The organism is Streptomyces sp. NPDC048057 (genome assembly GCF_040653095.1).
Classification (GTDB): domain Bacteria; phylum Actinomycetota; class Actinomycetes; order Streptomycetales; family Streptomycetaceae; genus Streptomyces.
Map to the genome: position 1 here is coordinate 1 of NZ_JBEZNF010000044.1, position 50,612 is coordinate 50,612.

46 protein-coding genes are annotated in these 50,612 nt (G+C 72.8%); 24 read left to right on the forward strand and 22 right to left on the reverse strand.

Annotated elements, in window-relative coordinates; genetic code table 11:
* Window positions 1–170 precede the first annotated feature (170 nt).
* From AB0E05_RS33695 to AB0E05_RS33720, 6 genes are all read right to left on the reverse strand, one after another.
* Window positions 171–677 carry a DUF3180 domain-containing protein gene (locus AB0E05_RS33695; protein ID WP_361970893.1) on the reverse strand — a complete coding sequence of 169 codons (507 nt, stop codon included), beginning with the start codon at window positions 675–677 and terminating at the stop codon, window positions 171–173.
* A gap of 101 nt (window positions 678–778) precedes the next feature.
* Window positions 779–1,366 (reverse strand): 2-amino-4-hydroxy-6-hydroxymethyldihydropteridine diphosphokinase, encoded by a 588-nt coding sequence (folK, locus tag AB0E05_RS33700; RefSeq protein WP_361970895.1) that lies wholly within the window; start codon window positions 1,364–1,366, stop codon window positions 779–781.
* A complete protein-coding gene (gene folB, locus AB0E05_RS33705; RefSeq protein WP_361529074.1) occupies window positions 1,363–1,722 on the reverse strand; it encodes a dihydroneopterin aldolase in 360 nt (119 codons plus the stop codon). Before folB ends, folK begins: the two co-directional genes overlap by 4 nt.
* 152 nt (window positions 1,723–1,874) lie before the next feature.
* Window positions 1,875–2,486 (reverse strand): nuclear transport factor 2 family protein, encoded by a 612-nt coding sequence (locus AB0E05_RS33710; protein WP_361970897.1) that lies wholly within the window; start codon window positions 2,484–2,486, stop codon window positions 1,875–1,877.
* Window positions 2,483–3,331 carry a dihydropteroate synthase gene (gene folP / locus AB0E05_RS33715; RefSeq protein ID WP_361970899.1) on the reverse strand — a complete coding sequence of 283 codons (849 nt, stop codon included), beginning with the start codon at window positions 3,329–3,331 and terminating at the stop codon, window positions 2,483–2,485. The genes AB0E05_RS33710 and folP overlap by 4 nt, the downstream gene beginning before the upstream one ends.
* Before the next feature lie 96 nt (window positions 3,332–3,427).
* Window positions 3,428–5,290, reverse strand: coding sequence for a phosphatidylglycerol lysyltransferase domain-containing protein (locus AB0E05_RS33720; protein WP_361970901.1), 1,863 nt, complete (start codon window positions 5,288–5,290; stop codon window positions 3,428–3,430).
* A gap of 354 nt (window positions 5,291–5,644) precedes the next feature.
* On the opposite strand from AB0E05_RS33720, the gene AB0E05_RS33725 reads away from it, so the two are divergent.
* Window positions 5,645–6,757 (forward strand): alpha/beta hydrolase-fold protein, encoded by a 1,113-nt coding sequence (locus tag AB0E05_RS33725; RefSeq protein WP_361970903.1) that lies wholly within the window; start codon window positions 5,645–5,647, stop codon window positions 6,755–6,757.
* Between the two features lie 6 nt (window positions 6,758–6,763).
* Here AB0E05_RS33725 and AB0E05_RS33730 read toward each other — a convergent pair whose 3' ends face one another.
* A complete protein-coding gene (locus AB0E05_RS33730) occupies window positions 6,764–7,951 on the reverse strand; it encodes a betaine/proline/choline family ABC transporter ATP-binding protein (RefSeq protein WP_361970905.1) in 1,188 nt (395 codons plus the stop codon).
* A gap of 143 nt (window positions 7,952–8,094) precedes the next feature.
* Here AB0E05_RS33730 and AB0E05_RS33735 point away from each other — a divergent pair, with 143 nt between their 5' ends.
* The 4 genes from AB0E05_RS33735 to AB0E05_RS33750 all read left to right on the forward strand — a co-directional run bounded on the left by AB0E05_RS33735 (window position 8,095) and on the right by AB0E05_RS33750 (window position 12,195).
* Complete coding sequence (locus AB0E05_RS33735) at window positions 8,095–8,841, forward strand: ABC transporter permease (protein WP_361970907.1); 747 nt, start codon at window positions 8,095–8,097, stop codon at window positions 8,839–8,841.
* The gene (locus AB0E05_RS33740; protein ID WP_361970909.1) at window positions 8,841–9,542 is read left to right on the forward strand and encodes an ABC transporter permease; all 702 of its coding nucleotides are present in this window, start codon (window positions 8,841–8,843) and stop codon (window positions 9,540–9,542) included. The genes AB0E05_RS33735 and AB0E05_RS33740 overlap by 1 nt, the downstream gene beginning before the upstream one ends.
* 163 nt (window positions 9,543–9,705) lie before the next feature.
* Window positions 9,706–10,713: an ABC transporter substrate-binding protein gene (locus AB0E05_RS33745; RefSeq protein ID WP_361970911.1), complete on the forward strand. Its 1,008-nt coding sequence runs from the start codon at window positions 9,706–9,708 to the stop codon at window positions 10,711–10,713.
* 285 nt (window positions 10,714–10,998) lie between these two features.
* Complete coding sequence (locus tag AB0E05_RS33750; RefSeq protein WP_361970913.1) at window positions 10,999–12,195, forward strand: hypothetical protein; 1,197 nt, start codon at window positions 10,999–11,001, stop codon at window positions 12,193–12,195.
* 76 nt (window positions 12,196–12,271) lie between these two features.
* Here AB0E05_RS33750 and AB0E05_RS33755 read toward each other — a convergent pair whose 3' ends face one another.
* Together AB0E05_RS33755 and AB0E05_RS33760 are read right to left on the reverse strand one after the other, a co-directional pair.
* Window positions 12,272–13,414 (reverse strand): NADH-quinone oxidoreductase subunit D, encoded by a 1,143-nt coding sequence (locus AB0E05_RS33755; RefSeq protein ID WP_361970915.1) that lies wholly within the window; start codon window positions 13,412–13,414, stop codon window positions 12,272–12,274.
* A gap of 151 nt (window positions 13,415–13,565) precedes the next feature.
* The gene (locus AB0E05_RS33760) at window positions 13,566–14,558 is read right to left on the reverse strand and encodes an SAM-dependent methyltransferase (protein WP_361970916.1); all 993 of its coding nucleotides are present in this window, start codon (window positions 14,556–14,558) and stop codon (window positions 13,566–13,568) included.
* Window positions 14,559–14,783: 225 nt separating this feature from the next.
* Between AB0E05_RS33760 and AB0E05_RS33765 the strand changes: the two genes are divergently transcribed.
* Window positions 14,784–15,977 (forward strand): sensor histidine kinase, encoded by a 1,194-nt coding sequence (locus AB0E05_RS33765; RefSeq protein ID WP_361970919.1) that lies wholly within the window; start codon window positions 14,784–14,786, stop codon window positions 15,975–15,977.
* 79 nt (window positions 15,978–16,056) lie between these two features.
* On the forward strand, window positions 16,057–16,743 hold the full coding sequence (locus tag AB0E05_RS33770; protein WP_361970921.1) for a response regulator transcription factor: 687 nt from the start codon (window positions 16,057–16,059) through the stop codon (window positions 16,741–16,743).
* A 40-nt stretch (window positions 16,744–16,783) separates the two neighbouring features.
* On the opposite strand, the gene AB0E05_RS33775 is transcribed toward AB0E05_RS33770, so the two are convergent.
* On the reverse strand, window positions 16,784–17,899 hold the full coding sequence (locus tag AB0E05_RS33775) for a DUF5937 family protein (RefSeq protein WP_361970967.1): 1,116 nt from the start codon (window positions 17,897–17,899) through the stop codon (window positions 16,784–16,786).
* Between the two features lie 106 nt (window positions 17,900–18,005).
* On the opposite strand from AB0E05_RS33775, the gene AB0E05_RS33780 reads away from it, so the two are divergent.
* On the forward strand, window positions 18,006–18,242 hold the full coding sequence (locus AB0E05_RS33780; protein ID WP_361970923.1) for a hypothetical protein: 237 nt from the start codon (window positions 18,006–18,008) through the stop codon (window positions 18,240–18,242).
* 169 nt (window positions 18,243–18,411) lie between these two features.
* On the opposite strand, the gene AB0E05_RS33785 is transcribed toward AB0E05_RS33780, so the two are convergent.
* Window positions 18,412–19,509 (reverse strand): beta-eliminating lyase-related protein, encoded by a 1,098-nt coding sequence (locus AB0E05_RS33785; protein WP_361970969.1) that lies wholly within the window; start codon window positions 19,507–19,509, stop codon window positions 18,412–18,414.
* Window positions 19,510–19,899: 390 nt separating this feature from the next.
* Here AB0E05_RS33785 and AB0E05_RS33790 point away from each other — a divergent pair, with 390 nt between their 5' ends.
* The 10 genes from AB0E05_RS33790 to AB0E05_RS33835 all read left to right on the forward strand — a co-directional run bounded on the left by AB0E05_RS33790 (window position 19,900) and on the right by AB0E05_RS33835 (window position 28,568).
* Complete coding sequence (locus AB0E05_RS33790) at window positions 19,900–20,832, forward strand: DUF2520 domain-containing protein (RefSeq protein ID WP_361970925.1); 933 nt, start codon at window positions 19,900–19,902, stop codon at window positions 20,830–20,832.
* Window positions 20,829–21,956, forward strand: a complete 1,128-nt coding sequence (gene panC, locus AB0E05_RS33795; RefSeq protein WP_361970927.1) for a pantoate--beta-alanine ligase — start codon at window positions 20,829–20,831, stop codon at window positions 21,954–21,956. Before AB0E05_RS33790 ends, panC begins: the two co-directional genes overlap by 4 nt.
* Entirely contained in the window at window positions 21,953–23,770 is a 1,818-nt protein-coding gene (locus tag AB0E05_RS33800) for an L-aspartate oxidase (RefSeq protein ID WP_361970929.1), read from the forward strand. Before panC ends, AB0E05_RS33800 begins: the two co-directional genes overlap by 4 nt.
* Window positions 23,767–24,843, forward strand: a complete 1,077-nt coding sequence (nadC, locus tag AB0E05_RS33805) for a carboxylating nicotinate-nucleotide diphosphorylase (protein WP_361970931.1) — start codon at window positions 23,767–23,769, stop codon at window positions 24,841–24,843. The genes AB0E05_RS33800 and nadC overlap by 4 nt, the downstream gene beginning before the upstream one ends.
* Window positions 24,843–25,643, forward strand: coding sequence for a type III pantothenate kinase (locus tag AB0E05_RS33810; protein WP_361529014.1), 801 nt, complete (start codon window positions 24,843–24,845; stop codon window positions 25,641–25,643). Before nadC ends, AB0E05_RS33810 begins: the two co-directional genes overlap by 1 nt.
* A 182-nt stretch (window positions 25,644–25,825) precedes the next feature.
* The gene (locus AB0E05_RS33815; protein WP_361970970.1) at window positions 25,826–26,530 is read left to right on the forward strand and encodes a hypothetical protein; all 705 of its coding nucleotides are present in this window, start codon (window positions 25,826–25,828) and stop codon (window positions 26,528–26,530) included.
* A 60-nt stretch (window positions 26,531–26,590) separates the two neighbouring features.
* Window positions 26,591–26,791: a hypothetical protein gene (locus AB0E05_RS33820; protein ID WP_361970933.1), complete on the forward strand. Its 201-nt coding sequence runs from the start codon at window positions 26,591–26,593 to the stop codon at window positions 26,789–26,791.
* A 186-nt stretch (window positions 26,792–26,977) separates the two neighbouring features.
* Window positions 26,978–27,493, forward strand: coding sequence for a BlaI/MecI/CopY family transcriptional regulator (locus AB0E05_RS33825; RefSeq protein WP_361970935.1), 516 nt, complete (start codon window positions 26,978–26,980; stop codon window positions 27,491–27,493).
* Window positions 27,494–27,502: 9 nt separating this feature from the next.
* Entirely contained in the window at window positions 27,503–28,024 is a 522-nt protein-coding gene (locus AB0E05_RS33830) for an amino-acid N-acetyltransferase (protein ID WP_361970937.1), read from the forward strand.
* Between the two features lie 211 nt (window positions 28,025–28,235).
* Window positions 28,236–28,568: an Lsr2 family protein gene (locus AB0E05_RS33835; RefSeq protein WP_361529002.1), complete on the forward strand. Its 333-nt coding sequence runs from the start codon at window positions 28,236–28,238 to the stop codon at window positions 28,566–28,568.
* A 30-nt stretch (window positions 28,569–28,598) separates the two neighbouring features.
* Here AB0E05_RS33835 and AB0E05_RS33840 read toward each other — a convergent pair whose 3' ends face one another.
* Complete coding sequence (locus AB0E05_RS33840; RefSeq protein ID WP_361970939.1) at window positions 28,599–29,297, reverse strand: SCO3374 family protein; 699 nt, start codon at window positions 29,295–29,297, stop codon at window positions 28,599–28,601.
* A gap of 432 nt (window positions 29,298–29,729) precedes the next feature.
* Between AB0E05_RS33840 and AB0E05_RS33845 the strand changes: the two genes are divergently transcribed.
* Window positions 29,730–32,255 carry an ATP-dependent Clp protease ATP-binding subunit gene (locus tag AB0E05_RS33845; protein ID WP_361970941.1) on the forward strand — a complete coding sequence of 842 codons (2,526 nt, stop codon included), beginning with the start codon at window positions 29,730–29,732 and terminating at the stop codon, window positions 32,253–32,255.
* 96 nt (window positions 32,256–32,351) lie between these two features.
* Here AB0E05_RS33845 and AB0E05_RS33850 read toward each other — a convergent pair whose 3' ends face one another.
* Both AB0E05_RS33850 and AB0E05_RS33855 read right to left on the reverse strand, forming a co-directional pair.
* Window positions 32,352–32,729, reverse strand: coding sequence for a trypco2 family protein (locus tag AB0E05_RS33850; RefSeq protein ID WP_361970943.1), 378 nt, complete (start codon window positions 32,727–32,729; stop codon window positions 32,352–32,354).
* Window positions 32,726–35,974 carry an NACHT domain-containing protein gene (locus AB0E05_RS33855; RefSeq protein WP_361970945.1) on the reverse strand — a complete coding sequence of 1,083 codons (3,249 nt, stop codon included), beginning with the start codon at window positions 35,972–35,974 and terminating at the stop codon, window positions 32,726–32,728. The genes AB0E05_RS33850 and AB0E05_RS33855 overlap by 4 nt, the downstream gene beginning before the upstream one ends.
* Before the next feature lie 554 nt (window positions 35,975–36,528).
* Here AB0E05_RS33855 and AB0E05_RS33860 point away from each other — a divergent pair.
* From AB0E05_RS33860 to AB0E05_RS33870, 3 genes are all read left to right on the forward strand, one after another.
* Window positions 36,529–37,227: a M23 family metallopeptidase gene (locus AB0E05_RS33860; protein WP_361970947.1), complete on the forward strand. Its 699-nt coding sequence runs from the start codon at window positions 36,529–36,531 to the stop codon at window positions 37,225–37,227.
* Window positions 37,228–37,364: 137 nt separating this feature from the next.
* Window positions 37,365–37,826, forward strand: coding sequence for a helix-turn-helix transcriptional regulator (locus AB0E05_RS33865; protein ID WP_361970950.1), 462 nt, complete (start codon window positions 37,365–37,367; stop codon window positions 37,824–37,826).
* Between the two features lie 84 nt (window positions 37,827–37,910).
* Window positions 37,911–38,339, forward strand: a complete 429-nt coding sequence (locus tag AB0E05_RS33870; protein ID WP_361970952.1) for a VOC family protein — start codon at window positions 37,911–37,913, stop codon at window positions 38,337–38,339.
* 95 nt (window positions 38,340–38,434) lie between these two features.
* Here the strand turns inward: AB0E05_RS33870 and cseC are convergent, their stop codons facing one another.
* From cseC to AB0E05_RS33900, 6 genes are all read right to left on the reverse strand, one after another.
* Window positions 38,435–39,757, reverse strand: a complete 1,323-nt coding sequence (gene cseC / locus AB0E05_RS33875) for a two-component system sensor histidine kinase CseC (protein ID WP_361970972.1) — start codon at window positions 39,755–39,757, stop codon at window positions 38,435–38,437.
* Window positions 39,758–39,987: 230 nt separating this feature from the next.
* The gene (gene cseB, locus AB0E05_RS33880; protein ID WP_361970954.1) at window positions 39,988–40,689 is read right to left on the reverse strand and encodes a two-component system response regulator CseB; all 702 of its coding nucleotides are present in this window, start codon (window positions 40,687–40,689) and stop codon (window positions 39,988–39,990) included.
* A gap of 8 nt (window positions 40,690–40,697) precedes the next feature.
* Window positions 40,698–41,429 carry a hypothetical protein gene (locus tag AB0E05_RS33885; protein ID WP_361970956.1) on the reverse strand — a complete coding sequence of 244 codons (732 nt, stop codon included), beginning with the start codon at window positions 41,427–41,429 and terminating at the stop codon, window positions 40,698–40,700.
* 47 nt (window positions 41,430–41,476) lie between these two features.
* The gene (locus tag AB0E05_RS33890; RefSeq protein ID WP_361970958.1) at window positions 41,477–42,067 is read right to left on the reverse strand and encodes a SigE family RNA polymerase sigma factor; all 591 of its coding nucleotides are present in this window, start codon (window positions 42,065–42,067) and stop codon (window positions 41,477–41,479) included.
* A gap of 302 nt (window positions 42,068–42,369) precedes the next feature.
* Window positions 42,370–43,311: an A/G-specific adenine glycosylase gene (locus AB0E05_RS33895; RefSeq protein WP_361970960.1), complete on the reverse strand. Its 942-nt coding sequence runs from the start codon at window positions 43,309–43,311 to the stop codon at window positions 42,370–42,372.
* Window positions 43,312–43,638: 327 nt separating this feature from the next.
* Window positions 43,639–44,343 (reverse strand): phosphatase PAP2 family protein, encoded by a 705-nt coding sequence (locus tag AB0E05_RS33900; protein ID WP_361970962.1) that lies wholly within the window; start codon window positions 44,341–44,343, stop codon window positions 43,639–43,641.
* Window positions 44,344–44,580: 237 nt separating this feature from the next.
* Between AB0E05_RS33900 and AB0E05_RS33905 the strand changes: the two genes are divergently transcribed.
* A complete protein-coding gene (locus tag AB0E05_RS33905; protein ID WP_361970974.1) occupies window positions 44,581–45,384 on the forward strand; it encodes a hypothetical protein in 804 nt (267 codons plus the stop codon).
* Window positions 45,385–45,595: 211 nt separating this feature from the next.
* Here AB0E05_RS33905 and disA read toward each other — a convergent pair whose 3' ends face one another.
* Together disA and radA are read right to left on the reverse strand one after the other, a co-directional pair.
* On the reverse strand, window positions 45,596–46,747 hold the full coding sequence (disA, locus tag AB0E05_RS33910; RefSeq protein WP_361970963.1) for a DNA integrity scanning diadenylate cyclase DisA: 1,152 nt from the start codon (window positions 46,745–46,747) through the stop codon (window positions 45,596–45,598).
* A 44-nt stretch (window positions 46,748–46,791) separates the two neighbouring features.
* Window positions 46,792–48,294, reverse strand: a complete 1,503-nt coding sequence (gene radA, locus AB0E05_RS33915) for a DNA repair protein RadA (RefSeq protein ID WP_361970965.1) — start codon at window positions 48,292–48,294, stop codon at window positions 46,792–46,794.
* Window positions 48,295–48,529: 235 nt separating this feature from the next.
* Here radA and AB0E05_RS33920 point away from each other — a divergent pair, with 235 nt between their 5' ends.
* Window positions 48,530–50,383, forward strand: a complete 1,854-nt coding sequence (locus AB0E05_RS33920) for a hypothetical protein (RefSeq protein WP_361970966.1) — start codon at window positions 48,530–48,532, stop codon at window positions 50,381–50,383.
* The last annotated feature ends 229 nt before the right edge of the window (window positions 50,384–50,612 follow it).

Below are 50,612 nucleotides of genomic sequence, written 5' to 3' on the forward strand. Positions count from 1 at the left end.
CGACCATGGTGCTGGCGCCCGAGTGATCCACCGGGAGGTGGGAGTCCGGGGGTGGGGACAGCCCCCCGGGGCGCCCCGGGACGCCCGCAGGGTCACGGCAGGGATGTCAGGTGGCTCCGGAGCAAGGCACGCGATGCTGCGGCCGAGCCAGCCGCAGCCGGCTGCGCGGGCTACGCGTGGGCGCGGCCCGGGCCGCCGGCGCCCGCCGTGCCGCCCGCTTCGTCGCCGTCCTCCGGGAGGCGGCACACCCGCTCCAAGAAGAGCGCCGCGGCGATCACCGCCACGCCCGCCAGGACCGAGAAGCCCGCGTAGATCGCCTGGTCCCGGCGCGCCGGGATGTCCAGCGAGCCGAGGAGGAAGACGCCGACGCCGCCGTAACCCCCGCTCACCAGCGCCGCGACCAGCGCGCTCGCCTGGCCGAAGACCAGCGCTCGCGCAGCCATCAACGGCTCCACGCCCTTCGCGCCGGGGCGCCGCTCGCGCTGCGCCTTCAACCGGGACCGTAGGGAGAGCGCCGTCGCCACCAGGATCACCGCGATGACCGCGAGCACGATCGGCGCCGCGATCGGCACCGCCGGCAGCGCGCCCAGGGAGGCCCACAGGCGCGCGGCGGCCCACGACAGCACCCCCGTCCCGGCGAAGAGACCGGCCAGCACCCCGAGGCGTAGCTGCTTCACCGGGAGCACACGTCCTTCCACTGGTCGTCCTGCGATGGTCTGCCGTGGTCTGCCGGTACCCGGACGGGACCGGCAGACACCCGTTGTCAGCAGCCTAACGACTACTCCGGCAGGCGCAGTTCCAAGTCGGGTCGTGGATCGACGCCTTCCCGACCGATCGCGGCCAGCAGTCCGGCGACCGCTCCGTGGCCCGGAAGCTGCGCTTCCGGGTCGATGTCGTGCCACGGCGCGAGGACGAACGCGCGCTCGTGGGCCCGCGGGTGGGGCAGCGTGAGCGCGGGGTCGTCCGAGACCACGTCGGCGTACGCCACGATGTCGACGTCGATGGTGCGCGGGCCCCACCGCTCGTCCCGCACCCGGTCGTACGCCTCCTCGATGGCCTGGCCGCGCTCCAGCAGGGAGCCGGGCGGCAGGGTCGTCTTCACCGCGATGACCGCGTTGAAGTACGTCGGCTGGGAGCCGGGCTCGACGCCCCACGGCTCGGTCTCGTACACGGGGGAGACGGCCGTGACCCGGAGGCCGGGCGTGTCCTCCAGCGCGTCGACGGCGCCCTGGAGCGTGTCGAGGCGGTTGCCCAGGTTGGAGCCGAGGGAGAGGACGGCGCGTCGGGGGTTGGAGAGGGTGACGTCGGCCGCGTCGACCTGCTCGACGACGGACGTGGGCACCGGCTGCACTGTGGGATCGCTCATACCCTGCTCCGCGTGATCGTGATGGTCACATCGTCGAACGGGACGGTGATCGGGGCGTCCGGCTTGTGGACGACCACCTGGACCTGCTCCACCCCGTCGTGCTTCAGGCACTGCTGGGCGATCCGCTCCGCCAGCGTCTCGATCAGGTCGACGGGCTCGCCCTCGACGATCGCGACGACCTCCTCCGCCACGATGCCGTAGTGCACGGTCTTCGCCAGGTCGTCGTCCGCAGCCGCGGGGCGGGTGTCGAGTCCGAGCTCCAGATCCACGATGAAGGTCTGGCCCTCCTCCCGTTCCCTGGGGAAGACGCCATGGTGCCCGCGGGCCTTGAGGCCGCGCAGCGCGACACGATCCACGCGAATCACTCCTGCTGTCCGTAAGTCTGACGGGCGGAACGGGCACCTGGCCGTGCGAGGACGGCGTCATTGCCCTCTTCGAATCTACCTGCGGCCACCGACAGCCCTCACCGACGGGTCGGCCGCGGCCGGCTGGAGCCAGGGCGGCACGATCACGGGGTGAAGCCCCCTGCCGGGCCGAGGCCGTCGGCGGGGCCGTCGCCCGGCCCCGCACCGCCGCCGTTCCCCTGGCCGCCGTCCACACCGTCCACACCGTCCACGCCACCCACGCCACTCTCATCGGGGTAGCCCTCGGCGAGGACGGGGGAGCCGTGGTGGGACCAGAGCCGCCAGCCGGCGGGCGTGCGGCGGAACACGTTCGTCGCGACGACGTGCTGTCCCACCAGCGGGCCCAGTTCGCCGACCTCCTCCGCGGGTCCGCCGCTGAGGATGTTCTCCGTGCAGGTCACCACCGCGGTGTCGGCGGCGACGCTGGCGCGCACGTCGGTGAGGAAGAACTGGATGTACTCGGTGTGCTCCATGATCACGGCGTACGAGCGCAGCACCTCGCCGCGGCTCTGGAGCACGGGCCAGCCGGGGTGCACGCAGGAGACGTCGTCGGCGGCCAGCCACAGCTCGGCCATCGCGACGGTGTCGCCGCGCTCCATGGCCTCGTAGTACGCCGTGTTCGCCTCCTCGACCTCGGCGCGGGCCGCCGCTTCGGTCGGATCGAGGTCGTCGGGGCCGTGCTGCTCGTCGTCGCCGTCGTAGCGGGAACGGCTCACCGGGCCGCCTCGACGGCGTGGGCGACCCGTACGGCGTCGGCCGTGGCCCGCACCTCGTGCACCCGCACCGCCCAAGCGCCCTCGTGCGCCGCTATCGCGGACACCGCGGCCGTCGCCGCGTCCCGCTCCCGCGCGCGCGGCGGTCGGCCGTCCTTGGCGTCCCGGGCGAGCACGTGGCCGAGGAAGCGCTTGCGGGAGGCGGCGACGAGCAGCGGGCGGCCCAGGGCGCCGAGGTCCTTGAGGTGGGCGACGAGCGCGAGGTCGTGCTCGGCGTCCTTGGCGAAGCCGAGGCCCGGGTCGAGCACGATCCGCTCGGGGGCGACGCCGCCGGCGACGACGGCGTCCATGCGGGCGCGCAGTTCGTCGACGACCTCGGTGACCACGTCGCCGTAGACGGCACGGTCGTTCATGTCGTGGCTGAAGCCGCGCCAGTGCATGACGACGAAGGGGGCGTCGGCGGCGGCGACGGCGGGCACCATCGCCGGGTCCGCGAGTCCGCCGCTGACGTCGTTGACGAGGACGGCGCCGGCGGCGAGGGCGCGTTCGGCGACGCTGGCGCGCATGGTGTCGACGGAGACCGTGATCCCCTCCGCCGCGAGCCCGCGGACGACCGGGACGACCCGCCGCAGCTCCTCGTCCTCGTCGACCCGGCTGGCACCGGGCCGGGTGGACTCCCCGCCGACGTCGACGAGGTCGGCGCCGTCGGCGATGAGGTCGATGCCGCGCTTGACGGCGGCGGCGGTGTCGAACCAGCGCCCGCCGTCGGAGAAGGAGTCCGGCGTCACGTTGACGACTCCCATGACCGCGCAGCGGCCCCACTCCGGCAACCCATGCAACGTACTCATACGCCCAGCGTAGGCCCGCGCCCGCGGCACGCGATCGGGGGCCGGTGCTGCGGGTGGCCGGCCTCGTGCGGTGCGCCCGGCGCCGTACGGCCCGGTTCAGGCCGCACGGCTCACCCGGGACGGGGTGCGCGGCGGGCCCGGGATCACGTGGGTGCAGGGGCGCGCCGGGCGCGGGGGCCGGCGGGCGGCGAAGGGGCGGGGCAGCCCCAGGGTGACGAAACCTTCCGCCTGCATCGCGGCGAAGCCGATGCGGGGCAGGTCCCGGGGGGTGCGGAAGACGACGAAGCGCGGTTCCCAACGCGGCTGGAACTTGGCGTTGAACTTGTACAGCGACTCGATCTGGAACCAGCGGGACAAGAACACCAGCAACCCGCGCCACATCCGTAGCACCGGCCCCGCGCCGATCTTCTCGCCGCGGGCCAGGGCCGCGCGGAACATCGCGAAGTTGAGGGAGACCCGGGTGATCTTGAGGCCGGGTGCGGCCCGCAGCGCGGCCACGATCAGCAGTTCGTTCATGCCGGGGTCGGCCGAGCGGTCGCGGCGCATCAGCTCCAGGGACATGCCGTCGTCGCCCCACGGCACGAAGTGGATGATCGCCTTCAGGTCGCCGTACGGGGAAGGGGTCGCACGACCCGCGCCGGCGGCGGAGCCGGACGCCCCGGGTCTGTCGGCGTCCGCGTCGGCATCGGCTTCGTCGGACCGGTGCGCGGTGGCGATCACCGCGTCCCCGTCGTCCGGGTCTCCGATCCGCCCCAGGGCCATGGAGAAGCCGCGCTCGGTGTCCGTGCCGCGCCAGTCTTCCGCGGCCCGCCTGACCTGGGCGATCTCCTCGGCGGACAGATCACGGACGCGCCGTACGCGGGTGGTGTAGCCGTTGCGCTCGATGCGCTTGACCATCTGGCGGACGTTGCGCATCGAGCGCCCGGAGAGCGAGAAGTCCGCGACGTCCACCACCGCCTCGTCGCCGAGTTCCAGCGCGTCGAGACCGGTCTCCCGGGTCCACACCTGGCCGCCGGTCTCCGAGCAGCCCATCACGGCCGGGGTCCAGGAGTGCGCCCGCGCCTCGTCCATGAAGCGTTCGATCGCGCCGGGCCACGCCTCGACGTCGCCGATCGGATCGCCGCTGGCCAGCATCACCCCGGAGACGACCCGGTAGCAGACCGCCGCCTTGCCGCTGGGCGAGAAGACCACGCCCTTGTCGCGGCGGAGTGCGAAGTGGCCGAGGGAGTCGCGCTGGCCGTGCCGGGCGAGCAGTTCGCGCAGCCGCCGCTCGTCGTCCTCGGTGAGCCGTGCGGTGGGATGCTCGGGGCGGAAGGCGAGGTACATGGTGGTCACGGCGGTCAGCAGGCCGAGCGCGCCGAGGGAGTACCCGACGGTCCAGGCGTCGCTGCCGGCGTAGTCGACGGGGCCTTCGACGCCGAACAGCCCGTACAGGGTGTGCTCCAGGCGGTCGGCGAGGCTCGGGTCCCCGATCTCGTTGTCCGGGTGCGCGCTGACGACGACCAGGCCGAGACCGATCGAGCCCGCGCCCAGCAGGACGAAGTTGGCGAGGGCCCGCCAGCGGCTGCGCGGGTCGGGCAGCGCGGCGAACTGCGCGCGGTGCCGCAGCAGCAGGACCAGCACCAGCAGCGAGACCAGCACCCCGACGACGGAGTTGCGGTACGCGAACTGCACGACGGCGCCGACGGGCAGCAGCACCACCGCGGCCCGCCACGCCCGCCGCTTGCGGCGCTTGAGGCCGTGGGCGAGCAGCAGCAGGAGGACGCCCACGCTGAGCGAGAGCGCGGCGACCAGCGGGCCGGTGGTGCCGGGGAGCACCTCGACGAGCGCGTGGGCGCGGCTGTGCCGGAAGCGGGGGACGACCCCGGCGGCGATGTCGATCAGGCCGACGAGGGTGCAGGCGGTGCCGACCACCGACGGCACGGCTTCGGGGCGGGGGCCCCGCAGCAGCCGGCGCACGCGGTCGGGCAGGCGGTCGGCGACGCTCCGGAGTCGGGGTCCGCGCCGGAGGGTCGGCTGCTCGGGGAGCCCTTGGTCCCCGGGTGGCTGATCCTGGGCGCCCCGAAACGGAACCTTTCCTGAATTGTCCCCATCTACAGGTGCAGGCATGGCGATGTCGAGTTTCCGTGCTTCCGCGAGAGGTCGTGGGCGTCCGTGAGCCGTCGGTCAGGTCGGCTCCGGGCGATATGCGCCCTCTAGGACGGAAGTCCCGGGGCGTCGGTTCACTCCCGTGCTCAGAAAGTCCTCGGGTTCCTCAGGAACCCTGCATTCCGGGGCCGCCTTGGCGGGGCCCAGACAAGGAGCGCCCACGCCATGGGTCTGACCAGCACTTCCGTCCTGGCTCTCGCCGTCGCCGCGGCGGTGTTGCTGTTCGCGGCGACGATCTGGCTGTGGCCCCGGCTCGCCGGCCGCGGCTGGCGACCGCTCACGGGGCGGGTCGGCCTGCTGCTCGCGACCCAGCTCGCGATCTTCGCCTCGGTGGGTCTGGCGGCCAACAAGTCGTTCCTCTTCTACGGATCCTGGGCGGACCTTTTCGGCCAGGAGCAGGACCTCGGCGTGGTGGTCGACCACTCGGCGGGCGGCCAGCGGGTCAAGGTCGTCGGCACGCAGCAGTTGGACGTGCCGGGCGGCGAGCGCCCCGAGCGGGCCGGGCAGATCCAGAAGGTGGTGGTCGCGGGCGCGAAGTCGCGGATCGACAGCCCGGCGTACGTCTATCTGCCGCCGGAGTACTTCCAGCCGGCGTACGCGAAGAAGACCTTCCCCGCGGCGGTCGTGCTGACCGGCTACCCCGGCACGGCCGAGAACCTGATCAAGGGCCTGAAGTACCCGCGGACGGCGTACGAGCTGGCCAAGAAGGGCCGGACGCAGCCGATGGTGCTGGTGATGCTGCGGCCGACGGTGGCGCCGCCGAGGGACACCGAGTGCGTGGACGTCCCGGGCGGCCCGCAGACGGAGACCTTCTTCGCCGACGACCTGCCCACCGCGGTCTCGCAGGCGTACCGGGTCGGCACGAAGCCGCAGAACTGGGGCTTCGTCGGCAACTCCACCGGCGGCTACTGCGCGCTGAAGGTGGCGCTGCACCACCCGGACCGGTTCGCGGCCGGCGCCGGGCTGTCGGCGTACTACAAGGCGGCGGAGGACGCGACGACCGGGAACCTCTTCCACGGCGACCAGTCCCTGCGCAACCGGGCGGACCTGCTGTGGAGCCTGGACAACCGGCCGCCGGCGAAGTCCTCGTTCCTGGTCACCACGTCGAAGCAGGGCGAGTCGAACCTGAAGGGCACGCTCCGCTTCATCGAGAAGGTGAAGGCGCCCGCCCGGGTCTCGTCGATCACGCTGGACAGCGGCGGGCACAACTTCACCACCTGGCGCCGGGAGATCCCGCCCACCCTGGAGTGGCTGAGCGGTCGGCTCAGCGCGACCTGACCGGCTTCAGGCGTGCTTGTGCGGCGCGTCCGCCGCCAGCGCGGGCAGGGTCGCGACGGACTCCAGGGCCACCTCCGTACGGGGCACGTCCCGCCCGTCCGCATCGATGGAGCGGCGCAGCGCCTCGTGCAGCCGCCCCGGGGTCAGCACCCCGAGGAAACGTCCCGTCTCCTCCTTGTCGATCACTGCGATCCAGCCGGCGTCGTGCTGGAGCATGGTGGCGAACGCCTGCTTCAGGGAGGCGCCCAGCGGCAGCCAGGCGTCCATCCGGCGGGCCCTGTCCCGTACGGTCCCGGTCGGGCCGGAGCGGGCGTGCTCGGACGAGATCCAGCCGTGCAGGTTGTCCTCGCCGTCCAGGACGACGGCCCAGCGCGAGCCCAGCTCCCGCGGCAGCGGGTCGTCGAGGTGGACCACCGGCGGCTGCTCCAGGTCGCTCTCCTCGATCGGGGTGACGGAGAGCCGCTTCAGACCGCGGTCCGCACCGACGAAGTCGGCGACGTACGGGGTGGCGGGCGCGCCCAGGACGGCGGCGGGCGCGTCGAACTGCTCGATGCGGCCCTGCCCGTACACCGCGATGCGGTCGCCGAGGCGCACGGCCTCCTCGATGTCGTGGGTGACGAAGAGGACCGTCTTGCGGACCTGGGACTGAAGGCGCAGGAACTCGTTCTGGAGGTGTTCGCGCACCACCGGGTCGACCGCGCCGAACGGCTCGTCCATCAGCAGGACGGGCGGGTCGGCGGCGAGCGCCCGGGCCACGCCCACGCGTTGGCGCTGCCCGCCGGAGAGCTGCTCGGGGTAGCGGTCGCCGTGGACGGCGGGGTCCAGGCCGACCAGGTCGAGGAGTTCGGCGGCGCGGGCGCGGGCCTTGGCGCGGGACCAGCCGAGGAGGTGGGGGACGGTCGCGGTGTTGTCGAGGACGGTCTTGTGGGGGAAGAGGCCCACCTGCTGGATGACGTAGCCGATGCGCCGACGCAACTGCACCGGATCGACGGTGGCTATGTCCTCGCCGTCCAGGAAGATCCGGCCGCTGCTGGGCTCGATCAGGCGGTTGACCATCTTCATGGTCGTGGTCTTGCCGCAACCGGACGGGCCGACGAGCGTGACCAGTTCGCCCTGCTCGACCTCGAACGACAGGTCGTCGACCGCTGTCGTCCCGTCCGGATAGCGCTTGGTGACGTGCTCGAAACGGATCATGGGTCCCCATTGTGGCGGGTGTCGTGTGAAGGCCATGTTGCCTCCGTGTGGTGTTCCTCGGCGATTGTCAGTGGTCGGGGTTAGGGTCGAAGAACCTCAGGAATACGGTCATACGTTCGGTGCCGGTGGGGAGGTGGGGGAGCATGAGTGCGAGTGTGAGCGTCGCCGCGCAGAATTGTCTGACGGCGAACGACTGGATCTGTGGGGAATATCTCCGCAGCAGGAGCCAGGAATTGACCGACGCGACGGTGGAACACGTCTGGATCACCGCGGTGTCCGTGCTGATCGGACTGGCCGTAGCCCTGCCGCTGGCCCTGCTCGCCCGGGCGAAGCCGGCCTTCGCCGGCCCCGTCCTCGGCCTGACCACCCTGCTGTACACGATCCCGTCGCTGGCGATGTTCTCGCTGCTGCTGCCGGTCTTCGGGCTCTCCTCCGCCCTCGTCGTCACCGGCCTGGTGCTCTACTCGCTGACCGTCCTCGTGCGGAACGTCCTCGCGGGGCTCCAAGCGGTGCCCGCGGAGGCGCGGGAGGCCGCCCGCGGGATGGGGTACGGCCCGGCGCGGCTGCTGTGGGAGGTCGAGTTGCCGCTGGCGCTGCCCGCGTTGATGGCCGGCCTGCGCATCGCCACCGTCTCGACGGTCGCGCTGACGACCGTCGGCGCCCTCGTCGGCAAGGGCGGCCTCGGCAATCTCATCGACGAGGGCGTGCAGACGACGTTCAAGGCACAGGTGCTCACCGCGTCCGTGCTGTGCGTGCTGCTGGCCGCGGTCGCCGATCTGCTGCTGCTCGCCGTGCAGCGGCTGCTCACGCCCTGGACCCGGGTGCGCGCCGGCGCTGCGCCGAGCCGCGCCCGTAGGGCCCGAATACGGACCTCGGGGGAGGCTGTCTGATGCAGGTCGTGGCCGACGCCTTCACCTGGCTCACCACGGGAGCGAACTGGTCGGGGGAGAGCGGCGCCTGGCACCGGCTGGGCGAGCACGTGTACGTCAGCGGGGTCGCCCTCGCCGTCGCCGTGGCGATCGCCCTGCCGATCGCCCTGTACCTGGGCCACCTCGGCCGGGGCGGCGCCCTCGCGGTGAACATCTCCAACGCCGGTCGGGCGATCCCCGTCTTCGCCGTCCTCGCGCTCTTCATGCTCACCCCGCTGCGCAGCGCCGGGTACGCGCCGACGATCATCGCGCTGGTGCTCTTCGCGGTGCCGCCGCTGCTGACCAATGCGTACGTGGGGATGCGGGAGGTCGACCGGGCCGTCGTGGAGGCCGCCCGGGGGATGGGGATGTCGGGCTGGCAGCTCTTCCGCCGCGTCGAACTGCCCTTGGCGTACCCCCTGCTGATGACCGGGGTGCGCTCGGCCGCCGTGCAGGTGGTCGCCACGGCCACCATCGCTTCGATGGTCGGTCAGGGCGGGCTCGGTCGGATCATCACCGCCGGCTTCAACACGTACAACACCCCGCAGGTGGTCGCCGGGGCGCTGCTCGCCGCGGTGTTGGCGCTGGCGGTGGAGGGCCTGCTGGTGGGGGTGGACCGGCTGGTCGACCCGCGCAGGAGGTCCGTCGCCGCGAAGGGGCGGGCCGCCGGGGCGCGGGCTTGAGCGTCCGGCCCGGAGCCTTGTCGATCCCACCGTCCGGTAGTACGGAGTTCAGCCCGGCGCCGCCCGTCCCGTACGGCCCAGTTCCTCACGGCGCAGTCCACAGTTCAGCGCAGTTCAGTTCAGCGCAGCCCAGAGCCGCAGTACGTTCGAACGGAGACACCTCATGTCCCTGCCCAAGTCCCCCCGTGGCGCGCGTGGCGTCCGCCTTGCTCGCGCCGGCCGCGTCGGCGTCGCGGCGGTCGCCCTCGCCGGTGTCCTCGCCGCCTGTGGCGACGGCGACAGCCTGGAGGATTCGAAGAACGGATCAGGATCGGGCGGTGGTTCGGGCGGAAAGGGATCGCTCGTCGTCGGCGCCGCCGCATTCACCGAGTCGAAGGTCCTCGCCGAGCTGTACGCACGGGTCCTCGCCGACGCCGGCTACAAGACCTCCGTCACCACGGTGAAGAACCGCGAGCTGTACGAACCGTCCTTGGAGAAGGGCGAGATCGACGTCGTACCGGAATACGCCGCCACACTCGCCGAATTCCTGAACGCGAAGGCGAACGGCCCGAAGGCGCCCACCGAGAAGCCCGTCGCGACCAGCGACGTCACCACCACCGTCAGCGCGCTCACCAAGCTCGCCGAGCCGCGCGGGCTGAAGGTCCTCAAGCCCGGTGGCGCCGTCGACCAGAACGCCTTCGCGGTGAGCCGGGAATTCGCCGAGAAGAACGGCCTGAAGACGCTTTCCGACCTCGCGAAGGCAAAGCTCAAGGTCAAGATCGCGGCCGGGGACGAGTGCGAGGTGCGCCCGTTCTGCGCGCCCGGACTCAAGGAGAAGTACGGCATCGACGTCACCGGCGTCGACCCCAAGGGCGTCGGCACCCCGCAGTCCAAGCAGGCGGTCCGCGACGGCGACGTCCAACTGGTCCTGACGACCACCACGGACGCCGTCATGGACGGGCTGGTCTTCCTGGAGGACGACAAGAAGCTCCAGAACGCGGACAACGTCCTGCCGGTCGTCAATGCCAAGGACGCCGGCGATCCGGAGATCGCCGCCGCCCTCGACAAGCTCACCCAGGTGCTCACCACCGAGGACCTGGCCGAATTGAACCGCAAGGTGGATGCCGAGCGGGCCAAGCCGGAGGACGCGGCGAAGGAGTACCTCCAGTCCAAGGGGCTGGTGAAGAAGTAGTTCGGGCACCTGAACGGGCAGGTGATCGCGCGGAAGGCCGAGGTGATCGAGCGGGCGGACGAACGGGATGGCCGGGCGGGTGACGGGACGGGCCCGGGGAGTGCCCCGGGGCCACTACCGTCCCGGCAATCCCGCCCGTATCACCGGTGTGTGGCTTGAAAGAAGTGGGTAAGAGAGTGTGGATCGGGAGATGTTGGGGAGTTTCCGCGTTCCTTCCGGGTTCCGTTCCGGTTATTTGCTGACCCGCCATCCCATTCGCCGTCTACGCACGGTAAATTTCGGGCCATGCCCCGTGGACGTCACCGCCATTCACCTCCCCTGCACAGGCTGCTGCCGCCGTCGGCGGTCGCCGGAGCGTCGGTCCTGAGCGCGGCCGGCGCGTGGTTCTTTGCGGAACCGGTTCTGCTGCGCACCCTGACCGCGGTGGCGGCCGGAGCCGCGATCAGCGGCGCGTTCCTGATGCGCCGTTGGGACCGGGCCGCGGGACGCCGGGTGGCCGACCTCGTCCGGGGCCGCGCCAGCGACGCCTGGCAGAGCGAGGAGCGCATAGCCGAACTGGAGGCGGACGTCGAGGAGTCGCGCGAGCTGCGCGGCAAGCTGGAGACCAAGCTCCGCGCCAAGCGCGTCGAGCTGGCCGCCCTCCGCAACGAACACGCCGAACTGCTGCGCCGTTACGCCGCCGCGGAGACCGGGCGGGCGAGCGCGCTGGAGGGCCGCCGACAGCTCGCCATCGAGGTCACCGACCCCAAGGAGCTGCCGGGAGGCGGCACCTCGCCGACGGCCGCGGTCTATCTGCGTGCCGCCCAGGCGCTGGACGCCCTGGCGCGCAACGCCGCGGCGCAGCGGTCGGGCGGACCGGGCCGTACCGGGGGGCCCAGGAAGGCGATCGAGCCGGCCGGGACCGCCAGGGCGATCGAGTCGGGGAAGTCGGCCGCGGTGGCCGGCGTGGCCGGGGCCATGGCCGCCAGGGAAGCCGTGTCCGCCGCGCCGTCTGCGCCGTCTGCGCCGTCGACGCCGTCTGCGTCTGCGCCGGCTGCGCCTTCTGCGTCCGTGCCGTCTTCGCAGGGCGACAAGGGTCCCGACGGTCCGGGGGACGGCGGCGGCCCGGGCGGCGGCGTCACCCCCGAGGACCGTGCCGCAGCGGCCGACGCGCAGCCCGCCGCACTGACGGCCGCGATCGTGCCGTACGGCCCGCGGACCCGCCCGGAGGCCGCGAAGCGGCGCCCGGAGGGGAGCTTCGACTTCTTCGGCCACCAGGGCAACGGCGGCACCGCGAAGGCCATCGAGGCGGCCCAGCAGGAGGACCTGGCCGACGTCGTCGGCGAGGAGGCCCTGGCCGAGCACGCGGAGCGCACCGAGCGCGAGCAGAACACCCGTCAGCGACCGCCGGTGGCCGTGGCGGGCGAGGTCATCGACCTGACCGCGCACGACGACACGGAGAAGCTGGACATGGCGGGCCTGCGCAACGCGCTCAGCTCCTGACAGGGCCTGACGGGTCCCGATTCGACCGACCGATCGGCTGCCAGCCCCTGCTGGCGGCCGATTCGTCGTTCCTCGGCTACTTGTCGATGTCGCCGACGACGAAGAACAGCGACCCGAGGATCGCCACCATGTCGGCGACGAGCGTGCCCGGCAGCAGCACCGCGAGCGCCTGGATGTTGTTGTACGAGGCGGAGCGCAGCTTCAGCCGGTACGGCGTCTTCTCGCCCTTCGACACCAGGTAGTACCCGTTGATGCCGAGGGGGTTCTCCGTCCAGGCGTACGTGTGCCCCTCCGGCGCCTTCAGCACCTTCGGCAGCCGCTGGTTGATCGGCCCGGGCGCCAGGTCCGCGATCCGGTCGAGGCAGGCGTCCGCGAGGTCGAGGGAGTTGTGCGTCTGCTCCAGCAGCACCTCGAAGCGCGCCAGGCAGTCGCCCGCCGGCCGCGTCACCACCTTGAGGACGTCCGAAAGCTCCCCGTACGCCAGGTACGGCTCGTCGCGCCGCAGGTCGAAGTCGACGCCCGAGGCGCGGGCGATCGGTCCGCTCACGCCGTACGCGTGCACGGCCTCCGCGGACAGCACGCCGACGGCGCGGGTGCGCCCGCGGAAGATCTCGTTGCCGAGCACCAGCCGGTCGTACACGTCCATCCGCGACCGGACGTCGGCGACCGCGTGCCGCACCCGTCCCAGCCAGCCCGCCGGCAGGTCCTCCTTCAACCCGCCGACCCGGTTGAACATGTAGTGCATCCGTCCGCCGGAGACCTCCTCCATGACGGCCTGGAGCTCTTCGCGCTCGCGGAACGCGTGGAAGACGGGCGTGATCCCGCCCAGCTCCAGCGGGTACGAGCCGAGGAACATCAGGTGGTTGAGCACCCGGTTCAACTCGGCGAGCAGAGTGCGCGTCCACACCGCGCGCTCCGGCACCTCCATGCCGAGCATGCGCTCCACGGCCATGACGACGCCGAGTTCGTTGGAGAACGCGGACAGCCAGTCGTGGCGGTTGGCCAGCATGATGATCTGCCGGTAGTCCCGCGCCTCGAACAGCTTCTCCGCACCGCGGTGCATGTACCCGATGACGGGCTCCGCGTGCTGGATCACCTCACCGTCCAACACCAGCCGCAGCCGCAGCACCCCGTGCGTCGAGGGATGCTGCGGTCCGATGTTGAGCACCATGTCGGTCCGCTCCGCGGCCCCGCCGACGCTGAACGTGGTCTCCGTCATGCCCTCAGTATCCCCCGCGCTTCCCGCCCCGTGAGCCGGGGAACCCTCGCGCCCCCGCGGCGCTACGGCGGGTCGGTCAGGTGCCGTGGGGGGACAGGTCACGGAACTCGCGAGCGACCCCCGCCCGCCCGGGGAGGGCGGCGTACCCGACTCACCGCCCTCCCTGCACCTCCTGCCACAGCCACCAGAAGTCGCCCAGTCCTCCGCGCCCCACCAGCTCCGCCGCCTCCCCCGCCGTCGACAGCGCCCGCAGGTACGCCGCCGGGTCGGTCCTGGCCAGGGACAGCGGGGGGCGCGGGTGCTCCGCGACGCAGCCCAGGGCGGACAGGGCTTCGCGCTGCCGCACCAACCGCGCCCCCGGCAACGCACACGCGTCCATCGCCACGTGCGCCGTCACGTCGCAGCTCCCGTCCGGCACCGGCGCCACCTCGCGCCCCGCGCGGAACCCGGTGAGCGTGCCGTACGGCGGACGAGCCTGCGCCAGGTGCCCGTAGTCGACCGCCACCGCGAGCCCCGACCGCAGCGTGCCGACCGCCGCCGCCCACGCCTCGTCGCGCGGGCGGCCGATCTCCGCCCGGCTGCCGGGCTCCGTCAGCGGCCACCACCGCGCCAGCCACTCCGCGTCCGCCCCGCTGACCGGCGGGCCGAGGCGTTCGGTGCCGTCGGGGCGCACGAGCACCTGGCGCACCACCCCGTCCTCGTCGACCTCGGCGACGTCGACGGGGACGTTGTCCAGCCACTCGTTCGCGAAGAGGAGGCCGCTGACCCCTCGCGGCGGCGCGGACAGCCAGGTGACGCGGGGGTCGAGCCCGGTCGGTCGGGCGGCGCGCTCCACGGCGTACGCCCGTACGGGGAAGCCGTCCGGCAGCGCCGCCAGCACGCCGGACACCAGTTCCCCGCGGCCCGCTCCCACGTCGACGAAGGCGACGCCCCCGTCGTGGCCGGCGTCCGAGAGGTCATCGGCAGTGGTGCGCAGGAGCGTGGCGACGGCCGCCGCGAAGAGGGGCGAGGCGTGCACGGAGGTGCGGAAGTGGCCGGCGGGGCCTTCGGGCCGCAGGTAGAAGCCGCCGGAGCCGTACAGGGCCTGCTCGGTCGCGTCCCGCCAGCCCCGCCAGCCGGCCGCGGGGCCACCCGTCTCCGCCATCTCTCCAGCCTCGTGAATCTCACCCGTACCAGCGCGGGAGGGGCACCCGGAGCCCGCTCCGTCATCCCTGGCCACACCACCGTGACCAGGCGTCTCACCCGCCCCGGCGCTCCTCGTGTCGTCCGTCACGCCCATCAGTCTCCACCTTGTGGAGTACTGACCGGCCGTTCGGATCGCTCTGGCGGTTGACCCCTACACCTGTCCGCCTTCCCTACTCTGGGTTACGTGCAGCGCCTCTACGACTTCATCCGCCGACACCCCACGGGCGTGGACTGCTTCTGGGCGGTCTTCCTCATGGGGCTCTCCGCCCTGGGGTTCGTCGGTGACCAGGACCGAGGGCCCCTGTGGGCCGCCGTGCCGGTGGTCATGGGGTTGAGTGCGGTCATCGCGCTGCGCCGCCGCATGCCGGAGAAGATGCTGGTGCTGGCCGCGGCGCTCGGCATCGCCCAGCTGGTGCTCGACGTGCCCCCGGGTGCGTCGAACTTCGCGATGCTGGTGATCATCTACACCGTCGCCGCGCAGTCCGCCTCGCGCTGGGCCTCCCGGCTCGCCCTCGTCGGCGGCCTCGCCGCGGCCACCTGCGGGCAGATCCGCTGGCCCACGCCCAACCAGAGCGCGCTCAGCCAGATCTTCATAACGATCATCCTGACGGTGCCGTTCGCCCTCGCCTGGACCCTCGGCGACTCCGTCCGCACACGCCGGGCCTACTTCGCCCAGCTCGAAGAGCGCGCACGGCGGCTGGAGAAGGAGCGCGAGGCGCAGTCGAAGGTGGCGGTGGCCGCCGAGCGCGCCCGGATCGCCCGCGAGCTGCACGACGTCGTCGCGCACAACGTCTCGGTGATGGTGGTGCAGGCCGACGGCGCCGCCTACGTCCTGGACGCCGCCCCCGACCAGGCGAAGCAGGCCCTGGAGACGATCTCCATGACCGGCCGCCAGGCGCTGGCCGAGATGCGCCGACTGCTGGGCGTGCTGCGCACCGGGGACGCGCCGGAGAGCGGTGAGTACGTCCCGCAGCCCGACGTGCAGCAGATCGAGGACCTGGTGGAGCAGGTGCGCACCTCCGGGCTGACCGTGGACTTCAAGATCGAGGGCACGCCCCGGCCGCTGCCGAGCGGCGTGGAGCTGACCGCGTACCGCATCGTGCAGGAAGCGCTGACGAACACCCGCAAGCACGGCGGGCCCGACGCCGGCGCCAGCGTGCGGCTGGTCTACTTCGACGACGGCCTCGGGCTGCTCGTCGAGGACGACGGCCGGGGCGCGGCGCACGAACTGTACGAGGACGGGGGAGCGGACGGGCAGGGCCACGGCCTCATCGGCATGCGCGAGCGCGTCGGTATGGTCGGCGGCACGCTGGACGCCGGGCCGCGGCCCGGCGGCGGTTTCCGGATCAGCGCCCTGCTGCCCCTCAAGGCGGCCTGAGCCGCCGGCCGCACCCGGCCGCCATCCACCCCCGACAGCCGGCCGCCATCCACCCCCGACAGATAGAGGATCCGCTGAGATGTCCATCAAGGTCTTGCTCGTCGACGACCAGGTCCTGTTGCGGACGGGGTTCCGCATGGTGCTCGCCGCCCAGCCCGACATGGAGGTCGTCGCGGAGGCCGGGGACGGCGCCGAGGCGATCGACATCCTGCGCTCCACGGCGGTGGACGTGGTGCTGATGGACGTGCGCATGCCGCGGCTGGACGGCGTGGAGGCGACCCGGCGGATCTGTGCCGCGCCGAACCCGCCGAAGGTGCTCATCCTGACCACGTTCGACCTTGACGAGTACGCCTTCTCCGGGCTGAAGGCCGGGGCCAGCGGCTTCATGCTGAAGGACGTGCCGCCCGCCGAGCTGCTGGGGGCGATCCGGTCGGTGCACAGCGGGGACGCGGTGGTGGCGCCTTCGACCACCCGGCGGCTGCTGGACCGCTTCTCGCCGATGCTGCCGAGCACCGGCGGCGAGCCGCGCAGCAAGGAGCTGGACCGGCTCACCGACCGGGAGCGCGAGGTGATGCTGCTGGTCGCACAGGGGATGTCGAACGGGGAGATCGCCGCCCGGCTGGTGCTGTCCGAGGCGACGGTGAAGACGCACGTGGGGCGGATCCTCACCAAGCTGGGGCTGCGCGACCGGGTGCAGGTCGTGGTCCTCGCCTACGAGTCCGGGCTCGTCCGGGCGGGCGGCGGCGGAGCGGGCCCCGCGCGCTGACACCCCCGGGGCCGGGCCCGGCGCCCGCCGGCCCGCAGCGCTACCGCAGCACCGTCTCCAGGAACTCGCTGCCCAGCCGGGCCACCGCGGTGATGTCCAACTGGTGCAGCACGTAGCGCCCGCGCCGCCGGGTGGAGATCAGCCCCGCCTTCTTCAACACCGCCACGTGCCGGGACACCTCCGGCGCGGTGATGCCGTACGCGTCGGCCAACTCGCTGGTGGTGTGCGGCGAGCGCGCCAGGTTGCGGCACAGCCGCATCCGCATGGGGTGGGCCAGGGCCTCCATGCGGCGCTGCAACAGCTCGACGGAGGCGAGGTCGGTGGGGGACGGCGCGCCGACGGGGTACCAGATCGCCGGCTGCCAGCCGGGCGCGTGCAGCACCAGCAGATGGGGCCAGCCGAAGCTGGACGGCACGAGCGTCAGCCCGGTGCCGACGTCCGGATCCACGGCCGACGTCCGCCCGGTCGTCAGCTTGTCGACGGTGATACGGGTCAGGTCCTCGTCCACCGAGAGCGCCGGCGACACCGCGTGCAGCGCCTCCCCGAGCCCCTTGTGCCGCAGCAGCTCGGTCTTGTGCCGCGCGTCCGCCGCGAGCTGCGGTGCGACCCGGCGCCAGGCGTCCGCGAAGAACGCCTCGTCGCAGTCCTCGAACAGCCTGCGCAGCCAGACCCGCACCGGGCCCGGGTCGTCCAGCAGCCGGGTGGCGACCTCCATGACGTGCGGACCGCGGGTGGCGGCCAGCGCCAGCGTCCGGTCCCGCATGCTGGCGTTGCCGAGCAGGTCCATGTCCGAGTAGGTGACGGAACAGGTGAAGTCGAGGGCTGCCGTCACGAAGCGCTCGTCGTCAAGCCGGTCGAGCAGGTCCAGGTCCTCCTTCAGCGTCGTTCCGGGCTTGCCCATCGCTCCGGCGCAGGTGGTCAGCCCGGCGAACGGCGCGAGGACGTCGGAGTGCGTCGTCCGCCACAGGAAGTCCGCCTCGTGCAGCCGGTCGGCCAGGTCGGGCTTGAGGCTCGCCGCGGTGGCGGTCGCCCAGCCGTGGAGCCCCGGATGGTGTCCGGGCTCCGAGAGGGCGTGCAGTGCGAGGCCCAGCTCCGCCAAGGGGGAGATCTCGAAGACGATGCGCTCCCGGGGGAGCCCGCTGATGTCGATGGTCACGCTCACACAGCAATTCTGCGTGGCCCTCGACCCCTGCACGAGACGAGTTGACGAGGCTCGTCAATCGACGTGACCCCCACCGGCGTTCGGCCGCAGCGTGAACGGCATGAACGCCATGCACCAGCACATGATCGACGCCTACCGGGCGGTCCAGCACGGCACCCGTGTCCCGCCGCAGCCGGGTCGCCACGACTGGCAGGCCGCCCGCGAGCTCACCTCCCAAGCCCTGGCCCGCCCCCGGCCCCGACGCCCCGGCCCCGGGGGCCGACTGCGCACCGCGCTGCGCCGTCTGACCGGCCGACCACCGACCGCCACCAGATCCGAGGAACACCAGCCCCGCTGAGCCACGGGCGCCCATGGCTCACGACGGGCGGCGAACCCGGACCAGGCGAGGCCCCGAACCGGCCGCGCTCCCGCCCCCAACCCGGCCGCGCTCCCGCGCCCATCCTGGCCGTGGTCCCGCCCCGAACGGGCCCCGGTGTCGCCTCGGCCCGGGTGCCTGACCGTGGCGCCTACGCCATCTGGTCCACCACCCTCCTCATGAACTCCGCGGTCGCCTTCCGCACGTCCTCGACCGTCCACTCCAGCCCCGCGGAGTCGACCCCCACCTCGGTGACCGACACCCCGGGCGGACAGCCCTCGGCGTACCAGCTCCGGAAGAGCGTCGTCCCGGTCTCCTCGGCCTGGGCCAGCCCCGCGGCGTCCAGCACCTCCGTCGGATAGGGGAGCCACACCGGGAACTGGTGTGTGTGCGGGACCTCCGGATGGATGCGGAACCAGGGGGCGGGGGAGTCCCGCAGCGCCTCGGCCAGCGCCCCGGCCACCACCCGTGCCTGCTTCACGTACGACGGCAGGCGCGGCAGCTCCCGCTCCAGCCCCATCAGCGCGGACAGCACCGTCGGGAACTGCTGGAAGAGCTGGCCGCCGTAGCGGTGGCGCCAGGCACGGGCCTCCGCCATGACGTCCTCGGGGCCCACCAGCGCCGCGCCCGAGAGGCCGCCCAGCGACTTGTAGAACGACACGTACACGCTGTCGGCGAGGGAGGCGATCTCGTCGAGCGGGCGGTCGAAGTGCACGGTGGTCTCCCACAGCCGGGCACCGTCGAAGTGCACCACCGCGTCCCGCTCGCGGGCGGCCTCGACGACCGCCACCAACTCGTCCCAGGAGGGCAGCACGAACCCCGCGGACCGCAGCGGCAGCTCCAGCATCAGCGAACCGAACGGCTCGTCGAAGCTCCAGACCTCCTCGGCCGTGGGCAGCCGGGGCTCCGTGGTGGGATGCACCGTGCGCAGCCCGCTCAGCACGCCGAACGCACCGCGCTCGTGCTTCTCGGGATGCGCCAGGGGGTGCAGCGCCACGGTCGCGTTCCCCGTGCGCCCGGCCCAGCAGCGCAGGGCGACCTGCTGTGCCATGGTGCCCGTGGGGAGGTACACGGCGGCGGGGAAGCCCAGCAGGGCGGCCACCTTCCGCTCCAGCTCCGCCACCACCCCGTCGCCGTATATGTCGGGAGCCCCGGACGGCTCGGACAGGTCGAAGACCTCACCGGCGCCCGTCGCGAGCGCGGCGAGGCGCTCGCCCATCAGCCGGTCCGCCGGGCCCTGCCACAACATCCGCTCCGAGGCCCGCCAGGCCGCCTGCTTGCGCAGGTGAAACTCGTCTTCGGACACGGTCCGTCCCCCTTCTCTCCGTCTTCTCCCGCTGCCGTGCGGCTTTCGCCGCAACTCTCTTTCGCCCGCGCGTCCCGCGCATGTGCTTTTCCGCTGCTCTTCCGCTGCCTTTCCGCGCACGCGGGCGCGGATCGTCCGCCGTCCGGCCGCTGAACGCCCGCCGTGGACCGGCCGTCCGTCGGAACGCTCTCGATCTTTCCCGCTGTCGAATCCGCCGTCCACGCCTGTGGATAACCTGCCTGTGGATAACCGGAGGGGCGTCCGCGGCGCTGGCGTAGCATGACGGAACATCGTCCGGTACCCGCCGCGGACTGGAACGGAAGGCCCCACCGCGTGAACGCATCAGCACCCCTGCACGAATCGCCCGACCCCCGGGACCGCCCCGCCCGGCTGACCGTCGGCGTCGTCGGCGCCGGCCGTGTGGGCCCCGCGCTCGCCGCCTCGCTCCAGCTCGCCGGCCACCGTCCGGTCGCGGTGTCCGGGGTCTCCGACGCCTCCAGGCGCCGGGCCGAGGCACTGCTCCCGGACGTCCCCCTGGTCACGCCCGCGGAGGTGCTGGCTCGTGCGGAGCTGGTGCTGCTGACGGTCCCGGACGACGCGCTGCCCGCGCTCGTCGAAGGGCTCGTCGACACCGGAGCCGTCCGCCCCGGTCAGCTCCTGGTCCACACCTCCGGGCGGTACGGCACGGGGGTGCTCGCCCCGGCCACCCGCGTCGGTGCCCTGCCCCTCGCGCTCCACCCGGCGATGACGTTCACCGGCACCAGCGTGGACGTGCAGCGGCTCGCGGGCTGCTCGTTCGGCGTGACCGCGCCCGAGGAGCTGCGGCTGGCCGCCGAAGCCCTGGTCATCGAGATGGGAGGGGAGCCCGAGTGGATCGAGGAGGAAGCCCGCCCGCTGTACCACGCGGCCCTCGCCCTGGGGGCCAACCACCTGGTCACCCTGGTCGCGCAGGCCATGGAGCTGCTGCGCACCGCCGGCGTCTCCGCGCCCGACCGGATGCTCGGCCCCCTCCTCGGCGCCGCGCTCGACAACGCCCTTCGTTCCGGCGACGCCGCGCTGACCGGCCCCGTGGCCCGCGGTGACGCCGGCACGGTCGCGGCGCACGTGGCCGAGCTGCGCAAGCACGCACCGGGCACGGTCGCCGGCTACCTCGCCATGGCCCGTACCACCGCCGACCGCGCCCTTGCGCACGGTCTGCTCAAGCCGGAGCTCGCCGAGGACCTGCTCGGCGTCCTCGCCGACAGCAAGGAAGGCGAGCCTCGATGACGCTGGAAGACGGCTCCGGCCCTCGCGAAGCGACGCACCCGTCGGACGCGACGCACCCGTCGGACACGCGCCCCGAGGCCACGCCAGCAGCGGCCCCGCAGTCCGCGCCGGACATTGCGCTGGTCCGTACGAAGGCCGAGCTGCACCGCGCCCTGACCAGCGCCCCCACTCCCGGCGCGGCCACCGCGCCCACCGCCGTCGTGATGACGATGGGCGCCCTCCACGACGGTCACGCCACCCTCGTCCGCACCGCCCGCGCCCACGTCGGCCCCGAGGGCCGCGTCGTCGTCACCGTCTTCGTCAACCCCCTCCAGTTCGGCGCCGGCGAAGACCTCGACCGCTATCCGCGCACCCTGGACGCCGACCTCGCCACCGCCGCTGCTGCCGGCGCCGACGTCGTCTTCGCCCCCGCGGCCGACGAGGTCTACCCGGGCGGCCAGCCCCAGGTCCGCATCACCGCGGGCCCCATGGGCGAGCGCCTCGAAGGCGCCAGCCGCCCCGGCCACTTCGACGGCATGCTCACCGTCGTCGCCAAGCTGCTCCAGCTCACCCGCCCCGACACGGCGTTCTTCGGCGAGAAGGACGCCCAGCAGCTCGCGCTCATCCGCCGCATGGTCCGTGACCTGGACTTCCCCGTGGAGATCGTCGGAGTCCCCACCGTCCGGGAGGACGACGGCCTCGCGCTCTCCAGCCGCAACCGCTACCTCTCGCCCGCCGAGCGCAGCACCGCGCTCGCCCTGTCCGGCGCCCTCTTCGCCGCCCGTGACCGGCTCGCCGCCCAGCAGGCGCTGCTCGCCAGGGCCGAGACCAGCACGAACATCGCCGCCCGCGCCGAAGCCCTCTCCAAGATGGGCGAGGCGCGCGCCGCCGCGGACGCCGCGGCTGTGGCCCACGCCGGCCCGGGCACCGCCGCCGCGGTCCGCGCCACTGCCGGCGCCGTGCTCGACGAGGCCACCCACGCCATCCCGCCGCTGACGCTCGACTACCTGGCCCTCGTGGACCCCGCCGACTTCACCGAGGTCCCCGACGACCACCAGGGCGAGGCCATCCTCGCGGTCGCCGCCAAGGTCGGTACGACCCGGCTGATCGACAACATCACGTTGAGGTTCGGAGCCGCCCCGTGACCGACCGCCACCGCCCCGCGCAGGAGAGGTCGACCGCCCCGGGCATACGCCTGGACGCGCCCCCGCCCGGCTGGGCCATCGCCGCCGACGTCGTCGTGGTCGGCTCCGGAGTCGCCGGCCTCACCGCGGCCCTGCGCTGCGCCGCCGCCGGCCTGACCACCGTCGTGGTCACCAAGGCCCGCCTGGACGACGGCTCCACCCGCTGGGCCCAGGGCGGCATAGCCGCCGCCCTCGGCGAGGGCGACACCCCCGAGCAGCACCTGGCGGACACCCTCGTCGCCGGCGCGGGCCTGTGCGACGAGGAGGCCGTACGGCTCCTGGTCACCGAGGGCCCCGACGCCGTGCGCCGACTGATCGCCGCCGGTGCCCGCTTCGACACCTCCGCCGCGACCGGCGAGATAGAGCTGACCCGCGAGGGCGGTCACCACCGTCGGCGCATCGCCCACGCCGGCGGGGACGCCACCGGTGCCGAGATCTCCCGCGCCCTGGTCGAAGCGGTCCGCGCCGCCGGGCTGCGCACGATCGAGAACGCCCTGGTCCTGGATCTGCTCAGGGATGCCGAAGGCCGTACCGCCGGCGTCACCCTGCACGTCATGGGCGAGGGCCAGCACGACGGCGTGGGCGCGGTCCACGCCCCGGCCGTCGTCCTCGCCACCGGCGGGATGGGCCAGGTGTTCGCGGCCACGACCAACCCCGCCGTGTCCACCGGCGACGGCGTGGCGCTGGCCCTGCGCGCCGGCGCCGAGGTCTCCGACCTCGAATTCGTCCAGTTCCACCCCACCGTGCTCTACCTCGGCGCCGACTCGGAGGGCCAGCAGCCGCTGGTGTCCGAGGCGGTACGCGGCGAGGGCGCGCACCTCGTGGACGCGGCCGGCACCCGCTTCATGGTCGGGCAGCACGAGCTGGCGGAGCTGGCCCCCCGCGACATCGTCGCCAAGGCGATCATGCGGCGCATGCACGAGCAGGACGCCGACCACATGTACCTGGACGCCCGCCACTTCGGCGCCGCCATGTGGGAGCACCGCTTCCCCACCATCCTGGCGGCCTGTCGGGCCCACGGGATCGACCCCGTCACCGAGCCGATCCCGGTGGCCCCGGCCGCCCACTACGCCTCCGGCGGCGTGCGCACCGACCTCGACGGCCGGACGACGGTGCCCGGGCTGTACGCGTGCGGCGAGGTCGCGTGCACCGGGGTCCACGGCGCGAACCGCCTCGCGTCGAACTCGCTCCTGGAGGGCCTGGTCTTCGCCGAGCGCCTCGCCGCCGACATCGCCGACAACGCCCACATCGCCGGCAACGTTCACATCGCCGGCACCCCGGACACCACCGGCACCCCCAGCGCCTCGGACACCGCAGCCGCGGCCCCTGCCCCCGGCGTCGTCCTCCCGCTCGTCGACCCGGCCGTCCGTGCCGACGTGCAGCGCATCATGTCCCGCGGCGCGGGCGTCCTGCGCTCCGCCGAGAGCCTGCGCGCCGCGGCCCGCGCCCTCGACGAGGTCCACCGCGCCGCCGCGGCCCCCGCCGAGTCCGGCGACACCGCCAAGCCCGCCGTCCCCGGCGTCGAGTCCTGGGAGACCACCAACCTCCTGTGTGTCGCCCGCGTCCTGACCGCGGCGGCGCTGGAGCGCGCGGAGACCCGCGGCTGCCACTGGCGCGAGGACCTCCCCGACCGCGACGACCGGACCTGGCGCCGCCACCTGGTGTTCCGCCTGGCCCCCGACCCCGCGGCCGACCCGTACCGCGTCGCCCACCGCGTCCACCGCACCGAGAGCACCACCTTCCCGCCGACACGCCCCAGGGAGCCCCAGCCGTGAGCACGCCCGAAGAACGTCCCGTACCCGTGGACGTCCCCCTGATCCAGATCGGTGCCGATCCCACGGGCACCGCTGGTCCCGCCGGCACCACCGGCGGCTGTGGGGACGCCTGCGGCTGCGGCCACGGCGCCGACGACGAGGTGTACGAGTGCGGGCTCGACCCCGCGCTCGCCGCCCTCCTCGCCGCGGCCGGCCTCGACCCCGTACAGGTCGAGGACATCGCCCACCTCGCCCTCAGCGAGGACCTGGACGGCGGCGTGGACGTGACGAGCGTGGCGACCGTCCCCGAGGACGCGGTGGCCACCGGCGACTTCACCGCCCGCGAGGCCGGCACGGTCGCCGGCATCCAGATCGCCGAAGCGGTGCTCTCCATCGTCGTCTCCGACGAGTTCGAGGTGGAGCGGCACGTGGCGGACGGCGACCGCGTCGAGGCCGGCCAGAAGCTGCTGTCGGTCACCACCCGCACCCGCGACCTGCTGACCGGCGAGCGCAGCGCGCTGAACATCATGTGCCGCCTCTCCGGCATCGCCACCGCCACGCGCGCGTGGGCGGACGCCCTTCAGGGCACGACCGCGCAGGTCCGCGACACCCGCAAGACGACCCCCGGGCTGCGCGCCCTGGAGAAGTACGCGGTCCGCTGCGGCGGCGGGGTGAACCACCGGATGTCCCTGTCGGACGCCGCGCTCGTCAAGGACAACCACGTCGTGGCCGCGGGCGGCGTCGCCGCCGCCTTCAAGGCCGTGCGGGAGACGTTCCCCGGCCTGCCCGTCGAGGTCGAGGTGGACACCCTGGAGCAGGTCCACGAGGTCCTGGAGGCCGGCGCCGACCTGATCCTCCTGGACAACTTCACCCCCGAGGAGACCGCCGAAGCCGTCGCCGTCGTCGCCGGCCGCGCCACCCTGGAGTCCTCCGGCCGCCTCACGCTCGACAACGCGCGCGCGTACGCCGAGACCGGCGTCGACTACCTCGCGGTCGGCGCCCTCACGCACTCGTCCCGCATCCTCGACATCGGCCTCGACCTGCGCGCCCCCGTAGGCGGAGCCGTCGACGCCGCGGGGGAGGCGAGCGCCTGATGCTGCTCACGATCGACGTCGGCAACACCCACATGGTGCTCGGCCTCTTCGACGGCGAGGAGATCGTCGAGCACTGGCGCATCTCCACCGACGCCCGGCGCACCGCCGACGAGCTGGCGGTGCTGCTCCAGGGCCTGATGGGCATGCACCCGCTGCTGGGCGTGGAGCTCGGCGACGGCATCGAGGGCATCTCCATCTGCTCCACGGTCCCCGCCGTCCTCCACGAGCTGCGCGAGGTCACCCGCCGGTACTACGGCGACGTGCCGGCCGTCCTCGTCGAGCCCGGCGTCAAGACCGGCGTCCCCGTCCTCACGGACCACCCCAAGGAGGTCGGCGCGGACCGCATCATCAACGCGGTCGCCGCGGTCGATCTCTACGGCGGCCCGGCGATCGTCGTGGACTTCGGCACGGCGACGACGTTCGACGCGGTCAGCGCGCGCGGGGAGTACGTGGGCGGGGTCATCGCGCCCGGCATCGAGATCTCCGTCGACGCGCTCGGCGTGAAGGGCGCGCAGTTGCGCAAGATCGAGCTGGCCCGCCCGCGCAGCGTGATCGGCAAGAACACGGTCGAGGCGATGCAGTCCGGCATCGTCTACGGGTTCGCCGGCCAGGTCGACGGCGTGGTGCGCCGGATGAAGCAGGAGCTGGCCCCCGAGGAGCCGGACGAGGTCACGGTGATCGCGACGGGCGGCCTCGCGCCGATGGTGCTCGGGGAGTCCTCCGAGATCGACGAGCACGAGCCCTGGCTCACCCTGATCGGTCTGCGCCTGGTCTACGAACGGAACGTCTCCCGGATGTGACCGGGCCGACCAGGAGTGATCCGCGGTGATCCGGTCGGGTGGGCGGGTTGGGCCGGCCGGGTACGGGGACACCCCGCTCCCGTCGCTCCACCGGCACGCCCGGAAAGGGGCAATTAACCCGATATTGTCGAAGTCGCACGTATCGTCGGGCCATGCCCACGCCATACGGATCCCGCGGCGGAATGGCCTTCAGCGCAGACGAGCTGCGTGTGCTCCGACGCGCCCTCGCCGTCACTCTGCATCCCGCCCCCCTCGCCGACGAAGACGTCCAGGACTGTCTAAGGCTGGCCGAGTCCGTTGACGAGGCGGCGCACGAGGCGGGCCGGCTGCGCGCGTTCCTGCTCGCCGATCTCGCCCGCTACCGCGCCGCGCTCCCCGGCGCCACCGCGGGATACCTGGAACTGCTCCAGGACGCCCTGGCGGCCGGGTACGACCCGCGCCCGGACGACCTGGCCGCCCTGCGCACCCTGCGCGGCCACGCGGTCGCCGAGGCCGCCCTGGAGCGGTGCCAGGTGCTGGCCGAACGGTCCGTACGGGCCAGGCTCGCGGGCCGCCAGGTCGCCACGCCCGCCCCCCGCACCCGGCTCCTCGCGCTCCCCGGCGGTCGGACCGAGACGCTGCCCGAGCCGGCCGCCGACGACCTCCAGTACGCATCGTGCGGTACGTACGTGCCCGGCAACGCCAGCGCCGCCCACCATGGCTCCGGCAGCTCCAGCGGCTCCGACGAGACCCCCAAGCCGCGCCCCAAGCCTCAGCCCAAGCCGGAGCCGGCCAAGCCGCGGCCGGCGGCGCCCGCGCCCGGCGAGCGCCCGGTCCCCAAGCCGTCGGAGGTCTTCCCGCCGCGCCGCCGCCCCGCCCCACCGGCGGAACAACGCGCGACGGCGTGACCCGCCCCCGCACCCTGACCCCGCCCCGGCCCTGACACCGCCCCCGGCTACGCTGACTCCATGGACTACGTATCCGCGCTCGTGCCTCCCGTGGTGATGGCCGTCTTCTTCACGACCCTGATCGTGACGATCGTCAAGAGCCAGGGCGGTCCGAACAAGGCCAAGGAAGACGCCTACGTGGACGCCGCCCTCGCCCGCGCGAAGGCGGCGGGGCAGGCGGGATCCCCCTCCCCGGCCAGCAGCGCCGCCCAGGGCGACTGAGCCCGACGCGCAAGCGCACTGAACCTGACGCAGGGCCTTCCGCCTGCGCCTGACCTGCGCCCGCATCCCGCCCGGCTCCGGGCGCCGCTGCGCAGGTGGACGTATGGATGACATTATTTGTCACCCATACGTCCTTTTTGTTATGCCGCTACCAATAATTCCGAGTCATCCCACTATGGTGGATTTGTGCCCCGGCCATTGGGAGAACTCGAAGACGCCGTCATGACCCGCGTCTGGCAATGGAACCGTCCCGTCACCGTTCGGGAAGTCCTGGAAGACCTCCAACAGGAGCGTTCCATCGCCTACACGACGGTGATGACCGTCATGGACAATCTCCACCAGAAGGGCTGGGTTCGCAGGGAAGTCGAAGGCCGCGCCTATCGATACACGGCGGTCTCCACGCGCGCCGCCTACTCGGCGGCCCTGATGAACGAAGCGTGGGCGCAGAGCGACAACCCCGCAGCCGCGCTGGTCGCCTTCTTCGGGATGATGTCGCCGGAGCAGCGGGAAGCCCTCCAGGCCGCGGTCCGCATCGTGCAGGCGGACGTCGTGCAGGACGCCCCGGAACCGAACGCCGAGGCGGGCCAAGAGCCTTCCGAAGGGTCCTCGGGAGCGCCTTCGGAGGGACCTTCCGCAGCGCCTTCGCGCGAGGCGTCCGAGGGTGCAGAGGGCGACGACGTCCCGGAAGGTCCGGGGCGATAGCGTCGGCGCATGCCATATCCCGCCGCAAATGCCATCACCGTACGCCGCGCCAGGACCAGCGATGTGCCGGCGGTCCGCCGCCTCCTCGATCCGTACGTAGGCGATGGCATCCTGCTCGACAAAGCGACCGTCACTCTTTACGAAGACATCCAGGAGTTCTGGGTCGCCGAACGCGACGAAGACGGTACGGTCGTCGGATGCGGTGCGCTGCACGTGATGTGGGAAGACCTGGCGGAAGTGCGCACTCTCGCCGTCGATCCGGTCCACAAGGGCGCGGGCATCGGCCATCAGCTGCTCGACAAGCTGTTGCACACCGCGCGCTGGCTCGGCGTGCGCAAGGTTTTCTGCCTCACCTTCGAAGTGGCCTTCTTCGGCAAGCACGGCTTCGTCGAGATCGGTGAGACGCCGGTCGACGGAGATGTCTACGCGGAGCTGCTGCGTTCCTATGACGAGGGCGTAGCCGAGTTCCTCGGACTCGAACGCGTGAAGCCCAACACCCTCGGCAACAGTCGGATGCTGCTGCAACTGTGAGCCCTCCTGAGAGCGCCGGCAGCACGGACGGCACCAACAGGCTTGACAGCCTTGTCAGCTCCCCTCTCGTCATGACGTGACCGGATCCCTATGTCCGAATCGCGCATGTTTCCCGCGTTCTCAGGGTTCTGAACCTCTCTCAAGGGTTTGTGTTTTCCAGAGAAAAGCGGTTTCCTTTCCGCGTACTGCATTTTCGATGAAAGGAAATCCGGTGGCACAGAAGGTTCAGGTCCTTCTTGTTGACGACCTCGACGGCGGCGAGGCGGATGAGACGGTGACGTTCGCGCTGGACGGCAAGACCTACGAGATCGACCTCACCACCTCCAATGCGGACAAGCTTCGCTCGCTCCTGGAGCCGTACGCCAAGAACGGCCGGCGCACCGGTGGCCGCGCCGCCACCGGCCGGGGCAAGGGGCGTGCCGCGAGCGACAACAAGAACACCGCGGAAGTGCGTGCCTGGGCCAAGGCGAACGGTTACGAGGTCAACGACCGCGGCCGAGTCCCCGCCACGGTGCGCGAGGCGTACGAGAAGGCCAACGGCTGATCCCGGCCGACGTGCGCGTCCGGCGCGCTCCTAATCGGACGGGTATTCGCCCGCTGCGTATTCGTACGTGCCCGCAGGCGCGGCACGGGCATTCGCACGCAGCAATCGGGCGCGATGGCATTCGGTGGCCAGCGTGTCCAGGAGTCGCACCAGATCGGGGCCCCGCACCGACCCGGGGTCCCCGTCCGCTCCGGCGCCGCGCCCGAACGGCGCCAGTGCCGGGAGGGTCGGCTCCACCTCGCGCCCCGGCACGGGGGGTCGCAACCACACCGCGACCCCCTGTGCGCCGGACCAGCCGGGTGGTACCGGCGCGGCCGTCCGGCCGCCCGCGCCCACGGCGCTCAGATCGAGGGTGACGCCGCCCCATTCCAGCCACTGGAGCAGCCCCGGCACCTCGTCGGCGCTGCCGGCCGCCACCAGCAGCCGCATCCGCTCCCCGTGCAGGGCCACCGGGCCGAGCGGACCGAGGGGCCCGGTCGGGCCCGCCTGGCGCAGTACGGCCGCACCGGCGTCCGCCGGCACGTCCAGGACGTCGAAGCGCAGCCCTGTCAGCAGGTCCACGCAGGGCGCTGCGGAGGGTGCCCCGGGAGGCGCCGGCGCAGTTCGCGGAGGTCGGGGGGCCTCGGCGACCGCCCAACCCAGCCCGGTCGCGTACCAGCGCGCCACGGACGCCGTGGTGGCGACGTGCGCCTCAGGAGGCTTGCGCGGAAAGGGCAGCGCGATCGTCATACCCCCGGGAACTCCCCGCCGCCCCCAGTAGTTACGCAGGGTGGGTGACGAGTTGCGCACGGTGTCCGAAAGGGGGGTCTTCGCGTCCGTTCGATCCCGTGGCGATGTTCGCCCTTAGCTGAGGGAACCTGGGCGCGCCGCATGGAGTGTCAGTGCTTACGGGTAAGACATTCCTAGTGAGGAGGGGCGACACGCTCGTACGGCGGCCGTGCGTTCGCCATCGGCGTACAGATGGCGCGAGTAACTGCCTGGCCTGCGGGAACATCGTCTCGCACCATCGGGTTGGAGCATTTGTCGGCGTTCAGGGCTCAGGAGGCCACAGACGGGTGTCGGCAGTTGGAATGAGCGGTCCCCGCTTGCGGGACTAAGCTGCGGAAGGACAGGGAGGGGACCGACCCCTTACTGCCTGACCGCTCTGAGGAGCGATTAACGATGTTCGAGAGGTTCACCGACCGCGCGCGGCGGGTTGTCGTCCTGGCTCAGGAAGAAGCCCGGATGCTCAACCACAACTACATCGGCACCGAGCACATCCTCCTGGGCCTGATCCACGAGGGTGAGGGTGTCGCCGCTAAGGCCCTGGAGAGCCTCGGGATTTCGCTCGAGGCGGTCCGCCAGCAGGTGGAGGAGATCATCGGTCAGGGCCAGCAGGCCCCGTCCGGGCACATCCCCTTCACGCCCCGTGCCAAGAAGGTCCTGGAGCTGTCGCTCCGCGAGGCCCTCCAGCTGGGGCACAACTACATCGGTACGGAGCACATCCTGCTCGGCCTGATCCGCGAGGGCGAGGGTGTCGCCGCCCAGGTCCTCGTGAAGCTCGGCGCCGATCTGAACCGGGTGCGGCAGCAGGTCATCCAGCTGCTCTCCGGCTACCAGGGCAAGGAGGCCGCCACCGCCGGTGGCCCCGCCGAGGGCACTCCCTCGACCTCGCTCGTCCTGGACCAGTTCGGCCGGAACCTCACCCAGGCCGCCCGCGAATCCAAGCTCGACCCGGTCATCGGGCGCGAGAAGGAGATCGAGCGGGTCATGCAGGTGCTGAGCCGCCGCACCAAGAACAACCCCGTGCTCATCGGCGAGCCCGGCGTCGGCAAGACCGCCGTCGTCGAGGGCCTGGCGCAGGCCATCGTCAAGGGCGAGGTGCCCGAGACCCTCAAGGACAAGCACCTCTACACCCTCGACCTGGGTGCGCTGGTCGCCGGCTCCCGCTACCGCGGTGACTTCGAGGAGCGCCTGAAGAAGGTCCTCAAGGAGATCCGCACCCGCGGCGACATCATCCTGTTCATCGACGAGCTGCACACCCTCGTCGGTGCGGGCGCCGCGGAGGGCGCGATCGACGCCGCCTCGATCCTCAAGCCCATGCTGGCCCGGGGCGAGCTGCAGACCATCGGCGCCACCACCCTCGACGAGTACCGCAAGCACCTGGAGAAGGACGCCGCCCTTGAGCGCCGCTTCCAGCCCATCCAGGTCGCGGAGCCGTCGCTGCCGCACACCATCGAGATCCTGAAGGGCCTGCGCGACCGCTACGAGGCCCACCACCGGGTCTCCATCACGGACGAGGCCCTGGTCCAGGCCGCCACCCTGGCCGACCGGTACATCTCGGACCGCTTCCTGCCGGACAAGGCGATCGACCTGATCGACGAGGCCGGCTCCCGGATGCGCATCCGCCGGATGACCGCGCCGCCGGACCTCCGCGAGTTCGACGAGAAGATCGCCGGCGTCCGCCGCGACAAGGAGTCCGCGATCGACTCGCAGGACTTCGAGAAGGCCGCTTCCCTGCGGGACAAGGAGAAGCAGCTCCTGGCGGCCAAGGCCAAGCGCGAGAAGGAATGGAAGGCCGGCGACATGGACGTCGTCGCCGAGGTCGACGGCGAGCTCATCGCCGAAGTCCTCGCCACGGCGACCGGCATTCCCGTCTTCAAGCTGACGGAGGAGGAGTCCTCCCGACTGCTGCGCATGGAGGACGAGCTCCACAAGCGCGTCATCGGTCAGAAGGACGCCATCAAGGCGCTCTCCCAGGCCATTCGCCGTACGCGCGCCGGTCTGAAGGACCCGAAGCGTCCCGGCGGCTCGTTCATCTTCGCCGGCCCGTCCGGCGTCGGTAAGACCGAGCTGTCCAAGACGCTCGCCGAATTCCTCTTCGGCGACGAGGACGCGCTGATCTCCCTCGACATGTCGGAGTTCAGCGAGAAGCACACGGTTTCCCGCCTCTTCGGCTCCCCGCCCGGCTACGTGGGATACGAAGAGGGCGGCCAGCTCACCGAGAAGGTGCGCCGCAAGCCGTTCTCCGTCGTCCTCTTCGACGAGGTCGAGAAGGCCCACCCCGATATCTTCAATTCCCTTCTGCAGATCCTGGAGGACGGTCGGCTGACCGACTCCCAGGGCCGCGTCGTGGACTTCAAGAACACGGTCATCATCATGACGACCAACCTCGGGACCCGGGACATCTCCAAGGGATTCAACCTGGGCTTCGCCGCCCAGGGCGACGTCAAGACCGGCTACGAGCGGATGAAGGCCAAGGTCAACGAAGAGCTGAAGCAGCACTTCCGGCCCGAGTTCCTGAACCGTGTCGACGACACCGTGGTCTTCCACCAGCTCACCGAGGAAGACATCATCCAGATCGTCGACCTCATGATCGCCAAGGTGGACGAGCGACTGAAGGACCGCGACATGGGCCTGGAGCTCAGCGCCACGGCCAAGTCGCTCCTCGCCAAGAAGGGCTACGACCCCGTGCTGGGCGCCCGGCCGCTGCGCCGGACCATCCAGCGCGAGATCGAGGACATCCTGTCGGAGAAGATCCTCTTCGGCGAGCTGCGCCCCGGTCACATCGTGGTCGTGGACACCGAGGGCGACGGCGAGGAGAAGAAGTTCGTCTTCCGCGGCGAGGAGAAGTCGGCCCTGCCGGACGTCCCGCCGATCGAGCAGGCGGCCGGCGGAGCCGGGCCGAACCTGTCGAAGGAGGCGTGACCCCGCGAAGCGGGTGCGCTGGTCGGTAACGCGGCTGCCCCGGACTCGTACGGAGACGTACGGGCCGGGGCAGCCGCGTTTTCGCTTGCGCGGGCTTCAGTGGGTCGTCGGTGCGCCGCCGAAGTCGCCGGTGTCGGCGGCGTCGTCGTTCCCGACGAGCCAGGCGTCACCGGTGCGGGCGTCGCGCGGCTTGAGGGTGAAGGCGACACGATGGATGCGGGTGGTGCCGTGGGCGGTGTCCGCCCCCGCCTCGACGACCCAGGCCCGCACCCGCCCCGTGCCGGTGGTGTCCCGCCGCAGCTCGACGGTGAACTCCATCTCGATGTCCCCCGTCTCGAACTGCACGGCCTGCCCGCTGGCCCGCGTGGCGGCCTCGACGAGCTGCGCCCGGACGGCTTCGACGGCGTCGGCGAGGTCGATGCGGAGGTCTTCGGGGGCGGGGGTGGGTGGGTCGTTGCGGGGCAAGGGCGTCATCTTCCGTAGTGGGTGAGGTAGAGGCGGTCGGCGAGGGCTTCGCGGCCTGTGACGTGCAGTTCCGTTCCGGGCTCGGTGCAGATGGTGAGGTGGAGATCCGGGCGACGGTGGAAGGGCGTCAGGTCGATCTCGTACGACGGGACCTCCCCCACGTGCAGCGTCAGCTCGGTGAGCGCGGGGAGCGCCGTGGCGACGGCCGCGGTGTTCACCGGATCGGTGGTGGCGAGCAGGGTGAGCTCCGTGATCCCCGGGGCGCTTGCGGTCGTGTCGATCTCCACGGCCGGTGCCAGGGACAGCTCAGTGAGCGCAGGCATGTTCCTGGTGGCCTCGATGAGGGCGGACAAGTGCGCGCGGGCGAAGACGGTCAGGTTCTCCGGGGAGGTCCAGCGGGCCAGGGCCTCGTAGGGGACCTCGGACTCCCCGGCGATCCGTAGCTGGAGCGGCTGAGGGGGCTTGCCCGGGATGGACAGCATGGAGAGGTCCAGCGACAGCCAGTCCAGCGAGTGGTCCGCCAGTTCGTCCAGGCTTCGCAGCGAGGGGCAGTCGCTCAGGACGAGGTAGACCACGGAGGGACGCTCGGTTACGAAGCCCAGGTCCGTCAGGGACGGGTTGCTCGTGATCGAGAGGCTGCTGAGGCCCGACCGGGGAAGGGCGGCCGACAGGACGTCCGGCGGGTGGTTGCCCGTCAGCGCGACCCCTCGCAAGCGGCCCAGCCGGTGAAGCCGGCCAAGGTGCCAACGCGTGGGAGCGGGAACGGTGATCTTGTCCAGCGGGATCCGGGAGAGCACCTCTTCGATGTACGCCTCGGTGGGGAAGCTGCTCCAGGCGCGGGCCAGGGCATCCCGCACGATGATGTCGTCCGTCGCGGTGAACTCCCGAAGCCTGGGCACGGCCGCCTCGTCGCCGACCCGGGCGTGGACGCTGATGACGCGTACGTCGGGGCGTGCCTCGCCCGACGGCCCCGGTAGCAGGGGCAAGACCCACTCGCCCAGCTCCGCCAGCGCGTGGGACTCGCCGTCGTCGCGCGGTGGCATCACCCTGCGGACCGCGTCCTCCGCGCGGGCGCGGGTGTCCGGGGCCAGGAAGACCGCGTGGGACGCGCAGTGGCCCGCCAGGATGCGGAGGGGGCGGTTCTGGGGGTCCGGGAGGGCGTTGGCTCTTTCCACCAGGCCGTCGATCAGGCGGCTCACGCGGCGGTCGAGGTGGCCCACCGACAGCAGGATGACGTCGCGCCATTGTTCGTCCTCGGCGCGGTTGACCAGTTCGCCGATGCTGTCGTTCTCGGCGAGTTCCTTCGCGGCCAGGTAGTCCTGGAAGGTGCGGTGGATGAACTGGATGGTGTCGCCGGTGCGCTGCTGGAGCAGGCCGCTGCGGTTGACCAGGTGGGCGAGGATCTGGTGGGCGCTGCCCTGGGCCCGTACCTGGGGCATGTAGGCGATGGCGCGTTCGATCTGGCGTACGGCGTCGTCCGCGGTGAACTGGGTCTGGCCGCAGCGCACCAGCCAGACGGCGATGTGCTGGAGCAGCAGTTTGTGTTCCTCGACGCCGATGGTCAGGCCCTCGGGTGCGTCGATGCCGCGTTCGTGGTCGCGCTTGCCGAGGAGCATGTCCAGGGTGGCGCGGTACAGCTCCCAGCGGGTGTGCGGGAGTCGGCCGTGGCGTTTGCGGTGCAGGGCGCAGATGACCGCGCACAGCAGGGGCGTACGGGCCAGGTCGCGCAGGACGCGGTTGCCGTCGAACTCGCGGAGCAGGCGCTGCTCCAGCCCGTCCAGGCGTTCGCACTCGACGGTGGTGTGTCCCTTGCGGGCCGCCCGGTGCCAGGCGCCGACGAACACCGCGATGTCCGTGTCGCTCATCGGCAGGAGCAGCAGGTCGGTGAAGCCCTCGCCGGTGAGCCAGGCCGTTTCGACCGCGCCGGGGCGGACGGTGGCCAGGCAGTGGGTGCCGGGGAAGCGGGCCAGGAGGCCGGTGAGCCAGGAGCGGGCCCGGCTGCGTTCGGACTGCGGGAGTTCGTCGAGGCCGTCGACGAGGAGGAGGGCGCGGCCGGATCCCAGGACGCGTTCCGCCCAGCCGTCGGGGGCGGGGCCGACGGGGAGCCCGGCGGCGTGCGCGAGCCGGTCGGGGGTGGGGAAGCCCTGGCCGGCCGCCCGTACGCTGCGCAGCGGTACGACGAGCGGGACGAGGCCGCCGAGCCGGTCCAGCTCCGGCGGGAGGGTGTCGCAGGCGGCGTGTGCCGCGAGCCACCACACCAGGGTCGTCTTGCCCGCGCCGGCCTCGCCGCGCAGCAGGGTGCGCTCGCTGCGGCCGAGCAGCTCCTCCACGCGGCGCGGGTGCGGGTCGCGGGGCTGATACGGCTGGTACGGGGCGTCGCCCAGGGGCTGGTCCCGGCCGGCGTCGACGTCCCTGAGCGCGGTGGCCTCCAGGCTCAGATACGCGGTGTCCAGGTCCCAGCTCGACTCGCTGACGCCCAACTCGTCGATGCCGAAGATCTCCGTCTTGCCGTACTGGGCCTTGATCGCCTGCGCGTACCGCCCTTCGAAGACGGTGTCGGCGGGGTCGTACGCCGTCATCGGCTCCAGCTTCAGCCCGGGCAGGGCCGCGTACCCCAGCAGTGCTCGGAGTGCCACAGAAATGGGGGTCGCTTCCAACTGCTGCGCCTGCTCGCCGCGCACCCGGGACACGATGCCGAGCAGCACGGGGCCGGCGAAGACCGGGGCGCCGGAGAGGCCGGCGAGCGGGGAGGCGCCGCCGGGTCCCGGGCTGCCGGGGGAGTGGTCCAGCCAGAAGGTGAGGGCGCCGCGGACCCGGCCGGCGACCGGGAGGACCGTGCCCGGGTACTGGCCGAAGTCCAGCTTGTTGCCCCCGTACCTCTGGTGGCCGGGGAAGCCCAGCGTCTGGGCGCCCGGCAGTGGATCGTCCCCGGTCAGGGTGGCCGTACGGAGGCGGGGGAGGTGATCAGCGGGGAGGACGTCCTCCGTGGCGCGCAGCAGGGCGACGTCAAGGCCCTCGTCGCGGCCGTGCCACAGCACTTCGCAGCGGACGCGGTCGGCCCGGGCGGGGTGGGAGAGGGCCGGGCCGCGGTGCGGGTCTTCTTCGCTGTCCAGGTAGTCCCTGATGACGTGTGCGCAGGTCAGGACGTGTCTGGGGTCGAGCAGCACGCCGGTGCCCTGCTGGGCGCCGTGGATCGCGACCACCCGCAGGGACGGATTGCTGTGCACGGCGCCGGACGCACTGACGTACGTCATCGTCGACGTGCTGTGCACGGCCGCTGACAGATTGCTGTACGCATCTCCCTTTCCTGTGGCCCCCGACACGTTTTCCGCCCCCTCTTCCGCGCCCCCGACAACGCCCTTTGACGCCGAGGTTAGTGGCGCGGGCCACAAATCCATGGGCGAACCCGTGACAAGGCACACAGGCCCGATGGGCCCTACTAGCTGCTTTAGGAGGTTTTTATGGCGTTTCGCCCCATGAGGGGTGAAGATCGGCGCTGAGGTGGCGACCCCCAGGGGTGTCCGGTCGGGGCGGGCGGGGGTCGGCGGTGGATGGTCCGTCGCGGACCACCGCCCGTACGTGCGACGAAACCCCTTCTCCGGGTCGGAGAACGGGCCGCGGGAGTGCGGCCCGCTCGATGGTTCTCAAAAGGTGTCAAGGGGATGAATCACTCCCCGCTCGCTACGACGGAATGTCGTAGTTGGGGGGTTTGAGGTGAAGTGCCGGGGTCGGTTACCAAGGGATGGCACCAACCCGCCCGGCGCATTTCCCGCGTCGGGTCCCTTTCTGCCCGGAGGCATTCATCCCTATGACGCGCATCACTTCCCGTTTCCCCCGCCCGGCCGTTCTTCGTACCCGCGCCGGCATCCTCGCCGCAGGCTTCGGAGCGACCGCCGTGCTCGGAACGGGCGCTGCGTTCGCCGTAGAGGCCACCACCTCCACTCCGGCCCAGGCCGTAGAGGCCAAGGCGCCGGAGGCGAAGCCCGCCGCAGCGAAGCCCGAGGCGAAGGTCGAGACCAAGCCGGCCGCCGCCCCCGCCGCTCCCGCGGCCCCCGCCCCGAAGGCCGCTCCCAAGGCCGTCGCCGCGCCCTCCTGGGTGAAGCCGCTGGACTCCTACGTCCTGAGCGCCACCTACGGCAAGGCCGGTGGCATGTGGACGAGCAACCACTCCGGCCAGGACTTCGCCGTCCCGACCGGCACCTCCGTGAAGTCCATCGGCGCCGGCACGGTCGTCAAGGCCGGCGGCAACGGCGCCGGCGACGGTCCCGCGTACGGCAACGCCGTCGTGATCAAGCACAACAACGGCATGTACTCGCAGTACGCCCACCTGAACTCGGTCGGCGTGTCCGTCGGCCAGAGCGTCAAGGCGGGCCAGGAGATCGCCAAGTCCGGCAACACCGGCAACTCCAGCGGTCCCCACCTGCACATGGAGATCCGCAACACCGCCAACTACGGCAGCGCGGTCGACCCGGTCTCCTTCCTGCGCTCCGTCGGCGTCTCCATCTGACGCGACTGACGCACCACACCGGGGCACCACCCCGTTCCGCCGCGACCCCGAGGTCGGCCACGCGCCGCCTCGGGGTCGCGGCGTCCCCGCGTTCGGCAGCCCCCGCCACTGTCAGTGCCGGCTGTCACCATCGACGCATGACCCTTCCGCCCGCGCACCGGACCCCGGCGGCGGAGTCGGCCCACCTGGCCCGGCTGCGCCAGCTCCGGCGCGCCAAGGACGCCATGGACCGCGACTGGGCGAAGCCGCTGGCCCTGGACGCGGTGGCCGCCCGCGCCGGGTACTCCCGGTATCACTTCGTCCGCGCCTTCAAGGCGGAGTACGGCCTCACCCCCGGGCAGTACCTGTCGCGCCGCCGCATCGAGCGCGCCGCGGAGATGCTGCGCACGGCGGACCTGTCCGTCACCGAGATCTGCGTGCTGGTCGGCTTCAGCAGCCTCGGCACCTTCTCCGCCCGGTTCAAGGAGCAGACGGGCCTCACCCCCAGCGCGTACCGCGCGCGCCACGTCGAGCGCGGCAGCGCGCTGATACCGGGGTGTTACGCCCTGCTGTGGGCCGGCGGCTTCCCCGAGCGCACCCCGCCGCCCGGCCCCTCGTGACAGAGCGCAACTTTCGAGAAGCGGGCCGGAACGGGCAGTGCCTAGGTTGGCGGAACGAGAACATCCGCCACCGAAGGAGCAGCGATGATCAAGGGCCTGGGGATCTCCACCGTCTGGACGCTCGACCAGGAGCGCACCAAGGCGTTCTTCCGGGACAAGCTCGGCTTCGAGGTCCGCTCGGACCTCTCCATGGGCGACATGCAGTGGGTGACCGTCGGCGCGCCCGACCAGCCCGACGTCGAGCTGGCCCTGATGAACCCCGACCACCTGGACCCGGAGTCCGCGCAGGCGCTCAAGACCATGATCAGCAAGGGGGTGCTGGGCGCCGGCGCGTTCCGTACGGACGACTGCCGCGCGGACTACGAGACCTTCACGGCGCGCGGCGTCGAGTTCGTCCAGGAGCCGAAGGAGCGCCCGTACGGCATCGAAGCGATCTTCCGCGACGACAACGGCAACTGGTTCTCCCTGACGCAGCGCAGCGCTGAGCTGGACTTCTCCAAGGAATGGGGCTGAGCCCTTCCGAGCCCTGGGCCTCAAGGTCTCCGGCCCTCGGCCTTCGGACGCACGCTTCTAGCCCGTAGCCGCCCGCGGCTCCGCCGCGGTCCGCCTCAGCCCGCGTCCACGGGCAGCACCGGGAAGCTCCCGGTGTCCGTGGGCGCGTGCTCGGGCAGCCACAGCACGGCGACCGCCCCGCCGGACTCGCCCAGCGGCGCCGCCCCCTCCTCGCCGGCGTTGCGGAACGTCAGCCGGGCCCCCAGGACCCTGGCCTGACCGGCCGCGATCGTCAGACCCAGCCCGTGCCCCGTGCCCGCGCGGTCGCTCGCGCCCGTACGGAACCGGCTCGGGCCGTCCCGCAGCAGCGCCTCCGGGAAGCCGGGCCCGTGGTCGCGCACCCGCACGACCCGCCCCTCGACCGTGACCTCCACCGGCGCCGCGCCGTGCTTCGTCGCGTTCGCCAGCAGGTTCAGCAGGATCCGCTCCAGGCGCCGGGGGTCGGTCGCCACCCACGACTCGTGCACCACGTGCACCGTCGCGTCCGAGTTCAGCTGGGAGACCCGGCGCCGTACGAACTCCCCCAGGGCGATCTCCTGGAGCTCGGCCCGCTCCGACGCACCGTCGAGCCTGGCCACCTCCAGCACGTCCTCCACCAGCGTCCGCAGCGCCTGCGCCCGGTCCCGCACCAGCTCCGACGGGCGGCCCGGCGGCAGCAGCTCCGCCGCCGTCAGCAGCCCGGTGACCGGGGTGCGCAGCTCGTGCGCGATGTCCGCGGTGACCCGCCGCTCGGCCTGGATGCGCTCGTTCAGCGCGTCCGTGAGCGCGTCCACCGCGCGCGCCAGGTCGTCCGTCTCGTCCCGTACGACACCGCCGATGGCCTCCCGCACCCGTACGTCCGTCTTGCCCGCGGCCACGGTCGCGGCGGCAGCGGCGGCCTTGCGCAGCCGGCGGGAGATCTGTCCGCCGATCAGCACGCCCAGGGCGCAGCCGCCGAAGACCACCGTCACCGAGCCGATGGTCAGCGCCCGGTCGAGGTCGCCGAGGATGGTGGCGCTGCGCCCGGCGAACGTGGTGCGCAGCGAGAGCACGTTGCCGTCGGAGGTGGGGACCGCGGCCCAGATCTCCGGCGGGCCCTTCGGGGTGTCGCGGACGTACGTCCCGCGCCGGTTCTGCTTCACCAGGTCCTGGAGTTCGCGCGGCAGCGCGGGGTCGTTCAGCTTGGTGCTGAAGCGGGGGTCCTTGTTCTTCGACGTCTCGTACCACCGCTGGGCCATCGCCACCCGGTCCAGCTGCACGTCGCGGGCGTTGTCCAGCATGGAGACGCGCGCCGCGTTGTGGACCACCAGGCTCAGGGTCACGGCGATGAGCGCGCCGACGGCCGCGATCGCGATGCTGATCTTCCAGCGGATGCCGGTGCGGAACGCGAACCGCGTCAGGAAGCGCGACGCCAGCGCAGCGGCCGACCCACGCCGAGGCGCAGGCCCGGGCTCGGACCCAGCGCCAGCACCAGATACGGCGCCGGGCGCCCGTTGCCCGTTCCGCTCCTCGGCACGCCACCGGGCCGTCTGCCGCTCGACGCGCTCGGCGACCCGCCGCGCCGCCTGCCGCTCGGACCGCCGCCCGAACCACTGCCAGGCCCACGCGCCGGTCGCCCGTCCGCTGCCCTTCATGCCTTGAGCTTGTAGCCGAAGCCGCGGACCGTCTCGATCCGGTCCTGGCCGATCTTGCCGCGCAGCCGCTGCACGTGGACGTCGACGACCCGGGTGTCCCCGCCCCAGCCGTAGTCCCAGACCCGTTCCAACAGCCGGTCGCGGGAGAGCACCGTCCCCGGCGCCGTGGAGAACTCCAGCAGCAGCCGCATCTCCGTCGGCGTCAGCCCCACCGGCACGCCGCCCTTGCGGACCTCCATGCCCTCGGTGTCCACCACCAGGTCGCCGAAGGCCAACAGTGCGCCCTGCCCGCCCTGGCCCCCGCCCACGGCGGCGTCGCCCCCGCCCGCGTGCCCGAACCGGCGCAGCACGGCGCGGATCCGGGCCACCAGCACCGCACCGTCGAACGGCTTGGTGACGTAGTCGTCGGCGCCCGCCTCCAGGCCCAGGACGACGTCGATCGAGTCGGCGCGCGCCGACAGCATGATCACGGGCACGGTCGACTCGTCACGGATGCGCCGGCACAGGCTGACCCCGTCGAGCCCCGGCACCATCACGTCGAGCAGCGCGATGTCCGGACGGTCCGCCCGGAACGCCTCCAGCCCCTGGAGCCCGTCGGGCATCGCGGTCACCACGAATCCCTGCCGCTCCAGCGCGATCTGCGTCGCCTCCCGGATGACGTCGTCGTCCTCGACGAACAGGACATGGGTCTCGGCCATCGGGTCCCTCAGTTCTCGCTGGTCGGGGCCGGCGGTCCCGGCAGCGGTGCGACGACGCCGTTGCGGAGCAGCGCGGACGGCACGGGCACCGGCTCCGTCTGCGACTCCTTCAACCGTTCGGTGTCCGCGGGCGGCTCGTCGGGGAAGACCAACTCGCTCCCGTCGACGCCCCCGGGGTACTGGTTGCGCACCCAGTGCAGCTGGGTGAACCGGCCGCCCGACCAGTGGAACGTCGTCACTTCCTCCGCGGTCGGCTGCGCCGCGACCGGCGCCCCCTCCTCGTACACCTGCTTGGTGACCACCAGGTCGCCGCGGTCGATGGAGGAGACGACCGCCGGCTCCTCCGACGCGAAGACGTTCTCGTATCCGGTGGTGGTGGGGCGGAACACGTACGTGCCCACGTTCACGGCGTCACCGCAGGTCATGACGTTGATGACGACGTCGGGCGACGCAGCGCCGGTGAGATTGCCGAGGGCGGAGTCGACCGGGTACGAACGGGTCTCCTTGGTGCACGGCTTGAGGTCGGCCTTGATCCGCTTGTGGACCTTCGGGTCTTCCATGAGCAGCTTCACCGGGTCCGGGGCGCGGCCCTTCGGCACGGTCGGGCTGCCGGAGCCCACGGGGGAGGGCGTGGGTGCGCCCTTCGCCGAGTCCGGATACGCCGAGCCCTCGTCCTGCAACCCGGTGCCGCCGGCCGAGCAACCGGCCGCGAGCAGCCCGATGACGGCGAGCCCGGCCATCGCCGTTCTGCTCGCCGTCGTCCTTCCGGACCCCTCGCGTCCGCCTGTCAGGCCGCGCACCGCTCCTGCCCCCGTCCGTCCTGCTGCCCGTCGATGTGTCGCCCCCGTCGCCCCCTCCGGTCCCGGATCCCCAGGTCCGCGCACTCCTCGGCCCGGCTCTCCAACTCCTGGCGGAGTCGTGCCAGCGCCCGGTGCAGGGTGCTCTTCACCGTACCGGTCGACATCCCCAGGGCGGCAGCCGTCTCCTCGGTGCTCATCTGCTCCCAGTGCCGCAGCACGACGACGCTGCGCTGCTTGGGGGCCAGCACCTTGAGGACGTCCATCAGCAGGGCGCGGTCCGCGCGCTGGTCGGAGCCGTCCTCCACGGCGGCGTCCGGCAGCTGCTCGGTGGGGACCTCGTCGAGCTTGCGGGCGCGCCACCACTCCGTCCGCGTATTGATCATCACGCGGCGCAGGTACGCGTCGGCGAGCGACTTGTCCGCGATGCCGTCCCAGCGGCCGTAGGTGCGCACCAGGGCGGTCTGGAGCAGGTCCTGGGCGTCGACCGGATCGGGCACCAGCCGGCGGGCGCTGCGGAGCAGCGCATCCTGCCGACTGCGCACGTAGTCCTCGAACGCGAGCACCTCGCCCTGCGCCATGCCAACCGCCTCCGCCCCGTGTCACGCTCGCCCGCTGGCGCGCCGGATGGGTGTCCCGGCGCGCTTCGCGTCGTCAGCTGCTGCTTCCGTCCTTGCGCCACAGAAATTACGGAGCAGTTGTCACGGGGCTGTGCTGCGCAGCCGTCGGCGGACGCACGGCCACCCATCGGTTGTGTAACAGCCGATGTTTCAGGGTGGAGGCAGTGGGGAAAAGCGGGACGGATCGTGCCGGGGCCCCACGGGGCGGGGCCGTTCCGGATCGTCCGGGCAGGGTCGTCGGAGCTTTCGGGAACGGCCCCGGTTCACCCGGGGAGGCGGTACGACCCGTCGTGCAGCGGCTCGACGAGCCCGTCCGCGACCAGCCCGTCGAGCGCCCGGGCCCGCTGGACCGGCTCGTGCCAGACCGCGTCCAGGGCCGCCTGCGACACCGGCAGCTCGGAGGCCCGCAGCACCGCCAGCAGCTTGCCGCGCACCTGACGGTCCGTCCCGGCGTACGTCTGGCCGCGGCGGGCCGCGCCCTGGTGCGCCGGCTTCCCGGCCAGCCGCCAGGTGCACTGGGCGGCGATCGGGCAGCGCCCGCACTCCTCGTTGCGCGCGGTGCACACCAGCGCGCCCAGCTCCATCGAGGCGGCGGCCCACCTGGCCGCGGTCTCGTCGTCGTCCGGGAGCAGGGAACGGGCCAGCTTCCGCTCGGCGGCGGTGGTCGCCGTCGGCGGGTACTGGATCCCGGTCGAGGCGCGCGCGAAGACCCGGCGCACGTTGGTGTCGAGGACCGCGTGGCGCTGTCCGTACGCGAAGGAGGCCACGGCAGCCGCGGTGTACTCGCCGATGCCGGGCAGCGCGAGCAGCTGCGCGTGGTCCTTCGGCACGTCGCCGCCGTGCCGCTCCGTTATCGCCTGGGCGGCCCCGTGCAGCCGCAGGGCACGGCGCGGGTAGCCGAGCCGGCCCCAGGCGCGCACGGCCTCGCCGGCGGGCTCGGCCGCCAGGTCGGCGGGCCTGGGCCAGCGCTTGAGCCACTGCTCGTACACCGGGAGCACGCGGTTGACGGGGGTCTGTTGCAGCATGAACTCGCTGACCATCACGCCCCACGCGCCGGCCTCGGGGCGGCGCCACGGCAGGTCGCGGGCGTGCTCGTCGAACCAGGCGATCACGGGGCTGTGGAGGGACGCGGCGTCGGATGAGGAGAGGTCACCGGCGCGGTCGGGGCGGCCGGCGGGGGCGGGGGCAGTCGTGGTGTCAGTCATGGCCCTTCGATCCTGGCACGCCGGCGGGGGCCGCTGCCGCAGCCGCCCCGGCTCGTGGGCTAAGCGGCGCAGAGCGTTCCGGCCGTGTGGCGCAGCGCCTACGACCAAGTGGGCCGCGACCGGTTGGCGCACGGCGGGCGGCGGGCGGGGCGGCCCCGGGGGCGACGTGCGTACGGGCTCCGGGGCGCCCGCCGACCGGGCACCGCAGGGGTGTTGACCAGGGACCGACCGGGGGTGACCGGTCCGCTCGTCAGACGCCGGACGCCGGGCGGGCATCGCCCTGACGGGGCGGGGACGTCCTCGGGCGTACGGGTGTTCCGCGCCCGCTCACCGGTCACGCGTCGGCGTGGTGCGGGCGTGGCGGCCGGGCCCGCCGGTGCCGTCGTGGCTGCCGTAGCCGCTGTGGCCGCCGTGTCCGCTGTGAGCGGGCCCCGGGCCGGCGAACCACACCACCACCCCCGTACGGCTCGACCGCATCGACGTCAGCAGCGCCGTCGCCGGTCGCGTCAGGACCACGACGAAGGCGACCGCGGCCACCGAGCCCAGCACCAGCCCCACCATCACATCGTGCGGGTAGTGCACCCCCACGAAGACCCGGGAGAACGCCATCAGCAGCGCCATCGGCACGGTGAGCAGCCAGATCCGCCGCCAGGCCAGCACCAGCGCGATCGCCGCGGCACCCGCGATCGAGGCGTGGTTGCTGGGGAAGGACCAGTCGCCGGTCGGCGGGCACTCCACCAGGGACTGCGCCGCCTCCGTGACCGTGCGACAGGGCCGTTCCTCGTCGAACACGGACTTCAGGGACTCGCTCACGACGTATCCGAACGCCGTCGCGAGCGGCGCCAGGACGGCGACCGCCAGGGCGCGGGCGTCGGCTACGCGCGCCCGCCACCAGGCGACGAGGAAGAGCACGCCGAACAGCAACAGCCCCGCCTCGGTCCACAGCTCGGCGAGGTGCTGCACCCAGGAGGGGGTGTCGTGGGCGAAGTCGGTGATGTCGCGGTAGAGGCCGCGGGTCAGGGAACTGTCCATGTTCGAGAACGTACCGGGGGTGCCTTCCGCGCCACTCGGGGCCATCGGCAGCAACCGCCCCCGACGAAAGTAGGGGGCCGGCCCCTTCTCCCGTACGACCGCGGACCGACCTCAGGCCCCCTCAGCGGCACCCGCGGGCCGCCGAACCGGGATGATGATCCGGAGAACTTCGGACGAGTGCGGCGGGTGGGACGGGAGTTGGGCGTGTCCTCTCGTAGAGTTTGATCCGTGGGAACTATGCGCAATCCGATCGGGCCGCTCCCCTCCTCCATCTATTGGCGTCGGAGGGCTGTCGCGCTGTCACTGGTGGCCGTCCTCGTCGTGCTGGTCGTCTGGGCGATCAGTTCGGGCGGGGGCGACGGGGACAAGAGCGACAGCGCCAACGGAAGTTCCTCGCCAGCGCCGTCCATCACCCCCGGCCCCGGCCAGTCGGGCCCGGCGATCAGCCAGCAGCCCGGCGGGCGCGACGAGCCCGGCCGGACGGGCGGCGGCGGCAGCCCGGGCGGCGACGGCGGCACCGGTACGGACACGGGCGGTACGGGCACCGGCGGCGCCGGCTCCGACGGCAGCAGCAGCGGCACGGGCGGCGGCGGTGCGGGCGGCGGCGTGGCGGCCGAGCGCCTGCCCGTGGGCTCCGTGCTGCCCAACTGCCCCTCGGGTTCGGTCCAGTTGGGCCTCGCCACCTCCGTGGACTCCTACGCCCCCGGGCAGCGGCCGGTGTTCCGACTGGCCGTCACCAACTCCTCCGCCACCACCTGCAAGGTGGACCTCGGCGGTGCGTCCGCGGTGCTCAAGGTCACCGACGCGGAGAACGACGAGGTGTGGTCGTCGAAGGACTGCCCGCGCGACGGCGCCACCGCCTGGGTGAAGGTCCCGGCGCACTCGACGGTCAACCACTCCGTCACCTGGGAGCGCAAGCGCAGCGCGCCGCAGTGCGCGACGCCGCCGGCGGCGCCGGTCACCGCGGGTACGTACCTCGTCGAGGCGCAGTACCCCGGCGAGACGGTCCGCCCGGCGTCCTTCGTCCTCGCGAAGGACTAGGGGGTGTCTTACGGATCAGGCTGGATGAGTGTGGGGGTCCCGTGGGGCCCCTAGCGTCACCCCTTTTCGCTGCCCCCGTCATCCGCCTGCGGGCTGGGGCAGAGGTGTTCAGGGGCGCGGGGAACCGCGCGAACAACCCACCACCGGTCCGCAGACGCCGCAACACAGCCCGCCGTACGGCGCCACCGCGCCTGCCGGGGGCCGGCGCAGCTCAGACGTAGCGTTCCAGGATGGACGACTCCGCCAGGCGGGACAGGCCCTCCCGCACGCTGCGGGCCCGTGCCTCGCCGACGCCGTCCACGGCCTGGAGGTCGTCGACGCTGGCCGCCAGCAGCTTCTGCAAGCCGCCGAAGTGCTCCACCAGGCGCTCGATGATCGCGCCCGGCAGCCGCGGCACCTTCGCCAGCAGCCGATAACCGCGCGGCGACACCGCGGAGTCGAGCGTCTCGGGCGAGCCGCTGTACCCCAAGGCGCGGGCAACGGTGGACAGTTCCAGCAGCTCCGAGTGGGTGAGGGCGTCCAGCTCCGACAGCGCGTCGTCGACCGTGCGCGAGCGCTGGGCGCCCTTGCCGGGCGCCACCCTCGCGGACGTCGGCTCCGGCACGTAGTCCTGGGCGACCAGCTCGCGCTCGGGCTCGACGCCCGCGATCAGCTCGTCCAACTGGAGGGAGAGCAGCCGCCCGTCGGTGCCCAGCTCGACCACGTACTCCGCGATCTCCGTGGCGATGCGGCGCACCATCTCCAGGCGCTGCGCGACCGCCGTGACGTCCCGGACCGTGACCAGGTCCTCGATCTCCAGCGCGGAGAGGGTGCCGGCGACCTCGTCGAGACGGAGCTTGTACCGCTCCAGGGTGGCGAGCGCCTGGTTCGCCCGGGACAGGATCGCGGCGGACTCCTCCAGGACGCGGCGTTCCCCGTCCACGTACAGCGCGATCAGCCGCATCGACTGCGACACCGAGACGACCGGGAAGCCGCACTGCTTGGAGACGCGGTCGGCGGTGCGGTGCCGGGTGCCGGTCTCCTCCGTCGGGATGGAGGCGTCCGGGACGAGCTGCACGCCCGCCCGCAGGATCTTGGTGATGTCCTTGTCGAGGATCAGCGCGCCGTCCAGCTTGCACAGCTCGCGCAGGCGGGTGGCGGTGAACTCGACGTCCAGCACGAAGCCGCCGGTGCACATCGAGTCGACCGCCTTGTCCATGCCGAGGACGATCAGGCCGCCGGTGTTGCCGCGGAGGATGCGCTCCAGGCCGTCGCGGAGCGCGGTGCCGGGCGCGACCGCGCTCAAGGCGGTGCGGATCCGTCCTTCGGTGCCGGAGCCCGCGCCGGACTTTCCGGGTGCTGGTGCCCGGTCGTTGGCTGCCACTGCACTCCTCCGGCTCGTACGGATGGGCGAGACCGGGGCAAAGTCTACCGGCGCGGCTCCGCGGCCCGCGGGCCGTCCTCGCCCTCTGTGCGCCGGGCGCGGTCGGACGCGCCCTCGCGGGCGCTCCACGGCGCCGTCTCCGGGCCCCCGCCGGGCGCCGCCGGCGCGCTGCGCCGCCGCCCCCGCGGCAGCACCCGCAAGGCGTCCCCCATGTTGGCGACCTCGATCACCTTCATGCCGGGAGGGACCTTGCCGGGGTCGCCCGGCACCAGGGCGTGGGTGAAGCCCAGGCGGTGGGCCTCGGCGAGTCGCCGCTGGACGCCGGTGACGCGGCGCACCTCGCCGGCGAGGCCGACCTCGCCGATCGCGACCAGGTTCTTCGGCAGCGGGGTGTCGCTGGCGGCCGAGGCCAGGGCCAGCGCGATCGCCAGGTCGGCGGCCGGCTCGGACAGCCGCACGCCGCCCACCGTGGCGCTGTAGATGTCCCGCTTGCCGAGCGCGCTGATCCGCCCGCGCTGCTCCAGCACCGCGAGCATCATGGACACCCGCGAGGTCTCCAGGCCGGAGGTGGTGCGCCGGGGGGAGGGGATCTGGGTGTCGACGGTGAGCGCCTGCACCTCGGCCACCAGCGGGCGGCGGCCCTCCAGAGTGACCGTCAGACAGGTGCCGGGCACCGGCTCGTCACGCCGGGTCAGGAAGAGGCCGGAGGGGTCGGCGAGACCGGTGATGCCTTCGTCGTGCAGTTCGAAGCAGCCGACCTCGTCCGTCGCCCCGTAACGGTTCTTGATGCCGCGGACCAGGCGCAGCCGGGCGTGCCGGTCGCCCTCGAAGTGCAACACCACGTCCACCAGGTGCTCCAGCAGGCGAGGGCCGGCGATCGCGCCGTCCTTGGTGACGTGCCCGACGAGCAGGGTGGACATCCCGCGCTCCTTGGAGGCCCGGATCAGGGCGCCCGCGACCTCCCGCACCTGGGCCATGCCGCCGGGCGCGCCGTCGATCTCGGGCGAGGCGACCGTCTGCACCGAGTCCATGATCAGCAGGGACGGCTTGACCGCGTCCAGATGGCCGAGGACCGCGGACAGATCGGTCTCGGCGGCCAGGTACAGATGGTCGTGGACCGCGCCGATGCGGTCGGCCCGCAGCCGCACCTGGCTCGCGGACTCCTCGCCCGTGACGTACAGCGTGCGGTGCGCGTCGCTGGCGGCCTTCGCGGCGACGTCCAGCAGGAGCGTGGACTTGCCGACGCCGGGCTCGCCGGCGAGCAGCACCACCGCGCCCGGCACCAGCCCGCCGCCCAGCACCCGGTCCAGCTCGTCGACGCCGGTGGACCGGGCGGTCGCCTGCCGGCCGTCGACCTGGCCGATGGGGAGCGCGGGGGAGGACACCCGGCCCGCGGCGGTGGTCCGCACGGCGGGCGCGCCGTACTCCTCGACCGTGCCCCACGCCTGGCACTCGGGGCAGCGGCCGAGCCACTTCACCGTCGTCCAGCCGCATTCGGTGCAGCGGTAGGAGGGCCGGTCCTTCGCGGATTTGGTACGGGCAGCCATGAGGGAAACCGTAGCCGTCGGCACTGACAACCGGGCCGCCTTACCCGTCTGCGGCCGTCTGTTGGTGTTTGTGTTCAGCTGTGCGGGCCTGTGGGCTTCTGGGGCCACTTACGGGTGGCCGGGACGCGGCGAAATGGACGATCGCTGTCCCCCTTTGAGCGAACTGTTCACCCGTAAGGATTAAAAGAGGGCAAGCGGTGAGAACAGGGTCAGGAGCGGAGCCTACGGTCACCGCGTGACGAGCAGCAGGCCGAACCAGACGACCCGTACGCCCCACGGAACCGGCGCGCACCGCCCGCACCACCGAAGCGCCCCGCGCGCGACCGCGCCGGCCCAGCCGACCGCACCGGGGCAGCAGCAGCCGCCCCGACGCGCGGCGCGGACCGAAGGCGCGGCGCGCACCGAGCGCGCCGAACGCAGCGCGCGGTTCGAGCGGTACGAGGCACAGCTCGACGGCCTGTTCACGTACTGCCTTTCCGTCCTGTGCGACCACGACGCCGCCACCGCCGCGCTCGCCGACGCCCTCGCGCTCGCCGACCGCCATCACGGTCGTGCGCCGGAGCACGCCTCCCGTAGGACTGCCTGGCTGTACGCCCTCGCCCGCTGGACCTGCCTGCGCCGGCTGGCCGAAGGCCGTGGCACGCGACAGGGCGCACAGCCCGGCCGGCACACCGGCCGCCACTCGGGCCGACCGGCCGCCCGTCACACGGCCGCCAAGCCCGCTCCCGCAGCGCCTTCCGCCCCGTCCGCCGCCTCTCCCGCCCCGTCCGCCGTCGACGAAGGCACCGCCGCCCACCGCCGCGCCCAGCTCGCGCTCCTCGCCTGGCCCGAAGCCGCCGGCACCACCCCCGAGCAGCGCGAAGCGCTGGAACTCGCCGTACGCCACGGGCTCGCCCCGCGCGAAGTCGCCGCCGTCCTCGGCCTGCCGGACGTCGCCGCCCGCGACCTCCTCGCCACCGCCGCCTGCGAGGTCGAACGCACCCGTGCGGCCCTCGCCGTCGTCGAGGCCGGCGCCTGCCCCTCCGTCGCCCACCTCACCGGCGACCACGGCGTCCTGCTCTCCGCCGCGCTCCGCACCGAACTGGTCCGCCACGTCGACGACTGCCCCCGCTGCCGTCGCGCCGCCGAACGCGCCGGCGCCCGCGGCCCCTGGCCCGGCGCCACCCCCACGCCCGCCACCCTGCCCCTGGTCCCGGCCCCGCGCGCCGCCCTGCGCCTGGTCGCCGCGCACGCCCCGCGCCCCCGCGCAGCCGCGCCCCGCTTCGGTCCCACCGGCTTCCCGCTCGACCCCAAGGATCAGGCCGCCCGCCGCGACCGACTGCGCGCCCGCGCCGTGACCACCACCGTCGTCGCGGCCGTCGTCGCCGCGCCCGTGCTCGCGCTCTGGGCCGCGTACCGCGGCGCGCCGCTCACCGGCGAGTCCCGCCAGGCCGGCCCCTCCGTCACCGCCACCGACGAAGGCACCGGCACCGGCGGCAACACCGACGCCGGACCTGCCGACCGCTTCGAGAACGCGGGCAACGCCGACACCGCCGACGGCCACGGCTCCAGCGACGGCACCCTCGCCCCCGGCGTCTCCGTGGAAGTCCTCAGCCCCGGCGCACCGTCCTCGGGCCCCGGCACCACCACCGGCCCCGGGCGCCTCACCCTCACCGCCGAGCCCCACCAGGGCGCCACCCGCATCACCCTCACCGCGTCCGGCGGCGCCCCCGTCACCTGGTCCGTACGGACCGACGCCGACTGGCTCCGCCCCAGCCGCACCTCGGGCGTGCTGCACCCCGGTGAGACCACCGCCGTGTACGTCACCGTCGACCCCGACCGCGAGCCAGCCGGCGCCTGGAGCGCCCGGGTGTCCGTGGCGCCCTCCGGGGCGGTCGTCCGCATCGACGGCCGGGGCGCGCCGACGCCACCGACGCAGCGGCCCACCAGGCCGCCGACGCCGCGGCCGTCGACGACGCCCCCGACCACACCGCCCACGACGCCGCCGAACTCACCGTCCCCGACGCCATCGCCGACGGCCCCGCAGCCGACGCCGTCCCCGACCGAGGGCTCCCCGTCCCCTTCGGAGCCGCCGTCCGAGGCGCCTTAGGCCCTGCTCTGAGAGCCTGTCCGCCGTGCGTCCGGACGGAGCCGCCGTGCCTCTGCGGGTGCGGTCTAGGGCCTGTCTTACGGATCGGGCTGGATCAGGGTGGGGGTGCCCCTCCGGGCGTAGGGGGAGGGGTTTGGTGCCGTGGATCGCAAGGCGGAGGATGGGGGTACTCCCCCACGGCTACGCGTGGGGGCGCCCCCACCCGGGCCGCTAGGCCCAGGGGGAGAGC

Coding starts and splice junctions, on each gene's coding strand:
- radA (WP_361970965.1), bottom strand. CDS start 48,294: ATGGCTGCCCGTACCAAATCCGCGAAGGACCGGCCCTCCTACCGCTGC.
- AB0E05_RS33780 (WP_361970923.1), top strand. CDS start 18,006: ATGAACGCCATGCACCAGCACATGATCGACGCCTACCGGGCGGTCCAG.
- folK (WP_361970895.1), bottom strand. CDS start 1,366: ATGAGCGATCCCACAGTGCAGCCGGTGCCCACGTCCGTCGTCGAGCAG.
- AB0E05_RS33755 (WP_361970915.1), bottom strand. CDS start 13,414: ATGACGGAGACCACGTTCAGCGTCGGCGGGGCCGCGGAGCGGACCGAC.
- panC (WP_361970927.1), top strand. CDS start 20,829: ATGACGCTGGAAGACGGCTCCGGCCCTCGCGAAGCGACGCACCCGTCG.
- cseB (WP_361970954.1), bottom strand. CDS start 40,689: ATGGCCGAGACCCATGTCCTGTTCGTCGAGGACGACGACGTCATCCGG.
- AB0E05_RS33845 (WP_361970941.1), top strand. CDS start 29,730: ATGTTCGAGAGGTTCACCGACCGCGCGCGGCGGGTTGTCGTCCTGGCT.
- AB0E05_RS33885 (WP_361970956.1), bottom strand. CDS start 41,429: ATGGCCGGGCTCGCCGTCATCGGGCTGCTCGCGGCCGGTTGCTCGGCC.
- AB0E05_RS33900 (WP_361970962.1), bottom strand. CDS start 44,343: ATGGACAGTTCCCTGACCCGCGGCCTCTACCGCGACATCACCGACTTC.
- AB0E05_RS33760 (WP_361970916.1), bottom strand. CDS start 14,558: ATGGCGGAGACGGGTGGCCCCGCGGCCGGCTGGCGGGGCTGGCGGGAC.
- AB0E05_RS33820 (WP_361970933.1), top strand. CDS start 26,591: ATGGACTACGTATCCGCGCTCGTGCCTCCCGTGGTGATGGCCGTCTTC.
- AB0E05_RS33895 (WP_361970960.1), bottom strand. CDS start 43,311: ATGACTGACACCACGACTGCCCCCGCCCCCGCCGGCCGCCCCGACCGC.
- AB0E05_RS33860 (WP_361970947.1), top strand. CDS start 36,529: ATGACGCGCATCACTTCCCGTTTCCCCCGCCCGGCCGTTCTTCGTACC.
- AB0E05_RS33830 (WP_361970937.1), top strand. CDS start 27,503: ATGCCATATCCCGCCGCAAATGCCATCACCGTACGCCGCGCCAGGACC.
- AB0E05_RS33905 (WP_361970974.1), top strand. CDS start 44,581: ATGCGCAATCCGATCGGGCCGCTCCCCTCCTCCATCTATTGGCGTCGG.
- folP (WP_361970899.1), bottom strand. CDS start 3,331: ATGAGTACGTTGCATGGGTTGCCGGAGTGGGGCCGCTGCGCGGTCATG.
- AB0E05_RS33850 (WP_361970943.1), bottom strand. CDS start 32,729: ATGACGCCCTTGCCCCGCAACGACCCACCCACCCCCGCCCCCGAAGAC.
- AB0E05_RS33840 (WP_361970939.1), bottom strand. CDS start 29,297: ATGACGATCGCGCTGCCCTTTCCGCGCAAGCCTCCTGAGGCGCACGTC.
- AB0E05_RS33855 (WP_361970945.1), bottom strand. CDS start 35,974: ATGACGTACGTCAGTGCGTCCGGCGCCGTGCACAGCAATCCGTCCCTG.
- AB0E05_RS33785 (WP_361970969.1), bottom strand. CDS start 19,509: ATGTTGTGGCAGGGCCCGGCGGACCGGCTGATGGGCGAGCGCCTCGCC.
- AB0E05_RS33725 (WP_361970903.1), top strand. CDS start 5,645: ATGGGTCTGACCAGCACTTCCGTCCTGGCTCTCGCCGTCGCCGCGGCG.
- AB0E05_RS33735 (WP_361970907.1), top strand. CDS start 8,095: ATGAGTGCGAGTGTGAGCGTCGCCGCGCAGAATTGTCTGACGGCGAAC.
- AB0E05_RS33810 (WP_361529014.1), top strand. CDS start 24,843: ATGCTGCTCACGATCGACGTCGGCAACACCCACATGGTGCTCGGCCTC.
- AB0E05_RS33865 (WP_361970950.1), top strand. CDS start 37,365: ATGACCCTTCCGCCCGCGCACCGGACCCCGGCGGCGGAGTCGGCCCAC.
- AB0E05_RS33770 (WP_361970921.1), top strand. CDS start 16,057: ATGTCCATCAAGGTCTTGCTCGTCGACGACCAGGTCCTGTTGCGGACG.
- AB0E05_RS33750 (WP_361970913.1), top strand. CDS start 10,999: ATGCCCCGTGGACGTCACCGCCATTCACCTCCCCTGCACAGGCTGCTG.
- AB0E05_RS33740 (WP_361970909.1), top strand. CDS start 8,841: ATGCAGGTCGTGGCCGACGCCTTCACCTGGCTCACCACGGGAGCGAAC.
- AB0E05_RS33890 (WP_361970958.1), bottom strand. CDS start 42,067: ATGGCGCAGGGCGAGGTGCTCGCGTTCGAGGACTACGTGCGCAGTCGG.
- AB0E05_RS33870 (WP_361970952.1), top strand. CDS start 37,911: ATGATCAAGGGCCTGGGGATCTCCACCGTCTGGACGCTCGACCAGGAG.
- AB0E05_RS33815 (WP_361970970.1), top strand. CDS start 25,826: ATGGCCTTCAGCGCAGACGAGCTGCGTGTGCTCCGACGCGCCCTCGCC.
- AB0E05_RS33745 (WP_361970911.1), top strand. CDS start 9,706: ATGTCCCTGCCCAAGTCCCCCCGTGGCGCGCGTGGCGTCCGCCTTGCT.
- AB0E05_RS33730 (WP_361970905.1), bottom strand. CDS start 7,951: ATGATCCGTTTCGAGCACGTCACCAAGCGCTATCCGGACGGGACGACA.